Source organism: Micromonospora lupini str. Lupac 08 (assembly GCF_000297395.2).
Taxonomy (GTDB): domain Bacteria; phylum Actinomycetota; class Actinomycetes; order Mycobacteriales; family Micromonosporaceae; genus Micromonospora; species Micromonospora lupini.
Window position 1 is genome coordinate 3,345,766 of sequence record NZ_HF570108.1, and the last position, 55,659, is coordinate 3,401,424.

Genomic DNA, 55,659 nt, shown 5'->3' on the forward strand with positions numbered 1-55,659 from the left:
CCTGACCGGGCCGGGGCACCCCGGCCGGGCCGGGGCACCCCGGCCGGGCCGGAGCAGCCCGACCGGGCCGGAGCAGCCCGACCGGGTCGGAGCAGCCCGACCGTCAGCGCAGGCCGGCGGCGGCGAGCAGGTTGCCTTCGGGCAGCGCCGGGAGGGCGCGGCCCTGGGACATGCGCTGCTCGGTGCGCTCGGCGGTGAACGCGGCGTCGTTGGCGATGGCGGCGGCGTAGCTGGCGGCGGTGCGCTTGGCGATGGCCGTCCAGCCGTACTGGTCGTGGACCATCCGGCGGGCGCGGCGGGCCATGGCGCGGGCGCGCTCGCGGTCGGACAGCAGCGCGTCGACGGCGTCGGCGAGCCCGTCCGGGTCGTGCGGGCCGAACGTCATCCCGGTGGCTCCCGGCTCGACGATCTCGGCGAGGCCACCGGTGGCGGCGACGGCGAGGGGCGCTCCGGCGGCGGCGCCCTCCAGGGCGACCATGCCGAACGGCTCGTAGATGCTCGGCACCGCGAAGCAGTCGGACGCCGCCATCAGCGCCGGCAGGTCGTTGCCGCCCAGGAAGCCCGGCATGCTGACCATCCCGCCGAGGCCGCGACGGTGCACCTCGGCCTCCAGTTCGGCGCGGTACGGGCCGTCGCCGGCGATCACGGCGCGCAGCCCGGGGTGCCGCTCCCGCAGCCGGGGAAGGGCGGCGATGAGGTGCTGTACGCCCTTCTCGTAGACGAGCCGGCCGGCGAAGGTGACCAGGGGGCCGTCTCCGGCGAACCGGGCCCGCGCCGCGGCCACGTCCCGGGCCGGCACCTTCCAGCGGTGCGACTCGACGCCGTTGGCGACCACGTCGACGCGGCCGGCCGGTACGCCGAACAGCGCGCCCACCTCGTCGCGCATGTAGCCGGAGCAGACGATGACCCGTCCGGACTCGCTGCTGAGCCACTGCTCGACACCGTGGATGGTGCGGTTCATCTCCTCGGGCAGCCAGCCCTGGTGCCGCCCCGCCTCGGTCGCGTGGATGGTGCTGACGAGGGGGATGTCCAGGTGGTCGCGCAACGTCATCGCGGTGTGCGCGACGAGCCAGTCGTGGGCGTGGATGACGTCGTAGCTGCCGGCCTGGGTGGCGCGTAGGGCGGTGCGGGTGAGGGTGTGGTTGAAGGCCATCGTCCAGGCGAGCAGGGAGCCGGTGGCGAGGGGGAAGGCGACGGGGTCTTCGGGTGCGCGCAGGATGCGCACGCCGTCGGCGTACTCCTCCAGGGGTGCGCCCTCGGCGTGGCGGGTGACGACAGTGACGTCGTGGCCGGCGGCGGCGAGGGCGACCGACAGGGCGTGCACGTGGCGGCCGAGGCCGCCGACGAGCACCGGCGGGTACTCCCACGAGAGCATCAGGATGCGACGGGTCTGCGGCGGCACCCCCGGGCCGGGCTGCGCGGGCACGGTCGCGCCGGGCTGCGCGCCGAGGCCGGAATGCGCGGACGGGCCGGGCTGCGCCGGAAGCTGGGGCCGGGAGGTGAGGGTGGGCCGGTGGGCCCGATCCGTGGCGGTAGCGAGCTGCTCGCCGACCCGCAGCGTGGTCACATCAGTCTCCGTCCATACGTGGTGGCACGCGCCGGCAGCGGTGGCGGCGGAGTGAGGGTGGGGAGGGGTGGCCGAGGGCCGAGTGAGGCACGCGCGAACGCGTGTCCCCCGACAAGCAAAGGGCATCGAGCCCCGGAACGCATCTTGAAAACGCCCATGGTGACGGAGGACACCTGAGGGTGTAGCGCGCATCAGACAGGTGGTTTTCGGTCATCGCCTGAAAGGATGGATTGGCGCGCGGGGGCGCAGGGCAATACCGGCGTGCGCGCGGGCGGCCCGCCCTCCCGTGCGTTCACGACGCGGTTCGCTCGTGATCAAGTGCTGAAGGAGCGACATGCAGGTCTGGCCGGGCGAGCGGTATCCCCTGGGCGCCACCTACGACGGGATGGGCACCAACTTCGCCATCTTCTCCGAGGTGGCCGAGCGGATCGAGCTGTGCCTCTTCGACGAGTGGGACACCGGCGCCGAGCGCCGCGTCGAGCTGCGCGAGGTGGACGCCTACGTCTGGCACGCGTACCTGCCGGGCATCGAGCCGGGGCAGCGCTACGGCTACCGGGTGCACGGCCCGTACGACCCGGCGAACGGGCTGCGCTGCAACCCGCACAAGCTGCTGCTCGACCCGTACGCCAAGGCCGTCGACGGTGACGTGCAGTGGGACCCGGCGGTGTACGACTACGAGCTGGGCGACCCGGAGCGGATGAACGAGACCGACTCGGCGCCGTTCATGCCGAAGTCGGTGGTGGTCAACCCGTACTTCGACTGGGGCAACGACAAGCCACCACGCACCCCGTACCACCACTCGGTGATCTACGAGGCGCACGTGCGCGGGCTGACCATGCGGCACCCGGACATCCCGGAGGAGCTGCGCGGCACGTACGCGGGCATCGCCTCCCCGCCGATGATCGAGCACCTGACCCGGCTCGGGGTGACGGCTATCGAGCTGATGCCCGTGCACGAGTTCGTGCACGATCACCGCCTCGTCGACCTGGGGCTGCGCAACTACTGGGGTTACAACACGATCGGCTTCTTCGCCCCGCACCACGGCTACTCGGCGCTGGGCCACCTCGGGCAGCAGGTGCAGGAGTTCCGGGGCATGGTCAAGGCGCTGCACGCGGCGGGCATCGAGGTCATCCTCGACGTGGTCTACAACCACACCGCCGAGGGCAACCACCTCGGGCCGACGCTGAGCTTCAAGGGCGTGGACGCGCCGAGCTACTACCGGCTCAGCGAGGAGGACCGCCGCTACTTCGTCGACTACACGGGCACCGGTAACAGCCTCAACGTGCGCAGCCCGCACTCGCTGCAACTGATCATGGATTCGTTGCGGTACTGGGTGACCGAGATGCACGTCGACGGGTTCCGCTTCGACCTCGCGGCGACCCTGGCCCGCGAGTTCTACGAGGTGGACCGGCTCTCCACGTTCTTCGAGGTGGTCCAGCAGGACCCGGTGGTCAGCCAGGTCAAGCTGATCGCCGAGCCGTGGGACGTCGGCCCCGGCGGCTACCAGGTGGGCAACTTCCCGCCGCTGTGGACGGAGTGGAACGGCAAGTACCGCGACACCGTGCGGGACTTCTGGCGCGGCGAGCCGGCCACCCTTGCCGAGTTCGCGTCGCGGATCTCCGGCTCCGCCGACCTCTACCAGGACGACGGCCGCCGCCCCTTCCACAGCATCAACTTCGTCACCGTGCACGACGGGTTCACGCTGAACGACCTGGTGTCGTACAACGACAAGCACAACGAGGCCAACGGCGAGGAGAACCGGGACGGCGAGAGCCACAACCGGTCCTGGAACTGCGGCGTGGAGGGCGACACCGACGACGACGCGGTCCTCGCCCTGCGGGCCAAGCAGCGGCGCAACTTCCTGGCCACCCTGATGCTCTCGCAGGGCGTGCCGATGATCGGCCACGGCGACGAGTTGGGCCGCACCCAGCACGGCAACAACAACGCCTACTGCCAGGACAGCGAGCTGGCCTGGGTCGACTGGGACAACGTCGACGAGCACCTGCTGGACTTCGTCCGTACGCTCACCGAGTTCCGCAAACGGCACCAGGTGTTCCGCCGCCGCCGGTTCTTCACCGGCCTGCCGGTGGGTGGGCGCGGCATCGACGAGCCGCTGCCCGACCTGGCCTGGCATACCCCCGACGGGCGGGAGATGACGGGCGAGGACTGGGGCAACGACTTCGGCCGCTCGGTGGCGCTGTTCGTCAACGGCGAGGGCATCCGGGAGCGCGGCCAGTACGGCCAGAAGCACCACGACGCCTCGTTCCTGCTCTGCTTCAACGCCCACGACGCGCCGCTGGACTTCACGATGCCCGGCAGCGAATACGGCCAGAAGTGGGAACGGGTGATCAGCACCGCCGAACCCGAGCCCGGCGACGCCACGGTCATCAGCGCGGGCGGCACCATCCGGGTGCCGGACCGCTCCCTGGTGGTGCTGGAAAGGACGATCTGACATGGCCGCCACCCCTCCGCAGGCCACCTACCGCGTCCAGGTCCGCCCCGGCTTCGACCTGGACGCCACCGCCGGCATCGTCGACTACCTCACCGACCTGGGCGTCAGCCACCTTTACAGCGCCCCGCTGCTGACCGCCACCCCCGGTTCCGCGCACGGCTACGACGTGGTCGACCACCGGACCGTCAACCCGGAGCTGGGCGGCGAGGCCGCGCGGCAGCGGCTGCTGCGGGCGCTGCGCGAGAAGCAGCTCGGCCTGGTCGTCGACATCGTGCCCAACCACGCCGGGGTCGCCGTGCCGCCGGCCAACCCGGCCTGGTGGGACGTGCTGCGCCGGGGGCGCGACTCGTCGTACGCCGACTGGTTCGACATCGACTGGGACCGGGGCCGGCTGCTGCTGCCGGTCCTGGCCGACGACCCGGCGGCCCTCGACGACCTGAAGCTCGTCGACGGGGAGCTGCGATACCACGAGCACCGCTTCCCGATCGCCGACGGCACCGGCGACGGCACCGCCCGGGAGGTGCACGAGCGGCAGCACTACGAGCTGATCTCCTGGCGGCGCGGTGACGCGGAGCTGACGTACCGCCGGTTCTTCGCCATCGCGGGCCTGGCGGGTCTGCGCGTGGAGGACCCGGCGGTGTTCGCCGCCACCCACGAGCTGATCCTCCGGTGGGCCGCCGCCGGCGAGGTCGACGGCATCCGCGTCGACCACCCGGACGGCCTGCGCGACCCCGCCGGCTACCTGGCCCGGCTGCGCGAGGCCGCGCCGGACGCCTGGCTCGTGGTGGAGAAGATCCTGGAGTACGGCGAGGAGCTGCCGGACTGGCCGGTGGACGGCACGACCGGCTACGACGCCCTCGCGGCGGTCAACGGCCTGTTCGTCGACTCGGACACCGAGGGCGACTTCACGGCGCTGGACACCCGCCTCGCCGGGCACCACACGTCGTGGCAGGACCTGACCCACACCACGAAGCTGACCGCCGCCACCCAGCTCCTCGGCGCCGAGCTGACCCGGCTCGCCGCGCTCGCCCCCGAGGTGCCCACCGAGCGGGCCCGCGCCGCGCTCGCCGAACTGGCCGCCGCTTTCCCGGTCTACCGGGGCTACCCGCCGGAGGGCGCCCGGCACCTCGCCGCCGCCCGCTCCGAGGCGGGTCGCCGCCGCCCCGACCTGACCGGCGCCCTGGACGCGATCACCCGCCGGCTGCGCAGCCCGGACGACGAGCTGGCGATGCGTTTCCCGCAGCTCACCGGCGCGGTGATGGCCAAGGGCGTGGAGGACACCGCGTTCTACCGCTGGACCCGGTTCGTGGCGCTCAACGAGGTCGGCGGCAGCCCCGCCCACTTCGGGGTGCCGCCGGCGGAGTTCCACCGCTTCGCCAGCGCCCGCCAGGTCCGCTGGCCGGCCAGCATGACCACCCTCTCCACCCACGACACGAAGCGCGGCGAGGACGTGCGCGCCCGCCTCGCCGTGCTCAGCGAGCTGCCGGGCCGCTGGGCCGAGCAGGTCCAAAGATGGATGGAGTACGCCCGGCTGCCCGACCCGGCGTTCGCCCACCTGCTCTGGCAGACCGCCGTCGGCGCGTGGCCGATCGAGCGGGAGCGGCTGCACGCGTACGCCGAGAAGGCCGCCCGGGAGGCCGCGGCCTCGACCAGTTGGGCGGACCCGGACCCGGTCTTCGAGCAGGCCATGCACGCGCTCATCGACCGGATGTACGACGACGAGCAGCTGCACGCCGAGCTGACCGAACTCGCCGCCGCCATCACCCCGGCCGGCTGGTGCAACTCGCTCGGGCAGAAGCTGATCCAGCTCACGATGCCCGGCGTGCCGGACACCTACCAGGGCACCGAGCTGTGGGACAACTCCCTCGTCGACCCGGACAATCGGCGGCCCGTCGACTTCGACGTACGCCGGGAGATGCTGGCGCGGCTCGACGGCGGCTGGCGTCCCGCGCTCGACACCGACGGCGCGGCGAAGCTGCTCGTCGTGTCGCGGACGCTGCGGTTGCGGCGGGCGCACCCGGAGCTGTTCACGTCCTACCGGCCGGTGCCGGCGCACGGGCCGCAGGGCCGGCACGTGCTGGCCTTCGACCGGGGCGGCGCGATCACCGTGGCGACCCGCCTGCCGCTGGGCCTGGCACGCGCCGGCGGCTGGCACGACACAGTCCTGTCGCTTGGTGTTAACGAGGTGAAGGACCTGTTCACCGGGCGGGTCTACAGTGGCGGGGAGACCTCTGTGGCCGACCTGTTGGCCGACTATCCCGTCGCACTGCTGGCTCCTCCCACCGATGACGCGGAGGCTGCTTCATGACCGAATTCTCCGTGTGGGCGCCGGACGCCACCCGCGTGCGGCTGCACCTGCCCGGCGCCGACGACCACGAGATGCGCGCCGCCGCCGACGGCTGGTGGCGGGTCGAGGTGCCCGACGGCGGCCCCGACTACGCGTTCCTGCTCGACGACGACGACATCCCGCTGCCCGACCCGCGCTCCGCGTGGCAGCCCGACGGCGTCCACGGGCCGAGCCGCCTCTACGACCATTCGGCCTTCGACTGGTCCGACAGCTCGTGGACCGGGCGGCAACTGCCCGGCAGCATCCTCTACGAGCTGCACATCGGCACCTTCACCCCGGAGGGCACCTTCGACGCGGCCATCGACCGCCTCGACCACCTGGTGTCGTTGGGCGTCGACCTGATCGAACTGCTCCCGGTCAACGCCTTCAACGGCGAACACAACTGGGGGTACGACGGCGTCTGCTGGTATGCCCCGCACCAGCCCTACGGCGGCCCCGACGGCCTGAAACGGTTCGTCGACGCCGCCCATGCCAAGGGGTTGGGGGTGATCCTCGACGTCGTCTACAACCATTTCGGGCCCTCCGGGGCCTACGCGCCACGGTTTGGGCCCTACCTCGCCGAGCAGAGCAACAGTTGGGGCCGCTCGGTCAACCTGGACGGCCCGCACTCCGACGAGGTACGCCGCTACATCATCGACAGCGTCCTGATGTGGCTGCGCGACTACCACGTCGACGGGCTGCGTCTGGACGCCGTGCACGCGCTGCCGGACTCCCGGGCGGTGCCCATCCTGGAAGAGCTGGCCATCGCGGTCGAGTCGTTGTCGACGCACCTGGGGCGGCCGCTGTCGCTGATCGCCGAGTCCGACCTCAACGATCCACGGCTCATCACGCCTCGGGAGGCGGGTGGGTTCGGGCTGCACGCGCAGTGGAACGACGACGCCCACCACGCGCTGCACACGTTGCTGACGGGGGAGCGGCAGGGCTACTACGGCGACTTCGGGTCGCTGGAGACGCTGTCGGACGTGCTGACGGGTGGGTTCTTCCACGCGGGCACCTGGTCGAGCTTCCGTAACCGGCACCACGGGCGGCCTGTCGATCCGCGGATTCCGGGGCACCGGATGGTGGCCTACCTCCAGAACCACGACCAGATCGGCAACCGGGCTACCGGGGACCGGATCTCGGCTTCGCTGTCGCCTTCTCTTCTGCGCGTCGGGGCTACGTTGCTGTTGACCGCGCCGTTTACTCCGATGCTGTTCATGGGGGAGGAGTGGGCGGCATCCACGCCGTGGCAGTTCTTCACCTCGCACCCAGAGCCGGAGTTGGCGTCTGCGGTGCGGACCGGGCGGCGGCGGGAGTTCGCGGCGCACGGGTGGCCCGAGGGGGACGTGCCCGATCCGCAGGACCCGCAGACGTTCGTGCGGTCCCGGTTGGACTGGGCGGAGCTGGACAAGCCTGAGCATGCTTCGATGCTGGCTTTTTACCAGCGGTTGATCGCTCTGCGGCGGTCGGTGCCGGACCTGTCGGATCCTCGGTTGCACGCGGTTTCTGTGCAGCACGGGGACCAGTTTCTGCTGATGCGGCGGGGGGACACGCTTGTCGTGGCGAACCTGGCTGGGCGGGGGCAGGGGGTCAGCCTGCCTGGGGTGGCTCGGCGGGTGTTGCTGGCTACCGGGGAGGGTGTCACGGTGATGCGGGACCGGATCGAGCTGCCTGCGGAGACTGCGGCGATCGTGGCACTGTGAGGCCTACCGATCATGAACCGATGTTGTCCAAGGGGCTATGTGGCTCGGCGGGGTGTCCGCCCCTTCTTCGGCCTCCACGCCGTCATTGAGGTACCACCACCCAGCGCGGGATCTTGAGCGTTGACCAGCAAAGCTCACCCTCGCCCTCAGTCCGGTGCCATACGGCGAGTCTGCGGAAACGCGGCGGCGAACCGCTGCCACGGGACGTCCCAACTGTCCCCCATGTATCCACGCTTCACCTGGAGCTAGGTCGTCCAGAGTGGAACAAGGGGCCGCACGTACCTGTGCGCGCAGACGTACCGGTGATGGACACACAGTGCGACGAGGAATTAACGTCCTGTGTGTGCATGACGAGACCGCGAAGCTGCCGCTTGGCCCCGGTTTGTCTGAAAGGCCGGTGGAGGACCGAGGCCACGAGACGGCGAAGTGGTATGCGTACCAATACGCGTGCACGGCACGTGAATGTTTCGCGATGCTCACCAAGCCGCGGCCATGGGTGCTGTGCGAGTGGCACACAGACTACGTCTGTCCTGGACCAGATGGCGCGCAGCCGCACGTTCTCGTTTCGGTGAAGCATCGAAGTCAGGACCAAGGGGCTTGGGGACTAGCCGATCTGCCTTACAAAGGTGGGTTTAAGGTTCTCTTCGAACGCTGGATTGCAAGCGAGAAATCCAACACATGTCTCTGGGTGACTAACAACGGATTCAAGATCGGTGCGAATCAAGCACGGGAACTCGCTAAAAATCTTTCGGCCAAACCCGAACTTCGCGACACCGAAGCATTGAAGTGGTACGCAAAGAATCTGCAACCTGCCATCGGATCCAGCAGCTTGGACGAAACGGTCGATTTCCTATCCGCCTTGACGATGTATAGCACTGGTGGAGACGAGCACAGCATGAGAGCGCTCGTTATTGAAGATACAGTGCGGCCAGCATTAGCCAGGCTGGGAGTTCGGCCGGGTTTCGCCAGGGCGGCCTATGACGCTGCGTTCAACCTTGTGGACGAAGCCGTTCGGGGGCTCAACCCTCACGAGCCGGATGTTGATTGGATGGTGGGCGATGATCTGGCCGACCATTCAAAGGGCGTCAGAATGATAACCAGGGCTCGTTTCTTGCGTAGACTTCAGGATAGCGGGATCCCTATAACCAGCGACGCTATCGACGAGCAGAGCGCTAGCAGCACCGCGATGTCCCGTAAGCTTCGTGCCGGAATGCTTGGGCCAACTGTTGTGTCGGCTGCCCCTCGTCTACGCCAGCGCTGGTACGAAATTGAGGTCAGCTTCCGGCCCGACGTTCCGAGTCCGTTCGCCGACGAGGTCGGCAGAATTCGGGCAGAGATACTGCATCATGCATTAGTCGCGGAGACGCGCACCAGGAGGACGGAAGCGCCTTATGGCCCTCAGATGCATATGGAGCTGAGTCAGTTAATTTCTGCTGCCCACTCAAGCCCCAAGATTCCTGTCGGCATGCCCGAGCTCATGGGGTGCGTTTACCAGCTCACGGATGAATGCAAAATATGGTGGTCTGACGAGTTTGATCCGCAGCACGAGGCTCCCTGGATTGCAGGAAGTAGAAGCGGTAGCCAGCACATGCAACTAGAGTTCCCTGTGTTTCATGGTGGCGCTAATGCCTGATCTTGGAGCGGGCGAATATCTTAACGGTTCGCGCGATACTGGCCTGGATTACCATGCGGCCCGCATCTTGCTCTTAGTGGCGGCATTTAGTTATCAGAAACGCAAAGGCATTGACGGATTGACTAAGTTGGCAAAGTTGGATTTTCTCCTCAGGTATCCGGTCATGATGGAACGACTTGCGCTTGTTGAGTCGAACGAGACCCCTCCTGATCATTTGCGGGCGACCGATGAGGAGCGGCTGGCGGTGGAAAGCCGCATGATTCGATACAAGTTTGGACCATGGGATGACAGGTACTACCCCATTCTCGGAATGCTGATCGGTACTGATCTCGTAAGAAGCTCAGGAGGTAAGGGAAGGTTGCGGATGTCTGTTACCGGAGACGGCAAGCGGGCCGCATCGCAACTCGCCGCCTTGCCAACGTGGCGCTTGACCGCAGCTCGATGCGAATACATCGCGACGAATTTTAACACGACCGGAAACAGGCTGAAAGACTTAATCTACGAGAACCTGCCCGATGTAGTTGACCGTCCTCACCGCACCTACATTTGAGTCGGTAACCAGATTGAGGATCTCATAATGGCAGTCCACCTTCAATTTCATCGCCTAGACCTCAAGACCGCTCAAGCCACGAGCCGATACGAGTTCAAGCCTGGGTTGAATGTCGTTAACGGAAGCTACAAGACTGGCAAGAGCAGTATGTTAGAGCTTCTGAAATTTGCTCTGGGTGCCAAAGGCGCCAAGCTGATGACGGCGATCGAAGAGAACCTCCAGAATGTAACGTTGGAAGTGACTATAGGCGCAGATCGGCTGACTTTAAGTCGCGCGGTCGGAGAGAACCAGTTAACGGTTACTCGCGCTGACGGTTTCACTGATCGCTGGACTGCTACTTCCGGTAAAATGCCGCGGGCTGGTATAGAAATTCTCAAGCTGCTGCGATTCCCTATCGCGCGCTTAAGCAATAACAGCGAGACGGGTAGCGAGCCCCTGACATTCTTTGACCTTTTCCGATACGTTTACCTGCCGCAGGATGACGTAAACTCGTCGGTGGCGGGACACAATGATCCGTTCACGAACAGGAAACGGCGTGCCGTATTCGAGTTGGCTTACGGCCTTTCTGACGAACGTATCCGGGAATTGGAAGTTGATGCTGCCGCGTTAGAGCGGGCGCAAGGAGCAGCAAAGTTGGAAGCGGAGACTGTTCGCCGTTTCCTATTCAATGTTGGCGCGCCCAACGAAGCAGAGCTAGCGGTCGAAGAGGCAGAGGCCCAAGCTGACCTCGTCGAAGCGGAGAGACGGCTTGAAGAAGCGAGGCGGATGGCCGGCGCAGACATCGGCGGGGACCAAGAAGGTCTCCGAAAGCGGATCTCTACCCTTCGAACCGCAACGGCGGACGCTGAGGCAGAGCGCACGCTAGCGCAGGTGGCAGTTGACCGAGGACGCGCCTTGCTCGCGCAGCTCCAACTGGACGCGCAAAGAGCACAGCGAGAGGCGGATGCTCACAATTCGATCTCAGGCCTCGAATTTAGCGTCTGTCCACGGTGTCTACAATCTGTTTCGGACCGCGACCTTGATCCGGCGCAGTGTCTTCTTTGTGCCCAGCCGCAGCCATCGCGTTCTGGCTTGCGGATGCGGAGCGACCATGATGCAGCGGTAACCCGCATTCTTGCCCAAAAAGAAGAAGCTCTAATGCTCCAGAAAGAAGATGAGGACTATTTCACGGAGTGGACGAATCAGGTAAATAGGCTGCGTGAGCAGCTCACTGAAGCTGCGGGCGACCTAGAAAGGCAAGCCGATCCTCAGCAGATCTTTCCCAGTATAGATCAAGCCAGCGAGGCTGCTGCCGACCGTGAGCGCGCGCGTGCTCGCCTACGCGACATTGAGCGATTTCGAGATCAATGGGATCAATACGATGAACTCGAATCTAGGGTACGTCGCTTTGGCCAGCAGCTGGAATCTAACCGCGTGCAACAAACATCCGAACGGCAGCGACTTGAAGAGAATAGGTATAGGATTGCCGAGTTGGGCGAAATTTTTGATGAAGAGATTCGCGAGTTACGCTTTACCGGCTACCAGGAAGCGGGGCTCGACCCTCAGACCTATCTCCCCGTCATCAATGGAGACTCATTCGATCGCTTGAGCGTAAGCGGAGCCAGCAAAACGCTCGCCAATGATGCCTATTATCTTGCCAATCTCGCATACTCGCTCAGTAGCGGACAGTACCTTATGCCCGACGCGCTTCTGCTTGACAGCCCCCGCACTAGCCTCGGAAACACCCCGGAGGATGTCGCTGCTGGTCAGCGGCTATACGAAAGGATGTATCGCCTGTCGCTTTCTTATCCTGCGTGTCAGATCATCGTGGCTGATAATGGGCTTCCCCCACTGGAGCGTAGGCTATCGAAATCAATTAATCTTATAACCTTGACGTACCCTGAGCCGTTGCTGCGCGATGTCCCTCACCCGGGTAGGGAGGCGGTTATTGAGATGGAGCAACGTCAAGCGGGAAAGCGGCGGCGATAGTTGTTCTCCACTGCCCGCGTCTTCCGGTGCACACGACCGTGAACGATGAATGGCTCGGCCCTACGCCTGATATCTTTATGAGAGCTTTACCGACATTCAATGTGAACGGCATGAGGCTCTGCTGGTGTACCGTACAGCAGTGCAGGGATAGGGGTTCATGCTCGCCACTAGCCCAGTAACTTGTTCGGGAGTGGGTGAAGGCATGGTGAAGAGGCCGGACACCATCGGTGCCAGGATCCGATACTGGCGGATGCGCCGGGGCGGCATGACTCAAGCCGTCCTCGCCGGCCTCGCTGGGGTCACCCAGTCGTACGTGTCGCAGGTCGAGTCGGGTCGGAAGACCATCGACCGTCGCTCCACTCTGGTCGCTCTCGCCGCCGCGCTCCAGGTCACGGTGGCTGACCTGCTCGGCCAGGGCACCGAATCCGGCGACCCCGCCCGTGAGAGCGCCGCCGAGTGCGTGCCGGCGATCTGGTCGGCCCTGATTGAGATCGAGGACGGCGAGCGCCGCCCGTCCACCTACGCAGCGGAGCATCTGGCCGCCGAGATCGCCCGCGCCGAGCAACTCCGCAGCTCGTGCAACTACCCAGCCATGGCCCGCATGCTCCCGAGCTTGTTGCTCGAAGCCGCCGCCGTAGGCGGGACCGTGCTCGTCCAGGTTGCCTACCAAGCCGCCACCTGCTTGCGGAACCTCGGCTACCGCCACCTCGCCCTCAACGCCGCCCGGCTCGCTGGGGCGGTCGCCGAAGACGCCGAAGACCCGGCGTGGATCGCAGCCTCCCGTTTCGCCTACGCGCAGAGCCTGCCGATCGAGTCCGCATCGGTCGCGGCGCGCGCCGCCGACCGGTCACTGACCGAACTGCAAGCAGACGCCGCCGACAAACGAGTGCGACAGATGCTCGGCCAGCTTCATCTCTCGGCCGCGTTGACGTCGACGGTCAGCGGTCGGTTGGACGTAGCTCGCGACCACCTTGCCGAGGCAGCACGTGAGGCGGCGACGCTCGGAGATCCCGTCGACGGGGCTGGCTTCAACGGTTGTGGCTTCGGGCCGACCAACGTGGGGCTCTGGGAGATGTCCATCGCCGCCGAGCAGGGCGAGTCCGGCCGGGTCATTGAGCTGTCCCGAACGGTCCGGCCGCAGGTGCTCGCGGCGTCGATCCGCCAACAGTCCTACTGGCTTGACCTCGGTCGAGCGCTGGCAGACAGCGGTCGTCGGGATGCCGAAGCCCTCGCGGCATTCGTGCAGGCCGAGCGGGCCGCGCCGATCCCGTTCGCCATCAACCCTCTCGCCCGCGATGCCGTGGTGACTCTGGCGCAGCGTGCCCAGCGCCGGGCCATCCCCGACGACCTGCGCCTGCTCGCCGGCCGCATCGGCATCAACCTGGCCGCATAACTGCCAGTAATCACCGCATCACCAATCCGCCCTACTGTCCGGTTTAGGACGTGGACGCGTCCCGATGGCCTGGGGGCGGCGAGCCTCCCGGGCCTCTGACTGAGGAGGCGGGATGAGCGGTCAGGACGACGACGCTTCGGAGAACAAGGGTGAGGCGGCCGAGCGGGAGGCTGCCAAGCAGCGCCTCCTCGCCCAGGCCGAGGCGGACCGCGTACCCGTGGAGGACACGACCCGCGCGGTCCCGGACCGGCGGTGGCGGCGTGACCAGCGATGACCTCCCGATCGGCCGCCGGGTGGCGCGCTGGCGGGTGCGGCGGCAGATGACGCAGCAGATGTTGGCCGACCGGCTGCGCAGGTCGAAGAGCTGGGTCGACAAGATCGAGCGGGGCGTCCGCCCCCTGGACCGGTACTCGGTGATCCAGGAGCTGGCCCACGTCCTGCGCGTCGACCCGGAGGTGTTGCTCGGCCAGCCGCGCGGCATCCCTGCTGGCCCTCCGGATGGGGTGGACGACATCCGGGCCGCGCTCGCCCGCTACGACACCCCGCAAGCCCCACAGGAGACGGACGAGCTGAGGCGGCAGGTCGGCTACGCCTGGTTGACCTACCAGCACGCGCACTACGGGCAGTTGGTGCGGGTGTTGCCGGGTCTGCTCGACGCCGCCCAGGGCGCGCGGTCGGCGGAGCTGCTGGTGCAGGCGTACCGGATCACCTCGTCGCTGCTGGTCAAGCTCGGCGAGGCCGACCTCGGCTGGCTGGCCGCCGACCGGGCGATGGCCGCCGCCGGAGACGACCCGGCGCTGGCGGCGACGGCGGCCGTCTCGGTCAGCCAGGCGCTCCGCGCCGCCGGCCGCGACCGCCTGGCCCTGACCGCGTCCCTCGCCGCCGCGAACCGCGTCCGGCCGCAGCGGTCGCCGGGGGAGTGGGCCGTGGGTGGGACGCTGCTGGTCCAGGCCGCCCTTGCCGCCGCCGGCTGCGGCGAGCACCACCACGCCAACGAGCTGACCGACCGGGCCGCGGGCGTCGCCGCACACCTTCGGGGGTACGACGATCAGCACCGCACCAGCTTCGGCCCGGTCGCCGTGGAGCTGGCGCGGGTGCTGGTGGCGGCGTCGCGCGGTGACGCCGTCGAGGCGCTGCAACGGCACTCGACTGTGGTGCGGCGGGAGGGGTGGCGGCGGTTGCCGGCCGAGTATCGGGGCGCCTACCTGGTGGACGCCGCTCGGGCGTACCTCCAGGTGGGTGACCTGCGCGGGGCGGCGCGGGCGCTTGTCGACGCGGACAGTGTCGCGCCGGCTGAGGTTCGGTGCCGGCCGTTGGCGCGTACTCTCATCGCCGATGTCGCCCGGGCGCAGCCGGCGCCGGCCGGCGTGGCGCGACTGGCGACGTTGGTCGGCCTCACCCGGTGAGCGCCTGCGGCGACCCAAGCGCCGGGCGGCGGGACAGGACAAAGGCAGCCATCGGGGCTTCGACGGCGAAGAATGTCAAGCTGCCAGTGCTTTCAGTTCTTCCAGCACCTCACGCTCGACCTCGGCAAGTGACCTCTGTTCGTCCTCGGCGATCCACTGGGAGAAGGCCACGCTGAAAACCGTCACGCCGGTTTCCGCCGCGAGGACGGCCGCTCGCTCGGCGACGCCGCGCGCACGCAAGGCGCCGGCTACCACCGCCGCGAGCGATGCCCTCTTCAGCAGCTCGCGTTCCAGTAGGCCGGGGTTCGCCGTGATGACCGCGTGGCGCTGACGTGACCAGGGCCGTCGTTCGTCGGCGAAGGACTCCGCCGCGACCGCCAGGGCTGCGGTGACCATCTCCAGCGGCGACGCGGACGGCGGGGCCGCGCGAACGCCGTCCAGGAATGCCTGTTGCAGCATGTCCTGTCCGTCGAACAGCACCTCGCGCTTGTCGGCGAAGTGACGGAAGAACGTGCGCTCGGTCAGGCCGACGCTCTGGGCGATCTCTTCGACGGTCGTCTTCTCGAAGCCTTGTCGGACATAGAGCTCCAGTGCCGCCATCTGTAGGCGCTGCCTCGCACCTGGATCCCATCGCGCCATAGGGAGAGCATAGTGATGACAGTGGCTGACATCATGCGTTAGGGTGACGACAGCAACTGACATCACCAGGGTGTTGGTTGGCCGGCATCAAGGAGATCCATCCATGCGCGTTTTCGTCACCGGGGCATCCGGCTGGATCGGCTCCGCCACCGTCGGCGAGCTGCTCGCGGCCGGTCACGACGTCGTCGGCCTCGCCCGCTCCGACGCCTCCGCCGCCGCTCTGCAAGCCATGGGCGTCACGGTCCGGCGCGGCGACCTCGACGACCTCGACGGCATCCGCGCGGGCGCCGCGGACGCCGAGGCCGTGATTCATCTCGCCAACAAGCACGACTTCGACAACCCCGCCGTCTCGAACAAGGCCGAGCGAGCCGCGATCAAGGCAATCGGGGACACCCTCGAAGGTTCGGGTCGGCCCTTCCTGTTCGCCTCGGGCATCATCCCGGTCGACGGTGGTCGTCCCGCCACCGAAGACGATGCCTCCCCGTTCCACGGCCCCGACACCCCTCGCGGCGGCGGCGAGAACCTCGCACTGGACTACCTCGCCCGAGGCGTGCACGTGGTCGGGGTGCGGTTCGCCCCCACCACGCACGGCGCGGGCGACAACGGCCTCATGACCACTCTCGTCGGTATCGCGCGGGAGAAGGGCGTTGCCTGCTACATCGGCGACGGTATGAACCGGTGGCCCGCAGTGCATCGCTCCGATGCCGCCCGCCTCGTCCACCTCGGACTGGAGAAAGCACCCGCGGGCTCGCTCCTGCACGCGATCGCCGAGGAAGGAGTCCCGACACGCCAGATCGCCGAGGCGATCGGCCACGCGCTCGACCTGCCCGTCGCCTCCATCTCGGCCGAGAACGCACCAGCTCACTTCGGCTGGATCGGCGGATTCTTCGGCAGGGACATCCCCGCCTCCAGTACTCGCACCCAGGAAATCCTCGGCTGGACACCCACCGGCCCCACCCTCCTGGACGACCTCAACACAGGCGCCTACTCCCACGCCTGACAACCCGACGACGAGACGTAGGCCGTCGGGTCAACCGGGCTACGAAACGGGACCTAGGACCGCGGCTGTTCTCCGGCTTGAGCGCGTTCCACGATCATTCGTAGCGCCTCGACATGCCTCACGAAACGGGCTCGGGCCTCGTCGGTGGCTCGTACCGTGGTTTTGGGTACCCGGCCGTGATACGTGCGCCGTTGCTCGATCTGCCCGTCGTTCTTGAGTGTGGTGAGCTGTTTGGACAGTGCGGAGTCCGACAGTGACACCGCGTCCCGCAGGAAGGCGAAGTCGCACCAGTCCGCAGCTGTCAGCACCGACATGATCGCCAGCCGTGTCGGATCCGAGAGCAGCCGGTCCAGGCCCGGTGCCCGGCCCGCAGTTGGTGGTGAGTCGGTCATCGGCCGCTTCGGTGTTGGAAGGTCTCGCTCAGCAGCTGACTCAGGGCGAACAGCGCGGTGAACGCAGCGCCGAGGAGTATCCCGGCGACGGTGTTCGGGTAGTTGCTCAGGCCGATCGCGCCGGCCACGTTGTCAGCGATCGTGTTGCCGTAACGGGAGAGCAGCCAGCCGCCGAGACCGCCGACGACCGCCACCACACCGAAAGCCTGTGGCACGAACGTCTGCCTGCGCTGCACAGCGCGCAGCCTGCTCAGTGGCGCTGATCGGCCGGCAAAAGTGATCACGGCAACGATGACGAGCACGACCAGGACCACCGCGGCGAGCAGCTTGGTGCCATCGAGGTCGACGAAGTCGTTAACCGCACATGCCGCGGCACTCAGGAGGAACATCGTTGCGTAGACCCACCACGGCACGCGCGCCGCGCGCCGGGTCCGTTGCTGGTGCTCGTGGATCGTGGCCAGAGTTGCTGCCGCGCTCTGCTGATCGACTTGCCTGCTCATCGTGACCTCCTTGGCTAGTTGCCTCATTGGAAAGTACTAGCTTCTTTCCGATGAGGCAACTAGTCAGGTGGCCGGGGCGGCGACGGTGCGCGGATCTTCGCCGGACAGCGGCGGCGCACCCCCACCGTGCCCGACCCGGCAGCGGTCCTGCCGGCGGACCTGAGCCGCCGGGACTTCGCCATCGCCGCTTTGCCGGCCGAGTATCGGGGCGCCTACCTGGTCGACGCCGCTCGGGCGTACCTCCAGGTGGGTGACGTGCGCGGGGCGGCACGTGCCCTGGTCGACGCGGACAGTGTCGCGCCGGCTGAGGTTCGGTGCCGGCCGTTGGCGCGTACTCTCATCGCCGATGTCGCCCGGGCGCAGCCGGCGCCGGCCGGCGTGGCGCGACTGGCGACATTGGTCGGCCTCACCCGCTGATCGAGCAGCTTCGCCGCCCCGGCGATCCCACGACCTGCCACCGACGCCGCCACCGGCACCAGCCTCGGCGGGTCAGTCCCGCCGCGGACTCACAGAATCGTTGTCAGCACGCCTCCATCGACGCGAACCGCCGATCCGTTGATTGCGGACGCGGCGGGACTGGCGAGGAAGGTCACGGTGTTGGCGATCTCGCTCGGTTCGATGAAGCGCCCCAGTAGGGAGGTCTGGTTGGCGCCGATGATCGCCACTTTCAGGTCGTCCTCGAGGAGGGACTGGGCGTCGGCCAGCGACCTGACCGTTTCGGCGACGCCTGTCGAATAGGTGGGGCCGCCCAGCACCGAGTTGACGGTCACCGCAGTGCCCTTCGTGAGCTTCGCCAGGCCGTTGCCCACTGCGAGCATCGCCGTCTTGGACGTGCCGTAGTGGATCATGTCCGCGGGGATGTTGACGCCCGACTCGCTGCTCACGAACACGATCCGGCCCCACCCCCGATCGAGCATTGCCGGCATGAGGTGCCGCGCGAGCCGGACCCCGCTGAGCACGTTCACCTCGAAGTAGCGCCGCCACTCCTCGTCGGAGATGAGGTCGAAGGGCTTGAGCTCGAAGAGCCCGACGTTGTTGATGAGAATGTCAACGCTTGGCAGTTCGTCGCACAGCCTGTCGACGTCATCGGCAACCGAGAAGTCTGCCTGGATGCCAGTGACGGACACGGCGGGTGCCTCCCGACGCAACACGTCGACAGCCTCGGCCAGCTTTGCCGGGTCGCGGCCGTTGAGGACCACGTTGACACCTTCGCCGGCCAGGGCCTTCGCGGTTGCGTAACCGATGCCTTGACTGGATCCGCTGATGAATGCGGTCTTGCCGCTGAGCTGCAGGTCCACGTGCTGTTCTCCTGGTGAGTGGTCGCCGATTGGTGCCAGAACGGTGCGCCTGCCGGACGTCGGCAGGGCGTTGCTCTCGACCTTGCCGCGGACGGATGAGCATCTGATGAGCAACGAGTCAGTGGCTGACGCTGGTGTGGCCGGGACCGGGCGCGGGCGGCTCGTCGCTGAATCAGGCGGTGTGGTGCTGGCCGTTGACCGGAGGGCTGATGGTGCACTGGCTTGCCGCGTCCAGCCGGGTGGAGACGCTTTCCGGCAGCTCGAATGCGAGGCCGGCGAGGTTGGCGCTCAGTTGATCGGCGGAGCGCGGCCCGAGGACCACCGATGTGATCTCGGGCCGGCTGCGGAGCCAGGCGAGCGCCACGGTCGGCGTGGTCGTACCCAGTTCGGCGGCGACCGTGGTGACCTCATCGGCGATATCGAAATGCCGCTCGGCGAGGAGGCCGGTCACGAACGCGTGTGCCATCGGGCTGGGCATGGCCGCCCACTGGGCGAGTCGGGATCCGGCGGCCGGTGCGGCGCCGCGCTGGTATCGCCCGGCGAGCAGACCGCTGCCGAGCGGGCTGTAGGCGAGGATGCCGAGCCCGTTCTGCTGGCAGGTGGGGACGATCTCGGCCTCGATGGCGCGCGTGATCAGGGAATAGTTGGCTTGCAGGCTGATGAAGGGTGTTCCGCCGATGCGGTGCGCTGCCCATTGGGCGCTGACGATTCCGGCGGCGGTGAAGTTGGAGCAGCCGACGTAGCGGACCTTGCCGGAGCGCACGAAGCCATCGAACGCTGCCATGGTTTCGTCGATCGGAGTGTCTGGGTCCGGGACGTGACACTGGTACAGGTCGATGTAGTCGGTGCCCAGTCGGCGCAGGCTCGCCTCCAGGGCGCGCGTCAGGTGGGCGCGGGACAGGCCCCGGTTGTTGGGCCCGGCACCTTGCGGCGCCGCCCCCTTGGTGGCAAGGACGACCTCGGCGCGGCGGTGGGCGATGGCGTGACCGACGATCTCTTCGCTAGCGCCACCCCGGTAGGTGTCTGCGGTGTCGATGAAGTTGTGGCCGGCGTCGAGGAACTCGCCGATGATGCGGCGGGCCTCGGTGTCCGACGTCGGTGCCTGCGCGTCGGTGCCGAAGTTCATCGTGCCCAGGCATGCCCGGGAGACGTGGAGACCGGATCGGCCCAGTGTCGCGTACCGCATGCCATCCCCGTAGAATCGGAATCAATATTCCGTTTGAAGATACGGAACCTGGATTCCGCTCGTCAAGGGTGCTCGAATCGGAGGAGGCCGGAATGATCCGCTCGGATGCGGCGCGTAACCGCGCGAAGGTGCTCGCGGCGGCCGAGATCGTGCTCGGCGAGCAGGGACTGACCGCCCGCATGGACGAGATCGCACGTCGAGCCGGAGTCGGTGTCGGCACCGTGTACCGGCACTTCGCTACGAAGGAAGCCCTCTACGCGGCGATCGTTTCGGCGCGGGTGGACCTGCTGCTCGATGAGGCCGCCCGGTTGCGCGCCGCCGCAGAGCCACAGACCGGGTTCTTCAGATTCTTCGCGCAGGTCGTCGCGGACGCCGCGCGCAAGAAGACCCTGACGGACGCGTTGCGCAGCGCAGGGATCGACGTCAAAGCGGAGCAGGCAGGCCAGCGAACGCAGATGCGCGAAGCGTTGGCAGACCTTCTGCGCGACGCCCAACGCGTAGGCGCCGTACGCCCCGACGTCGACATGCCCGAGATACTCGCCCTGCTGCGGGGCGCCAGCATGGCGGCAGAAACCGGTGACTACTCCGGCCCCGTCATCGACCGGACCCTTGCCGTGCTGTTCGACGGCTTGCGCCCGCTCGCGGCCCATGAACCCCTGCCGTCGGCATAACGCGGCGAGCGCCGCCGCGCCGGGGATCTGGCCGACCGGGCCGCGGACGTCGCCTGCAAACCTTCGGGGGTACGACGATCAGCACCGCACCGGATGGGTGACCTGCCCGGTGCCGCTCGCGCCCTCGTCGACGCGGACAGTGGATCAGGTTGATCATGGTGTCGCCGTAGGAATCGATCCTCGACACCAGGTGGTGCCGCTCCCGGTCGCTCGCCGCCACCAGGCGTTCCAGCGAGGAGCTCGCTTCCGCGCCGACATAGCGTTGCTCGTGCACCTGGTTCTCGACATACACACCGAGCCCCACCGCCGCCCCTCCTTCACGAAATGGCCGGCCAGGGCATTGCACACCCTGGCCGGCCAACCGTACGGTCGTCGGTCCTTGCAGGGAACCGGGCACCGCGTACCGAAAACCGCTGTCCGGGATCCGACTCTCCATCAAGGAAATGCGTAAGTACGGTGCGAAAGGTGCATTGCGCGGCACGAACGTGAATGTGATGTGGCAGTCTGTCCTACCGAGAGCGACGCGGCCCAACCGGGTTTCCAGAACCGTCAGGATCGGTGCCGAGGAAGGGCGATCGCAGGATGGTCGACAACAGACCGCGCGCCTACCTATTGCAGCAGCAGGACGAGGTCGGCGCAGGGCGCAAAGGATTGCTCGCCGCCCTGATCCTGGCGCAGATCGCCGTCCTGGCTTTCCTCGTGAGCGCAATGCTCGGTCGGAATCCGCCCAGCATTCTGCAATTCCTGATTCTCCTGGTCCTCGCTCAACTCTTTCGGGCCCTGAACGACAAGATATATCTGCCCACTCTCGCGACACGGGGCGACGCCGCCGTCCTGCGGTTCTACGCGAGCACCTTCAGGCCGCTGCTCACCTGCACGATCTGGGTGGCACTGGCCGTGCTCACCTGGCTTCAGTTCGGCGCGCAGGTGGCCGTCGTCGGTGGTCTGGTGCTCGTCGGCATCGGTCTTCGAACACTGATCAACCTCCGGCGCGCCACCGGAGGGCTGCTTCGCTGGCGCGACATCCAGCTGATGAATTCGCTTCTGGCGTTCGTGGCGCAGGCAGACGTCGAGGCCCGACGCGGTGAGCTGGCGGCCGCGCGGGAGTTGCAGGACCGTGCCGCCAACCACCCGGCGGTCCGGAAGTATCCCAAGGTGCTCCACACCATCGCCATGCAGCGTGCCGCCTGGGCGCTCGTCCAGGGCGACCATGCGCTTGCCGAACGGCAGTTCAAGGATGCCGCCGAATATCTCCGGAAGCACACCGACCGGTCGGCTCTGGGGGAGGCTCTCACGGGGCTGGGCAACCTGTATCTGGCGCAGGAAAGATATGCGGAAGCCCGCGCGGTGATGACCGAGGCGTTACGTGTTGCCGGTGGGAAGATGTACCGCCTGAACCGGGTACGGATCGAATACAACCTCGCCGTCATCTGCGTCCAGACCGACGACACCGAGGCTGCGGTGTCGCACGCGCTCGAGGCGCGCACACTCAGCCGGCAGTGGGGAGCGTTCACCGTTCTCGGTAATGCGTGTGACGTGCTCGCCGGCGTGGCTGCCGAGGCGGGCCGGCCGGACGAGGCGGACACCTACCTCGCAGAAGCCGCCGAGGCGTATCGGCAGGACGACGCCGGGCCCAACTCATGGACCCGTCATCACCTCATGCGAGCGATCGTGTTCACCGTCAGGGGCGACGAGGTGCACGCGCTGGAGGCCTATCTGCTGATGATTCGGCTGCTCAGCGAGGTCAGGGCCGGTTGGGGGTGGCGGGACGCGCAGGCCCACCTCACGCGCGTCATGGGTGAGCAGGAGTTGACCGCGGTTCGGCTCGCCCACGCGCGCTACGACCGGGGCGACGACTCCGCAGTGGACTTCCTGACCGAGGTGCTGGACCTGAGCAGCCGGACCGCCCTGCGGCAGGTCCTCCGGGGCGGCATCGCCACGGACGACCGGGCCGACGACCTCCAACCGGACCTCGTCAGACTGCTGGGCGAGATCGCCAGCTACGAGGACGCGATAAGCGGTCAACAGTCCGCGCAGCCCGGGACGGACCAGCCCGACGACCTGGAGCGGAAGGGGCTCGTCAGCCTGGCCGCGTACGAGCGGTTGGAGAGCCTGGTGTCGATCCGTTTCCGGCGCATGTTCCAGGGAACCGCCCCGCCGGCGTCCGGCGCACCCGCGGGCCGGGTTCCCCCCGGATCCCACCTGCTCCAGGCCCGGCTCTTCGACGACGACGGTTCGGTGGTCATCACCGGCATGTGGACCTCCCCGGACGGCGTGCGCGTTCCCTATCTCCACACGGCGACGGACCGGCAGGCATCGATCATCCGAGACTTCATCGTGCCGGCGCCGCGCGGGCTGGCCGCCGACGGTGTCGAGGGCGGTGCGGGCGAGTCCGTCGACGGTGCCGCCGGCGCACTGCCGACCGCATTCCGCGCGCAGACAAGCGACTGGGAGGCCAGCCGGCATTTCCGTCGACTGGCGACAGCGAAGTGGGACCAGTGGTCAGAGCTCGCTGCCCTGCTCCTGCCGCCGGGCCTTCAGACCATCCTCGACCGCAGCGACCCGGACGGCGACGTGCCGCACCTGCTGATCGTGCCGGATCCGGTGCTGTGGCGGGTCCCGTGGGCCGTCCTGGCCGTGCGGAACGACGGCGCGGACCGGTTCCTCGCCGACCACGCCATCCTGAGTTACCTACCCAGTCTCGCCCTGCTGGACGACACCGCACCGGATGTGGAGCAACAGTCGCACGGACCGGCGGCGGCCTATCTCGCCGACGTCGATGCGGACGGGATCCGTATCGAGAAGGAGGCGCTGACAAGCGCCTACGGGGACACGGTCGAATTCCTGCCGACGCCCGAGGCGCTGCTGTCCGTGCTGCGCGACCGCGGCACACAATCACCGCTTCGACTGCTGGCGTTGACGGTGCACGGAAACGGAAGCCCGGGCCTGGCACACGCCCTCGCGCTGACCGACGGCACCGAGTTGTCTGCCGCACGCATGCTCGCGCTGCGGTTCCCCCCGCTGCTGCTGATCAACGCCTGTCTGTCGGCCGAGCTGGACCAACGTCAGGGCACCGACCCACTGGGCATCCCGACCGTGGCGCTGTGCCGGGGAGCCGAGACCGTGCTCGGCGGACTGTTCCCGCTGCCGGACGGGACGGCCGCGAATCCCGAGTACAGTCATGCGACGGCGACAATCGTCAGCCACCTCTACGGTCTGCTCAGCGCTGGCGTACCCCCGTCGATCGCCCTGCGCCGGGCCCAGCGTCGATGGCGGGAGAGCCGGCCGGAAGCGCCGCCGGTGCTCTGGGCGGGGCTCGTCGCCCTCGGTGTCGACAGTCGGGTTCCCGCTGGTACGAGTGGAGGTTCATGACATGACGACGCACCAACCGTCCCATCCCGATCCCGACGGGCTCGACGATCTCGACGACCTGGTCTTGACTTGGCGTTCCTTCGTCACCAAGGACGCCATCGAGGACGACGACGAGGCCGCACGGCTCGTACCCCCGCCACCGGTGGCCCCGCCGCCCCCTCCTCCCTCGTCGTAGGCGGCGCCGATGCCCGCCAACGTCGTCACGGTCGCCGTTCTGATCGCCGCCCTGGCACCTGGCTTCTGCTTCGTGCAGGCCTACCGGCGCCACGTCTTCTCTGACAGGCCCAGCCCGACGAGGGAGGTCATCGAGTTCTTCGGCGCGGGGGCGCTCGCCACAGTCGTCGCCAGCCTCCTGATCCTCGCGCTGGGAAACGTGGTGCCGTGGCTGGTCTCACTCCACGAACTGGTGGTGGACACTCGGACCCTGCGCGCCTCCGCATGGGAGGTCGTCGCTTCCGCCGGCCTCGTGCTGCTGCTGAGCGTGACGCTGTGCATCGTGGCCGGCGACGTGCTGGGCCGGCGGGCTCCCAGCCGGGTCGGGCCTGTCAACGCCGGAGTGATGTCGGTCCGTGCCCTCGCCACCCCGTCGCCCGGCGGCCGGGAGCCCTATCTTGCCGTGGAACTCGACGACGGGCGTCTGGTCGAAGGTTATCTGCGCCATGCGGCGATCGAGGACGACCCGGCCCGACGTGACCTTGTGCTGCAACGTCCCCTCTTCTTCAGCGGCACCGGCTACGCCGAGAGAACGCCGTCCCCGGCCGTCAAGCTCTACGTCCCCGGCTCCATGATCCGCGTCATCCACCTCAGTTACCCGCCCGTCATCACCGTGCCGGAGGAGGAGGAGTCGACAGCAGGGCCCGGAAGTGAGGTCGTCGACGCCGCAGGAGGTGCGCGCAGTGGGCAGATGGTTCAACCGCGGCCGTAAACGCGACGACGAGCCACCGCGCGAGCCGAAGCCGTCCGGCCCGGTCCTCGAGATCACCGTCACCGAGGGCGGTCGGTCGAGCACCACGACGATCGGTGGGCCGACCGCCTTCGGGTTGCAGTACCACGCCTTCCACGAGCAGTACGGCGTGAGCGACCCGCGGACGTTGGAGGCGGGGACCCGTTACGCGCGGGAGCTGATGCGCACCAACGACGTCGCCGAGGCCGTGACCGTCTATCAGGAGATCGTCGGGTTGCGCAGCTCGGCGCTCGGGCCGGAGCATCCGGACACCCTGCGCAGCAAGCACAGCCTGGCCTTCGCGCTCTGGCAGCGGGGCTCCCACGCCGAGGCGGAACGGGTGCAACGAGACGTCTACGAGGCGCGGCGTCGGGTGCTCGGCGACTCCGACGCCGAGACGTTGCGCAGCGGCAACAACCTGGGCTGGTTGCTGATCGAGCTGCGTCGGATGGACGAGGCCGAACCGCTGCTGCGCACGGTCGCCGACGGCTTGGCGCGCACGCTGGGCCGCGACGACGCGGAAACCCTTGCCTGCCAGATGAAGCTGGCCGGGCTTGAGCACCTGCAGGGCCACAGCCAGCAGGCCGAGCGGGGCCTGCGCGACGTGGTCAAGCGGCTGACCCGGACGGTGGGCGCCACCAACCCGGTGACGCTCCAGGCCCGCAGCAGCCTGCTTGTCGTCCTGCTCGACAACGGCCGGGCCGCCGAGGCGGTCGAGGCCGCCCGGGCGCTCGCCGACGACGCCGGGCACGCTCTGAGCAACACCGACGGTGTACGCCTGCACGCCCGGCACTCCCTGGCCCGAGCCCTCGCCGGGGTGGACCGGCGGGCCGAGGCGATCCGGGTGCTTGCCGACACGCTGCCGGACAGCGAACGCGGCCGGGGCGTCGACCATCCCGGGACCCTGGAGATGCGGACGTTCTTCGCCCAACTGCTCGTCGAGGCGGGTGACCTACGGGCCGGTCCGGCGGCGCGCGCCGCGCTGGCCGGCTGCGAACGCGTGCACGGCCCCGGCCATCCCGACACCGAGAGGGCACGGGAGCTGGTCCGGCTCGCCCGCTGACAGGTCAGCCGCCGGTGTGGATGTGCGCCGCCCACAGCGTCGGCGCAAGCGGGTAGCGGTCCCGCAGCCCTCGCACGGCCGAGTGCAGGGCGTACGCCGCCGACCCGGTCGGGTCGCCGTGCGCGTAGAAGGCGGTGGTCAGGGCGAGGGAGACCGCGTCGTCGACCTCCCACAGGGTGCCGATGACGTGCCGGAACCCGGCGAGCTGGAAGGCGCCGGTGATGTGCAGCGCCTCGTCGACAAGGGTCGGCGGGGCCTGGGAGGTCGCACAGGCCGACAGGAAGGCGAACTCCGCGTCCAGGTCGAGCCGGGACACGTCGGCCACGGTGAGCGGATCGTCCTGGTGGTCGTGTACGAGCAGCCGGCCCTGCGCCGGGTCATCCGGATCGGCCACCGCGTGGCACGCGAAGTGCGCGTACGCCGAGTCGGCCAACCGGTCCAGGACCTGCTCCCGGGTGGCTCCCGCGTCCAGCCCGACCCACGCATCGGGCAGCGCCCGCGCCGCCGACGCGGCCTCGCGTTCGGCGCTGGGCAGCGCCCCCGGGCCGCCAGGGGTGACGCGCATCGCCACGACACAGGACCGGGCGTCAGGCCGGGACTGGCGCGTTCCGGTGCGTTTGCGGGCCAGCGCGGTCACCGTCGGGGTGTAGGAGGAGACCACCCGGTCGAGGGCGGACCGGCCGGCGCCGGCCTGCGCGGCGTGCAGGGGGAAGAACGCCAGCGGACCGACCGGGCACCACCAGACGCGCGGCAGCTCGCCGCCCGCCTCGGGCGCGCCGATCTGGTCCAGCACCGGCCCGACCAGGGCAGACCACAACCAGTCGAGTACGCCGCCGAGCGCCGACTGGGCGCGCAGCCTGCTCCGCGCGTCCGCCGCCGGGTCGTACGCCGTGGTGGTGGCCTCCTGGAGCAGCCGCAGCTGCGTCATCGCGTCGGTGAGCGACAGACCAGGCAGGGGCAGCACCGTCACGCGGTGCCCTCGCAGGATGAGCGCGTCGCAGCGCAACTCGCTCGCGATCGGCACGACCACGGTCCCGTCGACCTGGTCGAGCAGTTGTCGGGCGCTGGGCGCGCGCAGGAAGTCGCCCAGGCCGGGCAGCTCCCGGATCGTCGCCAGCAGCACGTTCCACTCGGTCTCCCGGTCCCGGCCGAAGGTGGTGGGCCGCGACGTTTCGGGGGCGGGCGCTTCGAAGTCCCGACGCATCCGCTGGAAGTCGGCCGCCAGACGCCCGTCGGCGCGTTGCAGCGCCGCCCACTCGCCGTCGGCAGTCAACCGCTGGTGCAGCAGCAGGCCCCGGCCCCGCTCCAGCAGCTCCAGGGCCCGCTCCGGCTGTCCGGCGCCGATCGCGCAGGAGGCGGCGGTCGCCGCCAACCCGGCCGTCGAGCCGAGGTCCGCGTACTGGTCGTGTCGCGTACGCCCCCGCGACGCCAGCCGGGGCAGCAACGTGATGGCCTCGTCGAAGGCGTCCGTCGCCTCCTTCCACCGGCCCAGCGCGGTAAGCGTGTAGGCCGCCTTGTCGAACGCCTGGATCCGGACCGGCACGGCCGCGGACTCGACGCGGCCGGCGGTGCGCGCCCGCTCGGCGGCCTCGGTGAGCAGGGCCTTCTCACCGGTCCGCAGGTAGGTCGCCCGCAACGCCTGGGCGATGGACAGCCCCGTCTCGGCGCGGTGCGGATCACGCGCGGGCAGGGCGTCCAGCGCCTGCCGCAGCAGGACGAGCGCCTCCTGAAGGTAGGCGGGCTCCCCGGTGGCGTCGTAGAGCAACCGGAGGCTGTAGCCCAACTGGTCCGAGTACAACGCGTGGTTGGGCTCCCCGCGTACGGAGAGCGCGAGCGCCCGGCGCAGCAGACCGATCGCCGTCTCCAGGGCGGAGATGTCACCGGTCAACTGGTGCGTCTTCATGCCGACGGTGGAGAGGCTGGCGAGCGCCGTCCGGTGCTGCGGATGCCGCTCTCCGACTGTGGTCAGCGCGGCGGCGAACTCCTCCCACGCCTGGCCGAGCAGCTCGGCGCGGCCGGTGCGGTCGACAAGGGTGAGCAACGTCTGCCCGGTCAGGAAACGCGCGTCGACGCTCTGCCGGCTGTGCTCCCGCAGCACCGCGACGGCCCGTTCGACATCGGCCGTGTGGGTGGTCCCGGAAGCCCGGGCCAGCAGGCACCGGGCTCGCAGCATGACGATCTGGTCCTGGTTCGGGCCGGTGGCGTCCACCGAGGACACCAGCTCCAACGCCTCGTCGACGTAGTCCTCCACACCGGTGAGCTGGTAGGCGCGCAACAGCGCCTCCGCGTGAATGCCCCGCAACGCGGGCAGATGCTCCGGGCTGATCCACTGCTCGGCCATCTTGGCGATGGCCGTGAGCCGGTAGAGCGTGTCGACCGAGCCGTCGAAGTCGTGCCGGACCCGACAGACCTGGCACTTCTTGAGCATCAGCACCGCGCTGTTGCCGAGGTCGGCCGAGGCGTCCTCGGCGAACCGCAGATACTGCTCGGCGATGTCCAGGAGCTGCGGCTCACTCTCGATCCGGGCTCTGGCCAGCAGCACATCCGTGTACGTGGCAAGGGCGCGGACGCCGTGCGGCGTACCCAGATCATCGGCCAGGAAGGAGTCGGCCATCGTGCGGATCGCGGCCTCCAGCACGACGGTGGCCTCGATCAGGTCCTGCCGCGCCTGGCCCGCGTGGTAGCGGTCGAGCAGCGCGGCCCCCAGCTCCACCTGGGCCTCGGCCCACCGCCGGTCGCCGCGCGGCCGCCCGGCCGCGGCGCGACGCCAGTGGTCCACGGCGTCCCTTGCAGAGCGACCCACCGGCGCACCTCCCCGTCGCGGTTGCCCCCCAGCCTGCCAGCCGCGCGCCACATCGACAGGAGATAATCAGCCGATGAGTCAATCGGCGCCGGACAGGCAGCTCGACGACGACCGGGCCACCCGGCTGGCCCGGGTCTGCGCCGACATCGCGCAGGTGGGTGACCTGCTCGGCCCGGAACCGGCCCAGGCCCTGGCCCGGCTGCGGGACCGGTCGCTGTCCGATGAGGCCGTGGACGCGGTGCTCGCCGAGGTGACCGAGTTGATGCGCCTCGGCGGGCTGGTCGGCGGCGACACGATCGTCCGGGGCGACCGCTACCTGCCGCTGGCCGGCATCCACGGCCGCCGCCCAGAAGTCGTGCGGGTCTGCCCCGGTGACCTGTGCGACCGGGTGGAGATCCCCCGGCCGGACGCCGGCCCGCCGCCGCGCTGCGCCGTGTGGGACTGCCCGCTGCCGACCTTCCGGATGGACAGGTGAACGCGGTCATCGCCTCGCTCGGCGGCAAGCTGGCCGAGCGGTGGCTCGCCGGCCTGGCGCTGCCCGGTCTGGTGTTCGTGGCGATGGCTGCCGTGGCGGTGCGGCTCGGCCACGCCCACTGGTGGGACCTGCGGCTGCTGCGGCAGGAGGTGGACCGCCTCGCCCTCGGGTCACCGTCGCGGAGCACCGGGTCCGCGCTGTTGATTCTGCTCGGTGTCGTGCTGGGCAGCGTCGTCGCCGCGATGGCCGCCCAGAGCCTGGAACGCCTGGTCGTGGCCCTGTGGACGCAGGACTGGGGCCGGGCCGGCGAGGCCCTGACCCGCCGGCGGCGACGCCTGTGGAACGCCGCCATGGACCGGTACGAGACCGCCCTGCGGGCCAAGGCACGCCGCCTGCGGTCCGCCGACGACACCACCGGGCCGCTGCCGGACACCCAGGCGCTCGCCCGCGCCTGCGACCGGATCGCGCTGACCGAGCCCGACCGGCCGACGTGGATCGGCGACCGCATGCTCGCCACTGCGGTACGGGTGCGAGCCTGCTACGGCCTGGACCTGGCCGCCGCCTGGCCCCGACTGTGGCTGCTGCTGCCCGAGGAGACCCGAGGCCCGCTCGCCCTCGCGCAGGCCGACTTCGCCGCCGCCGCCCGACGGGTGGGCTGGGGGCTGCTGTATGTGGCGCTCGGCCTGCTGTGGTGGCCCGCGGCGGTCGTCGGCCTCGGGCTGGGCGTGGCGGGTTGGCGACGGGGCCGCGCGGCGGTGTCCGTGCTGGCGGACCTGGTGGAGGCGGTGGTCGACCTGCACGTGCGCGCCCTCGGCGCCGCGCTGGGACATCCCACCGACGGCGCCTTCGGCACCGCCGACGGCGAGGCCGTGACAGTCCTGCTGCGCAAGGACCGGTAATCCCCGGGGCCCCGGCGCCGGCCGGGCGGGTTTCCGGGAACGTGCGATTCGGGCATGTACCTCGGCACTGCTGGAGGGGAGAGACGGCAATGCTGGTAACCGGTTATCTCGGCGCGGTGCTCATCGGTGCCCTCGTCGGCCTGCTCGGCCGACTCATCCTGCCGGGGAGGCAGCGGATCGGTCTCTTCGCCACGTTCGTCATCGGCGTCGGCTCGGCGGTGCTGGGCACCGTGGTCGCCCGGGCGCTCAATGTCGACGACGGCGCCGGCGCGCGGGTGTGGGTGCTGCGCTGGGACTGGGTCGTGCTCGCGATCCAGGTCGGTCTCGCGATCATCGTCGTCGCGCTGGCGAACATGCTCACCTTCACCCGGCTCGCCGGCGGCGACGACACCCCCCGTCGGCGCCCCCGACGCAGCCAGGCCAAGGGCTGACGACCGGAGGGACCACCCGTGAGTGGTCCCTCCGCTGGTGCGTTGATGAGTGGCTAGACTTCAGGTTGGCAGTTCACCTGTGCTCTGCTGCGGCGAGCGCAGCCTCGGGAGGGTGTTCCCGCACCCTCTCGAGGGGCCGTCCCATCGGACGGGCGCCTACTCGCAGAAGACCCGCACGGTGGCATCGGGGGAGTCCACCTCCACTGTCACGTCGTCGAGGTGCTCCACGAGGGCTTCCAACTGCTCGGGCTTGAGCTGCGTCAGGTCGATCGGCACGCCCGAGTCGCTGAGTGAGGCGTTGGCCTTGACCAGGGCCTGCGGCGGGACCAGCGCCGCCAGCCGTACGCCGGCCCGCAGCAGTTGCAGTGGCACCCGCACGTTGACCCGCGACGGCTCGCCGTTGTCGGTGGCGTCCACCACCACCCGCAGGTACTTCACCTTGCCCTTCGGTCGGGCGTCGAGACCTGCCGCCGCCGGCGCCTGGTCCCGTTCGAGTGCGGCGATGAGCTGCTCGGCCTCCTCCGCGGTGATCTTGCCGGCGGCCAGCATGTCGAGGATGTCCTTGCGTTGTTCGGTCATTCGAACCTCTCCTATCGGATGGCCACGAGCACGGCCGTACGGCCCTGCTCGATGTCGAAACGGGCGCCGGGCAGCGCGGAGATGACGCGCCAACCGGCGCCGAGCGCCCGCACCGCACCGATGCGGAACACCAGGCAGGCCACGATCGCCGCGAGCACGACCAGGACCACGATCGGGAAGAGCAGGAGCGCCACCGGGAGCACCGGAACCCAGAAGCGGAGGGGCCGGCGGTCCGGGCGGTTGACCCGGACGGTCACCACCTGCGGCATCACGGCCGGCCTTCCAACTCCGCCAGCGCCTGCTGGGCGGTGATCTCACCGCGGCGCAACCGGTCGATGACGTCGGCCCGCGACGGCGCCGGGTCGGTCTCGACGAAGTCGAGCATCTGCGTGATCCGGTTGAGCCGTGACTTGATCGTCGGATAGCTCACCCCGAAGATGCGTTCCATCTCCTTGATCGAACCGTGGCAGCGCACGAACGCCGTGACGAAGACCTGGTCCTCGACGTTGAGCTGAGCCAGTTGCGGTAGCTCGAACTCGCCCTCGATCGCGACGCCGTTGCTCGCCAGGCGCACCCGCTCGACGACGAACGGCTGCCCCCGCGTCAGGCTGGTGAGTTCCTGCCACTCCATCGCCTGTTCTGTCATACCTAAAGTTGTAGCTTAAGAATCTTGAAGTTCCAAGAGCCGAACCTTGATTTTCTTAATATTGGTCTCCCGCTGGCGAACATGGGTGGCGGGGTGCGGCGGGCGGGAGGGGTGAGCTGGCGCCGTGATCCACTCGCTTTCATGGAAGTTGGGGTGTCCCGGCTCGTTGGACACCCCGACTTCAAAGAACCCGAGTTGATCTCTCGTCGCCGATCAGGAGCACGAAACCGCCGTGGCCACAGAGAGGTCCCGTCTCGTTCGATGCGAAAGATTTCTTGCGAAAACCCGCTCCCAAGACGTATAACCGAAAGGAGTCTTTCGCTAGGGGAGTGCTGATGGAGCGGAACGAGCCGGAACGTCGGGTGCGCGTCCAGGACGCGACAAAGCTGCGGGCGCTCGCGCACCCGTTGCGCCTGCGGCTGCTGCGCTACCTGCTGGCCGCCGGCCCGAGAACCGCCGCGCAGTGCGCCGAGGCCCTGGAGGACACCGGATCGAACTGCAGCTACCACCTGCGTCAACTGGCCCGCCACGGCCTCATTGAACCGGCCCTCGCCGAGGGCGCCAACCGGCGTGACCGACCGTGGCGCGCCGCCGCCACCGGGCTCGAACTCGCCCCGGATCCCGATGAGCCCGAGGGGCAGCAGATCATCGACGCGCTGACCGCCCTGGAACTCGACGAGGGGTTTCGATCGTTGCAGCGCTACCAAACTCAGCAGCACAAACTGGCCGACGAGTGGCGGGAGAGCGCCACGTTCCACAGCTACACGCTCTCGCTCACTCCGGAGGAGTTGCGACACCTCACGCTGACCCTGGACGCCGTCATCCGGCCGTACCTGCGCCCGTTGCGAAACGCGCCCCCGAGCGATGCCCGGCCGGTCAGCCTCAACCTTCAGGCGTACGCCACACCGGAGTTCATCTGATGGTGACGCTGCTGCGACACCGCGGATTCGCCCTGATCTGGGCTGCCGGGCTCTTCTCCAGCGTGGCGAGCTGGCTGCTGCTCACCGGGCTGCCGATCTACGTGTTCGGGGTGACCGGCTCGGCGCTCACCACCTCCGCCGTCTTCCTCGTCGAGCTGCTGTGCGGCATCACGCTGGGATCGTTCGCCGGTGCTCTCGCCGATCGTCACGACAGGTTCCGGCTCATGAGCGGCGTCGCCGTGCTCCAGGCCGCGGTGGTGGTCCCGCTGCTCGGCCAACCCGACCACCACCTGTGGGTCATCTCCCTTGTCGCCGGGGCGCAGGCGGTACTGACGCAGACGTTCGACTCCGCCCGCAACGCCGTGCTGCCACGGCTCGTCGAGCCCGCCCACCTGGTGCGCGCCAACAGCGTGATAGCACTCAACATGAGCGTGGGACGGCTCATCGGAGGCTCGCTGGGCGGGTTCGCGATCACCCGCGACGGCACCCGCTACCTGGCTGTCGGCGCCACCGTGGCCTTCGTGATCACGGCAGCCCTGATCGCCGCCGGCCGCCGCGCCGCCCACCACGCAGCCACGGAGTCGACGACCCCGGACCGTACGTCGTCGTTCCTCACCGCCTGGCGACACGGCCTCAGGGCGATGCTGCGCAACCGCTCGGTACGGATGACGATCGTGAGTGTGGCACTGGGCGGCATCGCACAGGGCCTGTTCGTAGTGCTCTTTGTGGTCTTCGTCAGCCGCGTGCTGCATGCCGACGGCACCCTCACCGGTGTTCTGCGGGGCGTCCAGGCGATCGGCGGGGTGGCGGGTGGGCTCATCATCGGCATGCTGGGCGCCCGGCTCAGCCCTCGACTGCTGATGAGCCTCGGGGCGACCACCTTCGCCCTGATCAGCCTGGTCATCTGGAACGGACCGGCGGTCACCCGCCGACCGGAGTGGTACATCGGGTTGTTCATCCTGGTCGGTGCGCCTGGCGTCGCGTACGCCAGCGGAGCTTTCGCGCAGATCCAACAGAGCGTGCCCGACACCGAGCTGGGCCGGGCGTTCGGCGTCTACTACGCGATCTTCAACGCGTCGCAGGGGCTGGGCATGGCGGCGGCCGGCCTGCTCGGCGACGTACTCAACGTCGTACTCGTGCTCAACGTGCAGGCCGCGCTCTACCTGGCCTCCGGTGCGGTTGCGTACCTGGGCCTGCGCTCCGTCCCGCAGCAGCGCGCCGCCGTACGGCAGCGCGCCACCGTCGACGTCGGGTAGACCACGGTCGCCGACTCGGCCGCGCCTATGCGCCCGAGATGGCCTTCAGTGCCGTGTCGAGTGCCTGGTCGGCCGGGACGGGTACGTCGGGGACCACTCCGACGCCCTCCCAGTTGGTGCCCGTGACGCTGTTGATGGTCCGGGCGGTCGGCACGGTCACGAGGATGTGTTCGGTGACCGGGTGGCGGGCTGTCGGATGCGCGCCACCACGGGTCGTCTCACCGACGACGACGGCCCGACCGTGCGCCTGGAGGGTGTACGCCACGTCCTCGCCCCCGGAGAACGTCGTCGCGCTGGTGAGCACGTGGACCGGGCGGTCCGCATAGCGCGGCGCGGGAAGGTACGCGGCCGTCCAGAACTGACGTGTCGCGCCGGTGGACCGCTCGTAGAAGTCGTTGAGGTGCACCTGGTCGTCACGGAAGAAGTAGCTGCACCACATCGCGGCGCCCTCCGGCGTTCCGCCGGTGCAGGCGCGCAGGTCGAGGATGAGCGCGGAGCTGAGGGCGACCAGTTGCATGGCCGCGCCGATCGCGCCGGCCCCTTCGTCGGCGTACGCGATGCGCCGCACGTCGATGAGCCCGACGTTCCCGTCCAGGTGCTCGACGCGGCGGATTCCCTGGTTCTCCGCGCGGAGCAGCGCGCGGAACGCGGCCCGCCCGCCGTCCTCGTCGGCGGGATCGAGCGACTGCGGCAGGTCCGTCCAGAGCAGCCGCAGATGCTTGTCCGGGCACACCTGCTGAAGGTGAGCGGTCACGGTCTCGCAGAGCGCCGGCCCGTCCAGGTTGTCGTAGTCGCCGGCCGTGAGGCGGCTCCGGATGGCGGCGTCGATGTCCGCGACCTTCTCAGGGAAGACGTACCCCGCCTCGATCCGGTCGAGTGCCTGTCCGATGATCTTTTCGTTGGAGAGCATGGCGCGCCACGTTAGACCGCTGACGAGCTCATGACCACCGACTTTCGTCCAGGTTCCACGACCCACTCGCCTTCCGGGAAGTCGGGGTGTTCGGGCTCCTGGGACACCCCGACCTCATGGAACCCGAGACGATCTAGCCCTCCACGGCGCGGCGTTCGATGCGCAGCCCTCGGCGGAGCTGCCACGAGGCGGCGGGCCACGCCGCGAGGTAGCCGGCGATCAGCCCCACCTGGCCGGCGAACCAGAAGACCGGGCTGTCGGGTCGCAGGGGTGGCTCGGAAAAAACCACGCGATGCGCGAGCGTCAGCCACCCGAACAGCGCCAGCTCGAACGCGGTGATGGTCAGCAGCTCGACCTTGACGACCGTGGACAGCGCGTGCCAGATCTTCGTGCCGCTGCCGCCGGGCGCGCCGACGTACCGGAAGAGAACCGCGATCGTCACCGCCGCGAGATAGTCCCCGGCGTAGTCGACCCACAGGCTCTCGTGGGCCGGGTCGGATCTCATCAGGTACAGGGCGACCTCGGCGACGATGAAACCGAGCGCGCAGTGGGCACCGCAGCGGGACACCTGGGTGACGAGGATGCCCCGGCGCGGCCTTCGGGGCTCGTCCTCCCGCCGGCCCTCCCGCCGGCGGCGGGAGAACGCCTCGGGCCTGCCCCAGTTCCAGTAGAGGCGCACGGCTGCCGGGCCGATGTAGAGAACGGTCACCAACCAGACGATCTCCATGATCCGGACCGGCTGACGGTGCCCGCGAAGGTAGGTGTCGATGACGATGATCGCGCAGCTGACGAACCCGACCGCGAGGGAGACCCAGGCCAGCGCCAGGAGCCAGGTCGGTTGCATCCTCGCCCCTCTCCGCGCGCCGGGCGTCGACACGTTCCGCAGCCGAGTGCCGAGGGGTCTTCGCAGTCTCCCAGCCCGCTCCGCGCGCGGGGCACTAACTGGCGAAGTCGACGCCGGTGAGGGAGACGGAGCGGTGGGCGGCGAGACGTTCGGCCTGTGCGGTGACCGTCGTGCGCGTGGCGGCCGACAGCCGCTGCCAGGGCTGGACCGCGACGGTGAACGTCCTGCCCGACTTGCGGGGACGCCACGTGCCGACGACGTCGCCGTCGACCAGGACGGCGCCGGGACGACCCAGCACCGGCCACAACTCCTTGGCGCGGGCGGTGTCCGGCACCAGCGTCATCCGGTCCTTGGCCTGGAGGAACAGGTCGAACGGGCCGAGGAGGCGGGTGCCCACGGCATCGGCCGACTCCAGCGCCTCCTCGTCGGCGGCCAGCAGCGAGCGCGCCTCCCCGTCGACCGCCACGTCGACCACGTCGTCGGGCCAGCGCGCCTTCACGTCCTTCACGGGGGCGTCGAGATAGTCGGCCACCTGTTTCGGCGTGGCCGGGCCGAGCAGGCGAAGATAGCTGCGGATCAGGTCGAACCGGTCACCCGGGGTGGCCGCCTTCCGGAACCCGGTGATACGCCGCAGGATCGGAGGTGAGGTGTCGAGCTCCAGTTCCAGGCCGGCCCGGGCGGCGGCGAGCCGGAACGGCATCTCGTAGAGGTGCGTGGCGTCGCACACCCGGCAGAACCGCAGGTACGGCTCGGGCAGCAGAGTGGCCAGGCGGCCGGAGACGTCGCCCTTGACCGTCGGCGTGGTGACGATGGCCCGCATGCGGACGGCCACCTCGTCGAGAGCGGCGAGGTTGGCGATGCCGGCAGCCTTCAACGGCTTGGCCGCGTCGTAGATGCGCTTGCCCGCGTCGGCTTCGGAGAAGGGTTCGACGGCCGCCACCACGTGCCCCACGTCGGCCCGGCGGTAGAGGTGCGGGGCCCCGCGCACCGTCCACAGCAGGACCACGTCCTCGTCACGCGTCGCGGTCACGTCGACCCCACGCGCGGCCAGCGCCCACCGGGCGCCGTCCGGACCGGTGTTCTGCACACCGATGTCCAGGACGGCGGTGTCGGCGAGCGTGCCCTGATCCCGGTCGAGCTGCTGGGCCCGGACGCGGAAGTTGCGCACCTGACGACGGTCAACCATGCCTGCACCCTAGGGCCTCCTGCGCCGGCTGTTCCGGTGTGTCCAGGCGCGTGGCGTCCGTTCGGCGACATCACCGGTCACCGCCTCGCGCCATCGCCGCGACGGTGATCTCACCGGCCTGTCGTCACCCGGACACCATTGGGCGCGCTCGCCCGCCACCTGCGTGGACGGTCACCGCCGAACCCAACATTCCGGCGTGGGGAGCCGGCGCGGGTACCCACGCGCGGTGCCCGGATGGTGCAATAGGGGCACTGTGCCGGTGTCGTTGACGGGAGGTCCCCGTGGATGGTGTGGAACTGCTCGTCGCCGCCCTGACGCTCGGCGTGTCGAACGGCGTCACCGACGCGACCAGCGCCGTGGTCCGCGATGCCGCCGACAGTTTCCGGGGCCTGGTGCGCCGCCGGCTGACCGGCACCGGCCAGGAGGCGCTGCGGACGTTGGAGACCGAGGGCACCGACTCGGGCATCTGGCAGGTACGCCTCACCGCCGATCTCATCCGCGCGGGCGTCGACCGGGACGAGCAGATCCTCAGCCTCGCGCGGGAGCTGCTGGCGCGGGCCGAGGCGGCCGGCCCCCGCACCGAGATCGGGCCGGTCGACGCGCGCGGGGCGAACGGCGTTCAGTTCGGCAGCGCCAACATCCAGCACAACACCTTCAACTGAGGCAGCCGGGCGGATGGGCGACAGCAGGCAGCCGGAGGACAACCGGTCGCGCGGCATCGACGCCCGTCAGGCCCAGGGCTTGCAGGTCGGCGACCACAACCGCCAATACAACATCTCCGGCCCGGTCGTACGCTCGGCGTACCTGGCCGAGGTGCACCGGATCGCCCCGGCCGAGCTGCTCGACCGGGATGCCGAGCTGGCGCGGCTCGCAGCCTTCTGCACCGGTGACGGGCCGGGCGCGTACCAGCGGTGGGAGGCCGCGCCGAGAGCCGGGATGACCGCGCTGCTGTCCTGGTTCGTGCTCCACCCGCCCCCGGGCGTACGGATCGTGTCGTACTTCGCCAACGCCGGCCGCAGCGAGCAGGACAGCCGCGACGCCTTCGTCGACGTGGTGCTGGAACAGTTGGTCGAGCTGACCGGCGGATCCATGCCGGGTCACCTCACCAGGGCCACCCAGGAGGCGCACCTGCTGGGCCGGTACATCGACGCGGCCCAGGCGTGCGAACGGCGGGACGAGCGGCTCGTGCTGGTCGTCGACGGCCTCGACGCCCGGCGCAACGCCTCGGGTGTCGCCACGCTCCTGCCCGACCGGTTGGTCGGTGGGACGCGCGTGGTGCTCGGCACCGACCTCGGGTGGCGGGCCCCCGCCGACCTGCCACCGCGGCACCCGTTGCGGGACCGGACCCGGCCCCACCTGCTACCGCCGTTCGTCGCCCCCGCCGAGCGGGCCCGGCGGAAGGCGGACGCCGCGCGCAGGGCCGCCGAGCGGGCCCAGAGGGAGGCGGAGGCCGCCCGGCGGGAGGCGGAGCGCGAGCAGGCCGCCGCCGAGGAACGCCGCAACGTGCAGCGGCGGATCGACGAGTGGCAGGCCGCCGAGGCGGAACGGCTGAGCCTGGCGGCTCGGGCGGCGGCCGTGCGGCGTGCGTTGACGTTCGTCGTCGGGTGGACGGGCCTCTTTGTGCTTCTCACCTGGCTGATCCTGGGCTGGACCCATCCGGGGGTCGCGGGCATCCTGAGCGCCCAGCTCGTGGCGGGCGGGCTCGCCGCCGCGATCGTGCTCGTACCGGCCGCGTTCCGGCTCGGTGCGGCGTACGCGCCGGTCCCGGCCTCGCCCGCCGCCTGGATCGACCGGTCCCGGTACGGCCTGCTGCTGCAGTTGATCGCCTTCCCGGTGCTCGTCGTCGTGGGCGGAGCTATGGCGAGTGACTACCTCCTCTTTCGCCACACCCGGCAACTGGAGCGTTCCCTCGGCATGGCCGGGGCCCTGCCCTCGTTCGACGAGGTGGTGGCCGTGTTCTTCCTGCTGCTCATCGCGGGCGGCTGCGCCTGGGCCGGCTGGTGCCTCGCCGCGAGGTCCGCCCGGCCCTGGGACGAACGGCAGCGGGAGCGGGAGCGCGCCTACCGGGCAGTCCTCCGCGCGACGTCCGCCGGGACCGAGCGGGGAGCGTACCCGGGAACGAGCGCCGACGTGCTGTCCCAGCGAGCGGCCGACCGGGCCAGGGCGTACCAGGACCTGCTGGCCCGGCTGGCGGGACACCACCGGCGTAACCCGCCCCGCTGATACGCACGTCCGGCCGCGCCCGCTGATTCGCCCAGGCGGCCCCGCGAGCGGCGATACACGGCGCAGCCACACCAGGGCCACCTGCGCCCGGGTGACCCCCAGCTCGGCGGCGACCGTGCCGACGGCGTCGATGATCGCGTGGTTGGAGGTCCCCTGCGTGGGCGCGTGGAGCAGGTCGGAGCCCGCATCCTGGCCGCCGCGCGGCAGGCCCTCGCGCGGGACGGTGACACGTCCATGAACCAGATCGCCCAGCTCGCCGGGTCGGCCCCGGCACCCTCTACCGCAACTACCCGTCCCGCGAGTCGCTGGTGCTCGCCGTCTACCTGGACGCCGTCACTGAGCTGGTCAACTCGGTCCCTGGCCACGCTGCCACCGGTGGAGGCGCTGCGCCGCTGGGCCACGGAGTTGGTAAACGCCGTGCGCAGGAAGCACGGGCTCGGCGCTGCCCTCAGCCCCGGCGCCCACCAGTCAATCACCGAGCAGAGCTACGGCCCGGTCGGCGCCGCCATCGCCCACCCCTTCGATGCCGGCAAACGGGACAGCACCACCCGCGCCGACGCAGAACCCGCCGACTTTCTCCACCTCGCCGGGGCGCTCTGGCGAGCCCTCGACGGGCGCGGAAGACCGCATGCTCGGGCTGACCCTCGACGGCCACAGCACCCGCCCGCGTCGCTGACCGCGACCCGGACCGTCCCTCAGGGAGCTGTCGTCCGCCCCCCGCGCCGGGCGAGCGCGTCGCGGACGGCGAGGACGACGAGCGCGAGCGGCACGAACACCCACAACTGAAGGACTGTGTAGCGGCGTAGCTCCCGGTCCGTGTCGACGCCGGCCAGCTCGGCGTCGAGGGCACCGGGCCGCGTCAGCATGATGGCGTACGCGGACAGCGGAGCGTAGTTGAGGCCCGCCCCGACGAGCCACAGGCCGAAAGCCCGGCCGCCGAGGTCGTTCGATGACGCCAACAGCCAGCTGCCCCACGCCACCATGGCGATCACGCCGACGAGGAACTCGGCCAGAATGATCCGCCGTCGACGGGTGGTGCCCCGACTGCCGTACATGTCGATGGCCGCCAGGCGACGAACGTCCATGGGGTGATGATGCCACCGGTCGGCAACCTTCGGAGTCGGCCACGTCCGCTGAGGGCGACCCGCTCCCCGGGTGCGGGGACGTGGGTCCCCCGGAGCGCGGATTCCCTCGTCGTGCCGGTCGGGCAGCGTCATGTCGGACGGAACCAACGCTCCCCACCGATACGGAGTACCGACCGTGATGCAGACCAGCGACGCCTCCGCGCCGTCTCGTACGCCACCGTCGCCACGGTGGGCCCGCCGCGCCGGTCACGTGGCGTGGATCGCGCCAGTCCTGGGGTTCATTCCGCTGCACGTGCCCTGGATCCTCGGTATCCCGCTGTTCGCCCATGCCGACCCGTTCGACGAGTGGTACCACGGTCGCGACCCCGGCGTCGGGGATCACCCGGTCGACGGTTTCCTGGGTCTGCCGGCCGGCGCGTTCTACCTGGGCCTGCTGTGCGTCCTCGCCGGGCTGGGCGGAGTCCTGGCGCTCGGCCTGATCAGCGACTGGGGACTGACCTTCCCCCGCTGGGTGCCGTTGCTGCGCGGACGCCGGGTGCCGCCGTGGGTGCCGCTGACGCCCACGGTGCTGGGATCGGCTCTGATGATCGGCTACTCGGTCACCCTGCCGTGGCAGTTCGCCACCGACCTGGCGCAGTCCAGCGCGGACGACATCTTCACTCCGACGGGCGTCCTGATCGGCCTGCCCCTCCTGCTGGCCTGGGCCGTCGCGTTGCCGCTGGCCGGCTGGTCCTACTACCGCCGCACCCGCGTGGCACGCTGATCGGGGCCGCTGACAGGGGCTCGGGTCGCGGTGGTGTCTAGAGTCGCAGTCGTGCGGATCCGGATCGAGGGCAGCGACCTGCCGGGGCGGCGCGGCGGCGCGGACGCCGACGCGCTGCGGCTCGGCAACGTGCACGTCGGGGTCCAGCGCAAGACCGAGGTGATCGACCGTGTACCGGCCGACGCGGTCATGGCGATCTGGACCGTCGAGGTGTCCAGCCGAGAGATCGACGGGGTGCTTGACGTCGGCGGTCCGTTCGTGCACGGCCGCCCCGGCGGACGGTTTCTCTATCTGAGCTGGGGCGCGGTGACCGAGGAGGGGTTCGCGATGTTCCGGCGGGCGAAGCTGATGTTCACCGACATCCCGACCGCGCTGCTGCGCGCCGCACACGACGGCGGCGGACTCCTGGTCGGCAGGCTGGGGCTGACGGACGCGACCGGCGAGCCGGTGTGCGCCCGGGTCCACCCTGCCGCCATCACCTGGACGGTGGAGTGACCGCCGGTGTCGACCCGGTGCCCCCGGCCGCCCGCAGCAGGCGACGGCCGGGGGAGGGGGACCCTGTCAGGCCACCAGCGAGACCCGCCCGTTGTCCAGGTCGTAGCGAGCGCCCACGACGCGCAGGGCGCCCTGGCGCACCTTCTCGGCGATGATCGGGCTGCGCGTCTGAAGCGCCCGCACCTGCGCCGCGATGTTGGCCCGGACCGCGTTCTCCACCGGGTCGCCGGGCTGGTTCAGCACCGGCTCGACGACCGGGCGCAGACTGTCGACGATGGCGCCGATGTGCCCGGGAGCCGTGCCCGCGGTACGGATGGCGTCGATGGTGGCGGTGATCGCGCCGCAACGTTCGTGCCCGAGGACGACGATCAGCAGGCTACCGAACTCCTCCACCGCGAACTCGGCGCTGCCCAGCAGCAGGTCGTCGACGATGTTGCCGGCCACCCGGTTGTCGAACAGGTCACCGAGCCCCTGGTCGAAGAGCACCTCCGGCGCCACCCGGGAATCCGCACAGCCCACCGTGACGGCGAACGGGTGCTGCCCGGCGGCGAGGCGGTGCAGGTCGTCCAGGGACTGGTGGGGGTGCCGGCCGTGGCCGGCGGTGAACCGGTGGTTGCCGGCGAGCAGCCGGCGCAGGGCCTCGGCCGGGGTGCCGACCGCATCGTCAGCCGGCTGCGCGGCGGCGGCGGACGGGTGCGCCGCCGCGCCGATCGCTACGGCGGTCGCGCCGCCGGCGGCCAGCAGGGAACGGCGGGACAGGTGGGGACGTGCCACGTTGATCTCCCGAAGGTGAGGCGGAAGCTTCCTTCGTACCAGCCCTCACTCCACAGTGGTTATACGCCGCGCCACAGTCGCCGCACGACGATTCACCGCACCGGCCGTGCGTCGCGCGACGTGGCGAGGTGGTGGTGCGAGGGCTGGTCCGGCAGCGGCTGAGGGGGTGCGTGGCTCCTATGGACCTGATGTCGTGAACGAATCAACGCGCTTGCGGGCCGTCGCCTGTGGTCGCGACCCGCGCCGCCCCTCGCGTGGCCGATGATGTCGCAAACGAATCAGCTCCAAAGGATGCGACCACCACCTGGCTCACCGGCTGTGGCCCAGCCCCGGCCACCTGGGTCGCACCCGGTCGCCCCGGATCGCCTGGACGCCCTGCAAGGGCCGCCAAGGCAGCCGGGACGGCAAGGGCCGCCGGGACGACCCGGACGACCCCGGGCGGTCAGAGCGGCTGGGTCGACCCGGGTGGCGCCGTCCCGGCTGCCCGGTCGCGCGGGGCGACTGGGGAGCCGGGACCGGGCGGGCGGCGGGCGGCGTGGTTGTCAGCGTTTCGTGGGGTCGAGGGCGGCGACCTCGCGTACGGCGGTGGCGACGGCCGCGAAGTCCTTCTTCAGGATGGCGCCGTGGTTGCTGGTGACCTTCGCACCGACCTGGATGTTCGGGTTGCGGGCGGTCACCGCGTCGAGGCTGGTCCGAATGCGTTCCTGCTCGTCGCCCTTGCTGCCGAGGGACGTCCCCGACGCGACCACGTACCGCACCGGGGCGGTGATGGCGTCCAGCACCGGGCCCAGTTCACGTTCGCGGGAGAGCCGTCCCAGCTCGATGTTGCTCTCCGCCATCTGTTCGGCGTTCATTCGTGGGGTCAGGCCCGTCGGGCGCAGCAGGGGCATGAACATGTTCATCCGTCGGAACATCTTCCGGATGCGCTGCTCCATGGCCTCGTCCAGCCAGTCGTACGGGAAGGCGCCGTCGACAAGCACCGCGCCGATGGTGCGGTGCGGGTTCCGGTGGGCCCAGTGCGCGCCGACGACCGCTCCGTAGGACCAGCCCACGAGCACCGCCCGGTCCACGCCCCGGGCGGCGAGGACGGCGTCGACGTCCCGGACGGCCGCCTCGAACGAATAGTCCGCCGAGCGCCCCGACTTTCTGCCCCGGGCTCGCTCGTCGTAGGTGATGTGCCGCCATCCGGTGCCCAGGTCGGCGATGACGTGCCGCCAGTACCCCTGGGTGGCGAACTGGCCGTTGAGGAAGACCACCGGGATGCCGGGACCGCCGGTGTCGGTGACGGCCAGGGCCGTGTCGTCGACCGGCACCATGCCGGTCCACGTCGAACTGGTGGAGGTGGGGTTGTTCGTCGTCATTGTCGTACTCCTGAGGGGTTGGGGTTCAGAGGCTGCGGGCGGTGATGTCGCCGCGCGCGGTGGTGGCGTGGATGTCGAGGTCGGCGCTGCCGGTGTTGGTGAGGGCGTTACGGACGCGGCCGTGGCCGGTGCCGGCGTCCAGCGCGGCCGAGACGCCGCCGGCGGCGGCGACCGAGATGTCGCCGGACTGGGTACGCAGCACGACCGTGCCGCGCCGTGCCTCGGCGATGTTGATGTCGCCCCGCGTCGTGCTGATCTCGGCCGGGCCGTTGAGTCGACCGACCTCGACGTCGCCGTCGATCGCGGTGAGACGCACGCTCGCGGCCTCGTCGATCTTGATGTGGCGGTACGCGCCGTCGACGGTGACGTCGCCGAGGCGCCCGACACCGCGCAGTTCGGCGCTGGCGGCCCGGACCTCGACGCGGGAGTCGGCGGGCAGTCGCACGGTGACCTCCACCGAGCCGGAGGGGCCCACGAGCTGGTTGGTGGGTGCCGCCGCCGTGACCCGCAGGACGCCGTCGGCGTACGCGATGGTGGTCTTCTCGGCGGCCCGGGTGTCGCGGCTGCGGCCGGGGTCGGTGGGCCGGACCTCGACTGTGGTGTCCGCGCGGTCGGCGGCGATGAACTGGACGCGCCCGGCGGGGATGTCCAGGACGGCGGAGATGGGGGGCGGGGGTGGGGAAGCTCGGCATGACGTTCTCCTGGTTGCTTGTCGCGGCGTTTCTGATATGAGAAACGCTACGTTGCTTTCCAGCCCTGGGCAACAACGATGTTGCGCTGAAGTAGCAAATAAGCAGCTCAGAGGCCTTTAAGTGTTGCACTGAGCCTGAATGTAACGCAACGCGGCGACTGTGGCTCATTGCAATCGGTTGAGGGTTAACGCTATGGTGGTGGGCGCGGGGCCGCTACGACAACCACCATCGGAGGAGATCGCGATGCCGGGAGGCAGACTCACCCAGCAGGAGCGACAGCAGATCGCGCTGGGGCTGACCGACAGCCTGCCGTACGCCGAGATCGCGCGGCGGCTCGACCGTCCGACCTCGACCGTCACCCGCGAGGTGCTGCGGAACGGCGGCCCGAACGCCTACCGCGCCGACCTGGCCCACCGCGCCACCGAACGCCGCGCCCGCCGACGCGCGCCTGCCACCGGGCGAGCGGCCGAGTCGGTCCCGCAGCCGCACGGCCGTGACGCCGAGGCCGTCGCCGAGTACGAGGAGACGTTCACGACCGTCCTCATGGCCTCGGGCCTGAACAAGATGTCGGCCCGGGTGCTGACCTGCCTGTTCACCACCGACGCGGGCAGCCTCACCGCGGCGGAGCTCGCCCGGCGCCTCCAGGTCAGCCCGGCGTCCATCTCCAAGGCGATCGCCTTCCTGGAGAGTCAGAGCCTCGTGCGCCGCGAGCGCGACGAGCGCCGTCGCGACCGCTACGTCGTCGACAACGAACTCTTCTACCAGGCCACGATCGCCAGCGCCCGCGCCAACGACGCGCTCGTCGCGACGGCCCGCCAGGGCGTCGCGGTCCTCGGTTCGCACACCCCCGCCGCCGCCCGCCTGGAGAACATTGCCCGCTTCATGGACTTCATCAGCGAGAGCATCACCCGCGCCGCCGAACAGGCCCGCGACGTCCTGCACAGCCGACCCGAGGGAGCGTCAGGCGATTCCGCCCGTTGACGCGGGCCGGTCGGGCCGCTGGCGGGCGAACGCGTCGACCCGGCCCCAACGGCCGGGAATGTCCAGCAGCGCGACCCGGGCGAAGGCGGACGGCAACGCGGGATTCACGGCGAGATGGTCCTCGTGCGGGTCGATCCCGAGCATCGTGCGCAGCAGCAGCATCGGTGCCCCGCTGGACCACGCCTGCGGGCTGCCGGCGGTCGGGTACCGCACCGGGTACCGGGTGGTGCTGCGGTCGAACCCGCCGAACGCCTCGGGCAGCCGACCTTGGAAGTAGGTCGCGGCGGAGAGGATCCCCTCGGCGATGCGACCCGCCTCGGTGGCGAACCCGTACCGGCGCAGACCCCAGGCGATGAACGAGTTGTCGAACGGCCAGACGGTGCCGTTGTGGTATCCGAGCGGGTTGTAGCGGCCCTGCCCCTCGGCGAAGGTCCGCACCCCCCAACCCGAGAAGAGCGCCGGACCCATCAGGTGCTCGACGACCCGCGCGGCCCGCTCGGGTGGCACGATGCCGCTCCACAGCAGGTGCCCGATGTTGGAGGAGAGGCTGTCGACCGGGGTCCCGTCGTGGTCGAGCGCGAGGGCGTAGTAGCCGCGGTCGTCGAGCCAGAAATCGCGGTTGAAGCGCTCGTACAGCGCCGCCGCCTCCCGTTCCAGCCGGTCGGCGTAGTCGGGGTCGCCCCAGAAGGTACGCGCCAGCCGCGCCCCGCGGATCTTCGCGTCGTAGGCGTACCCCTGGGTCTCGCACGTGGCCCTGGGGAACCCGGGCAGCCGGCCGTCGGCGTAGGAGATGCTGTCCCAGGAGTCCTTCCAGCACTGGTTGTCCAGGCCGGTGGCGCCGTTGCGTTTCTGGTACCAGACGTAGCCGGTCGACGTCAGGTCGGCGTACGAGTCGATCCAGGTCAGGGCCGAGCGAGCCTCCTGCTCCAACTCCATCACCAGCGCGGTGTCGCCGCTCCACCGCTCGTACTCGTCGAGCAACACCACGAACAGCGGTGACGCGTCGACCGTGCCGTAGTAGGGGGAGTGGGGCTGCTCCTCGAACGCGGCCGACTCCCCGTAGCGCAGCTCGTGCAGGATCCGGCCGGGGTCCTCTTCCAGGACGTCGTCGGTCCGGGCGCCCTGCAACGACGCGAGGATCCGCAGGGTCGGCGGGGCCAACGACGGTGTGACGGGCAGCGTCTGCAGGCAGGTCAGCAGGCTGTCGCGGCCGAACAGGGTCATGAACCAGGGCAACCCGGCCGCGGGTACGGTCGCGCCGCCGAGCGAGAGCGGCGCGAAGCGCAGCGCCGCCAGGTCCACCAGGCTGCGGTGGTACACCTGCTGGAGCGCCGCGCTCTCGGTGTCCAGTGTCGGGGCCTGCGCGACCCACTCCCGCACGCTGTCCGGCAGGGTGGAGTCCTCCGGCCGCTGCGCCCGCAGGGCGTCACGCAGGTCCACGCCGTCCGGGCGCAGTGCCCGCATGGCGGCCTGCAACTGGGTGGTCCACTGCTGCCCGGGTGGCAGGCGCACCGCGAACCGCAGGCCGCCCGGGTCGATGGTCGCCCGCTCGCTCGCCGACACGACGACCTCCCGCCGGTACGTGCCGCGCCGATAGCCCAACCGCAACTCGTTCCCGTCGATCTGGGTGTAGCTGGTGCCAACCTTGTCGTGGATGTCGAACTTGATCTCGAAGATGTCGGCGAAGTCTGCTGCCACCTCCAGGCGTACGTCCAGGTCGACAACCCCCTGGCCGTAGTTGAAGATCGTCAGCGACTCGGTCAGGTCCGGACCGATGCGCCGCCGCCGGATGCCGGACACGTCCGCCTCGACGTAGTCGACCGCCCCGCCCGGCGCCACGAAGAACGTGACCTCGTAGTACTGGCTGTCGTCCACCGACAGGGCGGCCATGCGTTCACCGTTGACGGTGAGCACCCAACGGGACAGGAAGCGGGTGTCGGCGGCGAACAGCCCGACCGGAGTGGCCGGGGAGGACTCCACGTCACCACTGGCGTCCGACACGATGAACGTGTTCCCGTCGATACACGACACGGTGCCCGGGATGTCCCTCACGGCGTGCTGCTCGACGTCGGCTGTTCGGTCTGATCCCCGCTGCCGCTCGCGCGGGGAAACAGCCGCCCGAGCCGCAACGCCAGGCCGAGGTCACCGTCGACCAGGATCTCGCCGCGGGTGATCGCCGCCAGCCCGTTGACCTCACCGCGCGCCATCGCGTCCGCGACCGGCACGGACACCCGGATGACCGTGTCCGCGGGCGCGGCGCTTCTCGTCACCTTCATGTGGCCGTGGTCGATGACCAGGAGCCACTGCTCCAGGTCGTCCCCGTCCCCGATGTCGAAGCGCACACTTCCACACACCTTGCTGAAACGCGGATCCTGGCAGGCAGCGGCCAGCCGATCGAAGAAGGCGCTGGTCGCCGTCATCCCACCCTCCCGGGCGCGCGCTGGTAGAAGCGGATGCCGCCTACCCGGTACGCGCCCCTGTTAACGCCCCGGGCGGGTCTCGTTCTGTCCCGAATCGGTCTCGTGGGGTGGGCGTACCGCATAGCGTCACGGAGGCGGACCCACCGCCGACGCGCCGCGCGTCGGCGGCCACGGCCCCGCGGAAGGGACCGGACATGGATCGAGTCGACACGGTGCTCCTGCCGGAGCTGGACGGGCCGGTGCCGGCGACCCTGCCGAGGGCGTTGGGCCTGTTGAGCCTGGCCCTGGGCGTGGGCGCCCTCGCCGCGCCCCGATCCCTCGCGCGACTGACCGGGGTGGACGACTCCCCGGCGGCGCAGGCGGTCATCCCGGCCGTCGGCGCACGCGAGCTGGTGCACGCCGTCGGCCTGCTCGCCGGCCGCCGCCCCGCCGGCTGGGCGTGGACGCGGGTGGCCGGAGACGCGCTCGACCTCACCCTGCTGGGCCGGGCGATGGCCGACCGTCGGGGTGAACGCCGACGGCGCCTGGCGCTGACGACCGCCGCGATCGCCGGCATCGCCGCCCTGGACACGGCAGTCGCCGCCACCGCCGGCCGCGCCCGACGGGCCCGCGCCCGGGTGATCCGGATGGAGATCGCGGTGACCGTGAACCGGTCGCCCGCGGAGGCGTACCGGTTCTGGCGTGACATGGAGAACCTGCCGAAGTTCATGGCGCACCTGGAGTCGGTACGCGCCGACGACCTGCGTCGCTCCCACTGGGTCGCGCGCGGTCCGGCCGGACGCCACGTCGAGTGGGACGCCGAGATCATCGACGATCAGCCGAACAGGTCGATCACCTGGCGCTCGCTTCCCGGCACGAGGGTGGCCAACGCCGGGCGGGTCCGGTTCGTGCCCGCCCCCGGTGACCGGGGCACCGAGGTGCGGGTGCGCTTGCGCTACGCGCCCCCGGCGGGCGCGCTGGGCCGAGCGGTGGCCAAGCTCTTCGGTGAGGAGCCCGAGCAGCAGGTCCGCGACGACCTGCGCCGGTTCAAGCAGGTGCTGGAGGCCGGCGAGGTGGTCCGCTCCGAGGGCAGCCCGAACGGCATCTCCGTACGCCAGCAGGCCATGCAGCGGCCCGCCCAGCCGCTGCCGGCGTCCCGTCGCTGACCACCCACGCCGTCGAGAGGGATCCCGCAGATGAAGGCCACCGCCTGGATGGGCACCGACAGCGTCAAGGTGATCGACGTGCCCGATCCGACGATCATGAACGCCCGCGACGCGATCGTGAAGATCAGCACCACCGCGATCTGCGGCTCCGACCTGCACCTCTACCACGGCTACATCCCCGCGATGCGCAAGGGAGACATCCTCGGCCACGAGTTCATGGGCGAGGTGGTGGAGGTGGGCCCGCAGGTGCGCAACCTCAAACCCGGCGACCGGGTGGTGGTGCCGTTCCCGATCGCCTGCGGGCACTGCTCCTCCTGCCAGCGCGGCCTGTACTCGGTGTGCGAGAACTCCAACCCCAACGCCGGGATCGCCGAGAAGGTGATGGGCCACTCGCCGGCCGGCATCTTCGGCTACTCCCACCTCCTCGGCGGGTACGCGGGCGGCCAGGCCGAGTACGCCCGTGTGCCGTTCGCCGACGTCGGCCCGCTCAAGGTGCCCGACGACATCCCCGACGACCAGGCGGTCCTGCTCGCCGACGTCTTCCCGACCGGCTACATGGGCGCCGAGATGTGCGACATCAGACCGGGGCAGGTCATCGCCGTCTGGGGCGCCGGACCGGTCGGGCTGCTCGCCGCCGCCAGCGCCCGACTGCTCGGCGCGGAGCGGGTGATCGTCATCGACCGTTTCCCGTACCGGCTGCGGCTCGCCGAGGAGCACGCCGGCGCCGAGACGATCAACTACGACGAGGCCGACGTGCTGGACACCCTCAACGAGATGACCGCAGGCCGGGGACCCGACGCGTGCATCGACGCGGTCGGCCTGGAGGGCCACCACGGCAACGCGGCCCTGTACGCGTACGACCGGGCCAAACAGGCCACGCGGACCGAGACGGAACGGCCGTTTGCGCTGCGCGAGGCGATCCTTGCCTGCCGCTCCGGCGGGGTGGTGTCGGTCATCGGCGCGTACGGGGGCGTCGTCGACAAGTTCCCGATGGGCGCGTTCATGAACCGGTCGCTGGTCATGCGGACCGGCCAGTGTCACGTGCAGCGCTACACCCGGCCACTGCTGGAGCGCATCCAACGCGGCGAGATCGACCCGAGCTTCATCGTCAGCCACCGCCTGCCGCTGCGGGACGCCCCGAAGGGCTACAAGATCTTCCAGAAGAAGCAGGACGACTGCACGAAGGTGCTGCTCACGGTCTGACCGGCCGCGCTCGGAGGCGCTGTGGGGCCGCCGCTATCTCGTGGCCATGAGAGTGGATGCGGCTGCGCCGTACGAGGTCCGGCAGAGGCGCGTGGCGCGACGGCTATCTCTACAGCCGGCTGCGCGACGATCCGCCGCCCGCGACGCCCGCCCGAGGGTGAGTCCGTGCCGGTCTGCCGCCACTGCGGCACGTTCGGCACCGGTCACCGCCTCCCGGCGACCCCGTTTGTGCCCGGCGACCCGGGGAAACCGCCCCGTTCGCCCGGCGGGCCACGGCCGGTCGGGGAGACGAAGGGAGCGGTTCATGGAGTACGAGCAGATGATCGCCACGGTCCGGCAGCGCGCCGACCTCGGGGAGAACGAGGCCGTACGGTCCGTGCAGGCCGTCCTGTCGGTGCTCGGCGAACGGCTCGCCGGACAGGAGGCCGACAACCTCGCGGCCCAACTGCCGGAGCGACTGAACACGTCGGTGACCCGCAATCCGCAGGGCCGCCGGTGGGACATCGGCGACTTCCTGAAGCACGTCGGCGACCGGGAGCAGGTCGCCAACGCGGACCAGGTGCGTCTCCACGCTCAGGCGGTGCTGCGTACCGTCGCTGAGGCCCTCAACGACGACGAGCGGCACGACCTGCTCGCCCAGCTTCCCGGCGGCATCATCGACCTGTTCGGCGTGCCCACACCGCGCGGCTGACCGCAGCCTCGCGTCAGGGGATCGGCCACTCGTGCACCGGGCGGTTGCTGTGCATGAGCGTCACGTAGTGCCGGACCACCTCGCGCAGCGCCTCCGGCCGGTCCAGGTGGTCGGCGGACTCCAACCGGTGCAGCGTCTCCACCTGCCACGTCGCGCCGTTGCGGCTGGTCAGGCAGCGCTGCTCGATGACGCCGAGCAGTCGGTCACGCTCAACCGGGTCGAGGCCCCACCGGTCCAGGCCGTGGTGCGCCATCGGCAGCAGCCGGCGCAGCACCAGTTCGGTGACCGGCAGGTAACCGAGGCCGGGCCAGAAGACCTGCGCGTCGATGCCGTGCCGGGCGCAACTGGTGAAGTTCTCCTCGGCGGCGCTGAACGACATCTGTGACCACAGTGGCCGGTCCGACTCGGCCAGGGCGCGGACCAGTCCGAAGTAGAAGGCGCCGTTGGCGATGGTGTCCAGCACGGTCGGCCCGGCCGGCAGCACCCGGTTCTCCACGCGCAGGTGCGGCCGGCCACGGGACACGTCGTACACCGGGCGGTTCCAGCGGTAGATCGTGCCGTTGTGCAGCCGCAGCTCGGCGAGGTTGGGCACCTCGCCGGCCGCCAGGGTCTGCGCCGGGTCCTGCGGGTCGCACACCGGCAGCAGCGCCGGGAAGTAGCGGACGTTCTCCTCGAACAGGTCGAACACGCTGGTGATCCACCGTTCGCCGAACCAGACTCTGGGGCGTACACCCTGGGCTTTGATCTCTTCCGAACGGGTGTCGGTGGCCTGCTGGAACAGCGGGATGCGCGTCTCGCGCCACAGCTCCCGGCCGAAGAACAGCGGCGCGTTCGCGCCCAACGCCACCTGGATGCCGGCGACCGCCTGGGCCGCGTTCCAGTAGTCGGCGAACTGCGCCGGGCTGACCTGCAGATGGAACTGGGTGCTCGTGCAGGCCGCCTCCGGCGTGATCGTGTCGGCGGTGACCGCCAGACGCTCCACGCCGCTGATGGCGATCGGCAGGTCCTCGCCCCGCGCGGCGAAGATCTGCTCGTTGAGCAGCTTGTAGCGCGGGTTCGCCGAGAGCGTCTCGGCGGTCAGGTGTTCGGGGCGCAGCGTCGGCAGGATGCCGATCATGACCATGTGCGCGCCGATCGTCCGCGCCTTCTCCTCGGCGGCGTTGAGACTGGCCCGCACGTACTCCTCGAAGTCGGCGGTGCCCGTGCCCGTCAACCGGCGCGGCGGCACGTTGATCTCGACGTTGAACTGGCCCAGCTCGGTCTGGAAGCTCGGGTCCTCGATGGCCGCCAGCACATCGGAGTTGCGCATCGCCGGGTTCGACGCCTCGTCGACGAGGTTCAGCTCGATCTCCAGACCGGTCATCGGCCGGTCGATGTCGAACCGCGACTCGCGCAACATCTCGGCGAAGACGTCCAGGCAGCTGCGCACCTTCTCGCGGTAACGGGCCCGGTCCTCCCGACTGAACGTCCGTACGCCGACATCTTCGCCCATGGTCACCACCCTGTCACCGCTGGTATCCCCCCAAACCTCGCACGTGGCCGGCGGGAGGGGGAAGACCCGAGGGTCCTTTCCTACCCAGTCGCGAGCCTCGTGACCCCTGTCGCACGCTGCGTGGTCGACGAGGGCGCGAAAGGCCGGCACCGTTAGCATTGCCGCCCGAGAGGTGGTGGCGTCCGGATGCGCGAGAACGTGACCCGGCTGTTCGTCGCGGCGGCGATCGCCGAGGCGTGCTCCTGGCTGGCCCTGCTGGTCGGGATGGCGGTCAAGTACGGCCCGCCCGGCAACGAGCTGGGCGTGCAGGTCTTCGGCCCGATCCACGGCGGCCTGTTCATCGCGTACGGGCTGCTGGTGCTCGCGGTGGCACGGCTGCGCCGGTGGAGCCTGCCGGTGACCCTGGTGGCGCTGGCCTGCGCCGTGCCGCCGTTCGCCACCCTGATCTTCGAGCGCTGGGCCCGCCGCCGGGGGATCCTCGGCGTCGCCAGCCAACCCACCGCCGAGCCCGCGCCCGTCGGCTGAGCGCTCAGTCGGTCAGAAAATCGTTCAGTACGGTCGCCAGGGCCTCCGGCGCCTCCTCGGCCATGTGGTGACCCGAGTCGACCGACGTCGCCCGCACGTCGTCGGCCCACTCCCGCCAGATCGCCGCCGGGTCGCCGTGCAGCTCCACCATGTCGTCGCGCTCGGCCCAGACGAACAGCACCGGGCAGGAGATCTTCCGCCCGGCCGCCCGGTCGGCGTCGTCGGCGGCGCGGTCCGGCCCCAGGCCCGCCCGGTAGTCCTCACACATGGCGTGCACCGTCGCCGGGTCGTGGATGGCCCGGTGGTAGTCCGCGTACGCCTCCTCGCCCATCTCGGCGGGGGAGCCGCCGTACCAGGCGTCCGGGTCGGCGTTGATCAGCCGTTCCGCCGGCTTGTCGGTCTGGCCCAGGAAGAACCAGTGCCACCAGCGGGTGGCGAACCGGGCGTCACAGGTGGCCAGCGCCGCGCCGATCGGCACCCCGTCGAGCACACCGAGTCGACTGACCCGCTCCGGGTGGTCCAGGGCGGTGCGCATCGCCGCGTACGACCCGCGGTCGTGGCCGACCACGGCGGCGCGCTCGTGGCCCAGCGCGTCGAGCAGCGCGACCACGTCGCGGGCCATCGCCCGCTTGGCGTACGCCGAGTGGTCGGGCGTCTCCGCCGGCTTCGTCGAACCGCCGTACCCCCGCAGGTCCGGGCAGATCACCGTGTGCCGCTCGGCGAGCAGCGGCGCCACCCGGTGCCAGGTCGCATGGGTACGGGGATGACCGTGCAGCAGCACCACGGGCGAGCCCGAACCGCCGTGGCGCACCCGCAGGCGTACCGGGCCGACATCGATCTCGTCGAGGGTGAATCCGGGAAACATGGGCGTGCCGGTGCCCCACCGGAGCGGGCCCGAAACGCCTGGCGGCCGCTCAGGTCAGCGCGGAGCAGGCCACCACGCCGGCGAGCAGCAGCGCGCCCAGCACCGCCTGCAACAGCAGCGGCGGGCCGAGGTGCGACCAGAGCGTCGCGGTACGCGGGGTGAGCAACTGCCCGGTCGTGAGGTTGACGATCTTCTCGATACGGGGTGGCAACTCCGGGTCGCCCTGGGGGCGCAGGGTGAGCTGCACCTGATCGGCCGGGTGCAGGGCGCTCTGCGGCAGGTGCCCGTGCATCTCCACCTCGCAGAGCTGACCGGCGGTGTTGCGCAGCCGGACCGGGGTCACCAGGTACTCCGGGCCCTGCTTCAGCTCCTTCCAGCGCCGCCGCGTGCCACCGGCGCCGAACGAGAAGAGCGCGCGCAGCAGCAGGGCCGGCAGCCGGGCGAACGCCGCCGCGGCGAGCACCGCGACCAGCACCGGTTGGCCCACGCGTATCTCCCGGGTGTAGCCGTCGAGCAGGCGGACCAGCCGCCCGGTGACGATCCGCTCCGTCGGGTGCACGATCCGTCGGGTTTCGAGTCCGCTGTCCATCCCCACCACCGAGAGTCCGCTTGTGTTCACTGATCGTATCGATGTCCCCGGTTGAACGACGTGAATGAAACCTGGTCACGGGCTCACGGCCACGAGGTGACATCCCGGGCGAGCAGGGTAAGCGGGGGGCCGAGCTGGAAAGGGGTCGAGCATGCAGCTGTCCTTCCTGCGCCCGCTCTACGACCGACCCGGGCCGTGGTGCTCGGTGTACCTGGACGCCTCCGCGGACACGGAGGACGCCCACCCGGCGCTGGACCTGCGCTGGCGTGCCCTGGAACGTCGCCTGGCCGACCAGGGGGCGGACGAGGCGAGCATCGCCGCGCTGGACCGGGTGATCCGGGGTCACGACCCGATGGTCGGGGACTACGGCCTGGCCGTCTTCGCCAGCCACGGGCGGGTGGTGCTCTCCGAGTACCTGTCCGCCCCGCCGGTGCGCGACCTGGCCAGTTTCGACCCGTTGCCGCACGTGATGCCACTGCTCGCCCAGCGCGGCGAGCAGGTGGCCTGGGTCCGGGTGGTGGCCGACCGGACCGGCGGCGACGCGATGGCGGTCAGCGCGGGCGGGGTGCCCCGGCGTGCGCACGTCGCCGGCCGGGAGAGCTTCCCGCTGCGCCGCGTGCAGCCCGGCGGCTGGTCCCAGTCCCGCTACCAGCGGGCGGCCATGGAGGCGTGGCACCAGAACGCCGGCGACGTGACCGCCGCGACCGTCCAGCTGGCCGACCGGGTCGGTGCCGACGTGGTGGTGGTGGCCGGTGACGTCCGCGCCACCGGGATGATCGCCGCCCAGATGCCGGAGCGCTGGCAGGACCTGGTGGTGCGGACCGACGCCGGGTCCCGGGCCGGCGGTGCCGACCAGACCATGCTGGACGACCTCACCGTACAGACCATCGCGGAGGTCGCCGACCAGCGGATCACCGCCGCGCTGGACCGGTTCGGCGTGCAGGAGGACGTCGGCGCCGGCCTCGACGCGGTCGTCTCGGCCCTGCAACGCAACCAGGTCGACACCATGCTCATCGTCGACGACCCGTCGGCCAACGGGGAGCTGTGGATCGGCCCGGAGCCGACCGAGATCGCCGTCGACCCCGCCCAGTTGAGCGCGATGTCGGTGGACGACCCGCTCCGGGTACGCGCCGACGCGGCGCTGGTCCGGGCGCTGGTCGGCACCGACGCGGCGTTGACAGTGCTCGGCGCGGACGAGGCGCCCGAACTCACCGACGGTGTCGGCGCGGTGCTGCGCTACGTCGACGAGGGCACCCCGGGGCGCGGCAATGGCTGAGCGCCGTGTCGCGGACCTGGTGGTGGAGCGGCTGCGGGCGTGGCGGGTGCCGCGCGCCTTCGGCTACC

54 protein-coding genes (1 of these 54 only partly in view) are annotated in these 55,659 nt (G+C 70.1%); 32 read left to right on the forward strand and 22 right to left on the reverse strand.

Annotated elements, in window-relative coordinates:
- Positions 1-103: 103 nt before the first annotated feature.
- Positions 104-1,567, reverse strand: a complete 1,464-nt coding sequence (locus MILUP08_RS16425) for a glycosyltransferase family 4 protein (protein ID WP_007459593.1) — start codon at positions 1,565-1,567, stop codon at positions 104-106.
- Between the two features lie 334 nt (positions 1,568-1,901).
- On the opposite strand from MILUP08_RS16425, the gene glgX reads away from it, so the two are divergent.
- The 9 genes from glgX (at position 1,902) to MILUP08_RS16450 (ending at position 14,998) form a co-directional block, all read left to right on the forward strand.
- Complete coding sequence (glgX, locus tag MILUP08_RS16430) at positions 1,902-4,019, forward strand: glycogen debranching protein GlgX (protein WP_007459595.1); 2,118 nt, start codon at positions 1,902-1,904, stop codon at positions 4,017-4,019.
- 1 nt (position 4,020) lies between these two features.
- Positions 4,021-6,327: a malto-oligosyltrehalose synthase gene (treY, locus tag MILUP08_RS16435; RefSeq protein ID WP_007459596.1), complete on the forward strand. Its 2,307-nt coding sequence runs from the start codon at positions 4,021-4,023 to the stop codon at positions 6,325-6,327.
- Positions 6,324-8,048, forward strand: a complete 1,725-nt coding sequence (gene treZ / locus MILUP08_RS16440; RefSeq protein ID WP_007459597.1) for a malto-oligosyltrehalose trehalohydrolase — start codon at positions 6,324-6,326, stop codon at positions 8,046-8,048. The genes treY and treZ overlap by 4 nt, the downstream gene beginning before the upstream one ends.
- Before the next feature lie 343 nt (positions 8,049-8,391).
- Entirely contained in the window at positions 8,392-9,681 is a 1,290-nt protein-coding gene (locus MILUP08_RS35360; RefSeq protein WP_144056942.1) for a hypothetical protein, read from the forward strand.
- On the forward strand, positions 9,674-10,231 hold the full coding sequence (locus tag MILUP08_RS36730; RefSeq protein ID WP_237747089.1) for a hypothetical protein: 558 nt from the start codon (positions 9,674-9,676) through the stop codon (positions 10,229-10,231). The genes MILUP08_RS35360 and MILUP08_RS36730 overlap by 8 nt, the downstream gene beginning before the upstream one ends.
- A 27-nt stretch (positions 10,232-10,258) precedes the next feature.
- A complete protein-coding gene (locus MILUP08_RS35365; RefSeq protein WP_007459601.1) occupies positions 10,259-12,199 on the forward strand; it encodes an AAA family ATPase in 1,941 nt (646 codons plus the stop codon).
- A 202-nt stretch (positions 12,200-12,401) separates the two neighbouring features.
- Positions 12,402-13,592 carry a helix-turn-helix domain-containing protein gene (locus MILUP08_RS16445; RefSeq protein WP_007459602.1) on the forward strand — a complete coding sequence of 397 codons (1,191 nt, stop codon included), beginning with the start codon at positions 12,402-12,404 and terminating at the stop codon, positions 13,590-13,592.
- A gap of 112 nt (positions 13,593-13,704) precedes the next feature.
- Positions 13,705-13,866: a hypothetical protein gene (locus MILUP08_RS36735; RefSeq protein ID WP_007459604.1), complete on the forward strand. Its 162-nt coding sequence runs from the start codon at positions 13,705-13,707 to the stop codon at positions 13,864-13,866.
- Positions 13,853-14,998: a helix-turn-helix domain-containing protein gene (locus MILUP08_RS16450; protein WP_007459606.1), complete on the forward strand. Its 1,146-nt coding sequence runs from the start codon at positions 13,853-13,855 to the stop codon at positions 14,996-14,998. Before MILUP08_RS36735 ends, MILUP08_RS16450 begins: the two co-directional genes overlap by 14 nt.
- Positions 14,999-15,073: 75 nt before the next feature.
- On the opposite strand, the gene MILUP08_RS16455 is transcribed toward MILUP08_RS16450, so the two are convergent.
- Positions 15,074-15,598: a TetR/AcrR family transcriptional regulator gene (locus MILUP08_RS16455; protein WP_007459608.1), complete on the reverse strand. Its 525-nt coding sequence runs from the start codon at positions 15,596-15,598 to the stop codon at positions 15,074-15,076.
- Between the two features lie 142 nt (positions 15,599-15,740).
- Here MILUP08_RS16455 and MILUP08_RS16460 point away from each other — a divergent pair, with 142 nt between their 5' ends.
- Positions 15,741-16,637, forward strand: coding sequence for an SDR family oxidoreductase (locus MILUP08_RS16460; protein ID WP_007459610.1), 897 nt, complete (start codon positions 15,741-15,743; stop codon positions 16,635-16,637).
- A gap of 53 nt (positions 16,638-16,690) precedes the next feature.
- Here the strand turns inward: MILUP08_RS16460 and MILUP08_RS16465 are convergent, their stop codons facing one another.
- Both MILUP08_RS16465 and MILUP08_RS16470 read right to left on the reverse strand, forming a co-directional pair.
- Positions 16,691-17,029 carry a winged helix-turn-helix domain-containing protein gene (locus tag MILUP08_RS16465; protein WP_007459611.1) on the reverse strand — a complete coding sequence of 113 codons (339 nt, stop codon included), beginning with the start codon at positions 17,027-17,029 and terminating at the stop codon, positions 16,691-16,693.
- Complete coding sequence (locus MILUP08_RS16470) at positions 17,026-17,529, reverse strand: hypothetical protein (protein ID WP_007459613.1); 504 nt, start codon at positions 17,527-17,529, stop codon at positions 17,026-17,028. Before MILUP08_RS16470 ends, MILUP08_RS16465 begins: the two co-directional genes overlap by 4 nt.
- A gap of 126 nt (positions 17,530-17,655) precedes the next feature.
- On the opposite strand from MILUP08_RS16470, the gene MILUP08_RS16475 reads away from it, so the two are divergent.
- Entirely contained in the window at positions 17,656-17,946 is a 291-nt protein-coding gene (locus MILUP08_RS16475) for a hypothetical protein (protein ID WP_007459615.1), read from the forward strand.
- An 89-nt stretch (positions 17,947-18,035) separates the two neighbouring features.
- Here MILUP08_RS16475 and MILUP08_RS16480 read toward each other — a convergent pair whose 3' ends face one another.
- Positions 18,036-18,827 (reverse strand): SDR family NAD(P)-dependent oxidoreductase, encoded by a 792-nt coding sequence (locus tag MILUP08_RS16480; protein WP_007459617.1) that lies wholly within the window; start codon positions 18,825-18,827, stop codon positions 18,036-18,038.
- Positions 18,828-18,999: 172 nt separating this feature from the next.
- The gene (locus MILUP08_RS16485) at positions 19,000-19,953 is read right to left on the reverse strand and encodes an aldo/keto reductase (protein WP_237747091.1); all 954 of its coding nucleotides are present in this window, start codon (positions 19,951-19,953) and stop codon (positions 19,000-19,002) included.
- Positions 19,954-20,105: 152 nt separating this feature from the next.
- Here MILUP08_RS16485 and MILUP08_RS16490 point away from each other — a divergent pair, with 152 nt between their 5' ends.
- From MILUP08_RS16490 to MILUP08_RS16505, 5 genes are all read left to right on the forward strand, one after another.
- Positions 20,106-20,684, forward strand: coding sequence for a TetR/AcrR family transcriptional regulator (locus MILUP08_RS16490; protein WP_007459621.1), 579 nt, complete (start codon positions 20,106-20,108; stop codon positions 20,682-20,684).
- Between the two features lie 582 nt (positions 20,685-21,266).
- The gene (locus tag MILUP08_RS16495) at positions 21,267-24,056 is read left to right on the forward strand and encodes a CHAT domain-containing protein (RefSeq protein ID WP_007459623.1); all 2,790 of its coding nucleotides are present in this window, start codon (positions 21,267-21,269) and stop codon (positions 24,054-24,056) included.
- A 1-nt stretch (position 24,057) separates the two neighbouring features.
- Entirely contained in the window at positions 24,058-24,231 is a 174-nt protein-coding gene (locus tag MILUP08_RS35950) for a hypothetical protein (protein WP_167626054.1), read from the forward strand.
- Between the two features lie 9 nt (positions 24,232-24,240).
- Entirely contained in the window at positions 24,241-24,981 is a 741-nt protein-coding gene (locus tag MILUP08_RS16500) for a DUF6338 family protein (RefSeq protein ID WP_007459625.1), read from the forward strand.
- Positions 24,953-26,062: a tetratricopeptide repeat protein gene (locus MILUP08_RS16505; RefSeq protein WP_039906127.1), complete on the forward strand. Its 1,110-nt coding sequence runs from the start codon at positions 24,953-24,955 to the stop codon at positions 26,060-26,062. The genes MILUP08_RS16500 and MILUP08_RS16505 overlap by 29 nt, the downstream gene beginning before the upstream one ends.
- 4 nt (positions 26,063-26,066) lie before the next feature.
- Here MILUP08_RS16505 and MILUP08_RS33840 read toward each other — a convergent pair whose 3' ends face one another.
- Positions 26,067-28,865 (reverse strand): CHAT domain-containing protein, encoded by a 2,799-nt coding sequence (locus tag MILUP08_RS33840; protein WP_007459629.1) that lies wholly within the window; start codon positions 28,863-28,865, stop codon positions 26,067-26,069.
- Between the two features lie 73 nt (positions 28,866-28,938).
- Here MILUP08_RS33840 and MILUP08_RS16515 point away from each other — a divergent pair, with 73 nt between their 5' ends.
- The 3 genes from MILUP08_RS16515 to MILUP08_RS16525 all read left to right on the forward strand — a co-directional run bounded on the left by MILUP08_RS16515 (position 28,939) and on the right by MILUP08_RS16525 (position 30,670).
- Positions 28,939-29,340 (forward strand): hypothetical protein, encoded by a 402-nt coding sequence (locus MILUP08_RS16515; RefSeq protein ID WP_007459631.1) that lies wholly within the window; start codon positions 28,939-28,941, stop codon positions 29,338-29,340.
- Positions 29,337-30,239 (forward strand): hypothetical protein, encoded by a 903-nt coding sequence (locus MILUP08_RS16520; RefSeq protein ID WP_007459632.1) that lies wholly within the window; start codon positions 29,337-29,339, stop codon positions 30,237-30,239. The genes MILUP08_RS16515 and MILUP08_RS16520 overlap by 4 nt, the downstream gene beginning before the upstream one ends.
- Positions 30,240-30,328: 89 nt before the next feature.
- Positions 30,329-30,670, forward strand: coding sequence for a GlsB/YeaQ/YmgE family stress response membrane protein (locus MILUP08_RS16525; RefSeq protein WP_007459634.1), 342 nt, complete (start codon positions 30,329-30,331; stop codon positions 30,668-30,670).
- 156 nt (positions 30,671-30,826) lie between these two features.
- On the opposite strand, the gene MILUP08_RS16530 is transcribed toward MILUP08_RS16525, so the two are convergent.
- Genes MILUP08_RS16530 through MILUP08_RS16540 form a run of 3 tightly spaced genes read right to left on the reverse strand, consistent with a single transcriptional unit; the run spans position 30,827 to position 31,895 of the window.
- Positions 30,827-31,249: an SHOCT-like domain-containing protein gene (locus MILUP08_RS16530; protein WP_007459636.1), complete on the reverse strand. Its 423-nt coding sequence runs from the start codon at positions 31,247-31,249 to the stop codon at positions 30,827-30,829.
- 11 nt (positions 31,250-31,260) lie between these two features.
- Positions 31,261-31,518 carry a hypothetical protein gene (locus MILUP08_RS16535; RefSeq protein WP_007459637.1) on the reverse strand — a complete coding sequence of 86 codons (258 nt, stop codon included), beginning with the start codon at positions 31,516-31,518 and terminating at the stop codon, positions 31,261-31,263.
- Entirely contained in the window at positions 31,518-31,895 is a 378-nt protein-coding gene (locus MILUP08_RS16540) for a DUF2089 domain-containing protein (RefSeq protein ID WP_007459640.1), read from the reverse strand. The genes MILUP08_RS16535 and MILUP08_RS16540 overlap by 1 nt, the downstream gene beginning before the upstream one ends.
- Positions 31,896-32,230: 335 nt before the next feature.
- Between MILUP08_RS16540 and MILUP08_RS16545 the strand changes: the two genes are divergently transcribed.
- Both MILUP08_RS16545 and MILUP08_RS16550 read left to right on the forward strand, forming a co-directional pair.
- Complete coding sequence (locus MILUP08_RS16545) at positions 32,231-32,815, forward strand: winged helix-turn-helix domain-containing protein (RefSeq protein ID WP_007459642.1); 585 nt, start codon at positions 32,231-32,233, stop codon at positions 32,813-32,815.
- The gene (locus MILUP08_RS16550; RefSeq protein ID WP_007459645.1) at positions 32,815-34,071 is read left to right on the forward strand and encodes an MFS transporter; all 1,257 of its coding nucleotides are present in this window, start codon (positions 32,815-32,817) and stop codon (positions 34,069-34,071) included. Before MILUP08_RS16545 ends, MILUP08_RS16550 begins: the two co-directional genes overlap by 1 nt.
- Before the next feature lie 25 nt (positions 34,072-34,096).
- On the opposite strand, the gene MILUP08_RS16555 is transcribed toward MILUP08_RS16550, so the two are convergent.
- From MILUP08_RS16555 to MILUP08_RS16565, 3 genes are all read right to left on the reverse strand, one after another.
- Positions 34,097-34,981 (reverse strand): S41 family peptidase, encoded by an 885-nt coding sequence (locus tag MILUP08_RS16555; protein ID WP_007459647.1) that lies wholly within the window; start codon positions 34,979-34,981, stop codon positions 34,097-34,099.
- A gap of 133 nt (positions 34,982-35,114) precedes the next feature.
- Positions 35,115-35,825, reverse strand: coding sequence for a DUF4396 domain-containing protein (locus MILUP08_RS16560; protein WP_007459649.1), 711 nt, complete (start codon positions 35,823-35,825; stop codon positions 35,115-35,117).
- Between the two features lie 94 nt (positions 35,826-35,919).
- Positions 35,920-37,011: a winged helix DNA-binding domain-containing protein gene (locus MILUP08_RS16565; protein ID WP_007459651.1), complete on the reverse strand. Its 1,092-nt coding sequence runs from the start codon at positions 37,009-37,011 to the stop codon at positions 35,920-35,922.
- A gap of 281 nt (positions 37,012-37,292) precedes the next feature.
- Between MILUP08_RS16565 and MILUP08_RS16570 the strand changes: the two genes are divergently transcribed.
- Both MILUP08_RS16570 and MILUP08_RS16575 read left to right on the forward strand, forming a co-directional pair.
- Positions 37,293-37,673 (forward strand): hypothetical protein, encoded by a 381-nt coding sequence (locus MILUP08_RS16570; RefSeq protein WP_007459653.1) that lies wholly within the window; start codon positions 37,293-37,295, stop codon positions 37,671-37,673.
- Between the two features lie 13 nt (positions 37,674-37,686).
- Complete coding sequence (locus MILUP08_RS16575) at positions 37,687-39,234, forward strand: hypothetical protein (protein WP_007459655.1); 1,548 nt, start codon at positions 37,687-37,689, stop codon at positions 39,232-39,234.
- Positions 39,235-39,929: 695 nt separating this feature from the next.
- Here the strand turns inward: MILUP08_RS16575 and MILUP08_RS16580 are convergent.
- On the reverse strand, positions 39,930-40,319 hold the full coding sequence (locus MILUP08_RS16580) for a hypothetical protein (RefSeq protein ID WP_007459658.1): 390 nt from the start codon (positions 40,317-40,319) through the stop codon (positions 39,930-39,932).
- 175 nt (positions 40,320-40,494) lie between these two features.
- On the opposite strand from MILUP08_RS16580, the gene MILUP08_RS33845 reads away from it, so the two are divergent.
- Together MILUP08_RS33845 and MILUP08_RS16590 are read left to right on the forward strand one after the other, a co-directional pair.
- Positions 40,495-41,082 (forward strand): hypothetical protein, encoded by a 588-nt coding sequence (locus MILUP08_RS33845; protein ID WP_007459660.1) that lies wholly within the window; start codon positions 40,495-40,497, stop codon positions 41,080-41,082.
- A 51-nt stretch (positions 41,083-41,133) separates the two neighbouring features.
- Entirely contained in the window at positions 41,134-41,577 is a 444-nt protein-coding gene (locus MILUP08_RS16590; protein WP_007459662.1) for a DUF5990 family protein, read from the forward strand.
- A gap of 66 nt (positions 41,578-41,643) precedes the next feature.
- Here the strand turns inward: MILUP08_RS16590 and MILUP08_RS16595 are convergent, their stop codons facing one another.
- From MILUP08_RS16595 to MILUP08_RS16605, 3 genes are all read right to left on the reverse strand, one after another.
- Complete coding sequence (locus tag MILUP08_RS16595; RefSeq protein WP_007459664.1) at positions 41,644-42,351, reverse strand: carbonic anhydrase; 708 nt, start codon at positions 42,349-42,351, stop codon at positions 41,644-41,646.
- 542 nt (positions 42,352-42,893) lie between these two features.
- Complete coding sequence (locus tag MILUP08_RS16600) at positions 42,894-43,712, reverse strand: alpha/beta fold hydrolase (RefSeq protein WP_007459665.1); 819 nt, start codon at positions 43,710-43,712, stop codon at positions 42,894-42,896.
- A gap of 25 nt (positions 43,713-43,737) precedes the next feature.
- On the reverse strand, positions 43,738-44,514 hold the full coding sequence (locus MILUP08_RS16605; RefSeq protein ID WP_337588142.1) for a DUF4097 family beta strand repeat-containing protein: 777 nt from the start codon (positions 44,512-44,514) through the stop codon (positions 43,738-43,740).
- 133 nt (positions 44,515-44,647) lie between these two features.
- Here MILUP08_RS16605 and MILUP08_RS16610 point away from each other — a divergent pair, with 133 nt between their 5' ends.
- A complete protein-coding gene (locus MILUP08_RS16610) occupies positions 44,648-45,385 on the forward strand; it encodes a helix-turn-helix domain-containing protein (protein ID WP_039906136.1) in 738 nt (245 codons plus the stop codon).
- Here the strand turns inward: MILUP08_RS16610 and MILUP08_RS16615 are convergent.
- Complete coding sequence (locus tag MILUP08_RS16615; protein WP_039908183.1) at positions 45,365-47,428, reverse strand: amylo-alpha-1,6-glucosidase; 2,064 nt, start codon at positions 47,426-47,428, stop codon at positions 45,365-45,367. The two genes, MILUP08_RS16610 and MILUP08_RS16615, sit on opposite strands and share 21 nt — an antisense overlap.
- A 5-nt stretch (positions 47,429-47,433) precedes the next feature.
- Positions 47,434-47,805: an SCP2 sterol-binding domain-containing protein gene (locus tag MILUP08_RS16620; RefSeq protein WP_007459673.1), complete on the reverse strand. Its 372-nt coding sequence runs from the start codon at positions 47,803-47,805 to the stop codon at positions 47,434-47,436.
- Between the two features lie 194 nt (positions 47,806-47,999).
- On the opposite strand from MILUP08_RS16620, the gene MILUP08_RS16625 reads away from it, so the two are divergent.
- The 3 genes from MILUP08_RS16625 to MILUP08_RS35955 all read left to right on the forward strand — a co-directional run bounded on the left by MILUP08_RS16625 (position 48,000) and on the right by MILUP08_RS35955 (position 50,844).
- Positions 48,000-48,950: an SRPBCC family protein gene (locus MILUP08_RS16625; protein ID WP_007459675.1), complete on the forward strand. Its 951-nt coding sequence runs from the start codon at positions 48,000-48,002 to the stop codon at positions 48,948-48,950.
- 30 nt (positions 48,951-48,980) lie between these two features.
- Positions 48,981-50,153: a zinc-dependent alcohol dehydrogenase gene (locus MILUP08_RS16630; RefSeq protein WP_007459677.1), complete on the forward strand. Its 1,173-nt coding sequence runs from the start codon at positions 48,981-48,983 to the stop codon at positions 50,151-50,153.
- A gap of 304 nt (positions 50,154-50,457) precedes the next feature.
- Positions 50,458-50,844 (forward strand): DUF2267 domain-containing protein, encoded by a 387-nt coding sequence (locus tag MILUP08_RS35955; protein ID WP_007459679.1) that lies wholly within the window; start codon positions 50,458-50,460, stop codon positions 50,842-50,844.
- Positions 50,845-50,857: 13 nt separating this feature from the next.
- Here MILUP08_RS35955 and MILUP08_RS16640 read toward each other — a convergent pair whose 3' ends face one another.
- Positions 50,858-52,336 (reverse strand): glutamate-cysteine ligase family protein, encoded by a 1,479-nt coding sequence (locus MILUP08_RS16640; protein WP_007459681.1) that lies wholly within the window; start codon positions 52,334-52,336, stop codon positions 50,858-50,860.
- Positions 52,337-52,522: 186 nt separating this feature from the next.
- Between MILUP08_RS16640 and MILUP08_RS16645 the strand changes: the two genes are divergently transcribed.
- On the forward strand, positions 52,523-52,861 hold the full coding sequence (locus MILUP08_RS16645; protein ID WP_007459683.1) for a DUF3817 domain-containing protein: 339 nt from the start codon (positions 52,523-52,525) through the stop codon (positions 52,859-52,861).
- A 4-nt stretch (positions 52,862-52,865) separates the two neighbouring features.
- Here MILUP08_RS16645 and MILUP08_RS16650 read toward each other — a convergent pair whose 3' ends face one another.
- Both MILUP08_RS16650 and MILUP08_RS16655 read right to left on the reverse strand, forming a co-directional pair.
- Positions 52,866-53,726, reverse strand: coding sequence for an alpha/beta fold hydrolase (locus MILUP08_RS16650; RefSeq protein ID WP_007459684.1), 861 nt, complete (start codon positions 53,724-53,726; stop codon positions 52,866-52,868).
- A gap of 49 nt (positions 53,727-53,775) precedes the next feature.
- The gene (locus tag MILUP08_RS16655; protein WP_193376628.1) at positions 53,776-54,324 is read right to left on the reverse strand and encodes a hypothetical protein; all 549 of its coding nucleotides are present in this window, start codon (positions 54,322-54,324) and stop codon (positions 53,776-53,778) included.
- 142 nt (positions 54,325-54,466) lie between these two features.
- Between MILUP08_RS16655 and MILUP08_RS16660 the strand changes: the two genes are divergently transcribed.
- Positions 54,467-55,591 carry a baeRF2 domain-containing protein gene (locus MILUP08_RS16660; protein ID WP_007459689.1) on the forward strand — a complete coding sequence of 375 codons (1,125 nt, stop codon included), beginning with the start codon at positions 54,467-54,469 and terminating at the stop codon, positions 55,589-55,591.
- On the forward strand, positions 55,584-55,659 hold the 5' end (the start) of the coding sequence (locus MILUP08_RS16665) for a thiamine pyrophosphate-requiring protein (RefSeq protein WP_007459691.1). It continues 1,679 nt past the right edge of the window; 76 of the gene's 1,755 nt are visible here — the first part of the coding sequence; its start codon is at positions 55,584-55,586; its stop codon lies off the right edge, out of view. The genes MILUP08_RS16660 and MILUP08_RS16665 overlap by 8 nt, the downstream gene beginning before the upstream one ends.

Excerpts from the sequence above, each read along its gene's own strand:
- MILUP08_RS16545 (WP_007459642.1), top strand. The coding sequence starts at position 32,231 with ATGGAGCGGAACGAGCCGGAACGTCGGGTGCGCGTCCAGGACGCGACA.
- MILUP08_RS16650 (WP_007459684.1), bottom strand. The coding sequence starts at position 53,726 with ATGTTTCCCGGATTCACCCTCGACGAGATCGATGTCGGCCCGGTACGC.
- MILUP08_RS36735 (WP_007459604.1), top strand. The coding sequence starts at position 13,705 with ATGAGCGGTCAGGACGACGACGCTTCGGAGAACAAGGGTGAGGCGGCC.
- MILUP08_RS16555 (WP_007459647.1), bottom strand. The coding sequence starts at position 34,981 with ATGCTCTCCAACGAAAAGATCATCGGACAGGCACTCGACCGGATCGAG.
- MILUP08_RS16525 (WP_007459634.1), top strand. The coding sequence starts at position 30,329 with ATGCTGGTAACCGGTTATCTCGGCGCGGTGCTCATCGGTGCCCTCGTC.
- MILUP08_RS16620 (WP_007459673.1), bottom strand. The coding sequence starts at position 47,805 with ATGACGGCGACCAGCGCCTTCTTCGATCGGCTGGCCGCTGCCTGCCAG.
- treZ (WP_007459597.1), top strand. The coding sequence starts at position 6,324 with ATGACCGAATTCTCCGTGTGGGCGCCGGACGCCACCCGCGTGCGGCTG.
- MILUP08_RS35365 (WP_007459601.1), top strand. The coding sequence starts at position 10,259 with ATGGCAGTCCACCTTCAATTTCATCGCCTAGACCTCAAGACCGCTCAA.
- MILUP08_RS16455 (WP_007459608.1), bottom strand. The coding sequence starts at position 15,598 with ATGGCGGCACTGGAGCTCTATGTCCGACAAGGCTTCGAGAAGACGACC.
- MILUP08_RS16580 (WP_007459658.1), bottom strand. The coding sequence starts at position 40,319 with ATGGACGTTCGTCGCCTGGCGGCCATCGACATGTACGGCAGTCGGGGC.
- MILUP08_RS16560 (WP_007459649.1), bottom strand. The coding sequence starts at position 35,825 with ATGCAACCGACCTGGCTCCTGGCGCTGGCCTGGGTCTCCCTCGCGGTC.
- MILUP08_RS16575 (WP_007459655.1), top strand. The coding sequence starts at position 37,687 with ATGGGCGACAGCAGGCAGCCGGAGGACAACCGGTCGCGCGGCATCGAC.
- treY (WP_007459596.1), top strand. The coding sequence starts at position 4,021 with ATGGCCGCCACCCCTCCGCAGGCCACCTACCGCGTCCAGGTCCGCCCC.
- MILUP08_RS16645 (WP_007459683.1), top strand. The coding sequence starts at position 52,523 with ATGCGCGAGAACGTGACCCGGCTGTTCGTCGCGGCGGCGATCGCCGAG.
- MILUP08_RS16470 (WP_007459613.1), bottom strand. The coding sequence starts at position 17,529 with ATGAGCAGGCAAGTCGATCAGCAGAGCGCGGCAGCAACTCTGGCCACG.
- MILUP08_RS35955 (WP_007459679.1), top strand. The coding sequence starts at position 50,458 with ATGGAGTACGAGCAGATGATCGCCACGGTCCGGCAGCGCGCCGACCTC.
- MILUP08_RS16630 (WP_007459677.1), top strand. The coding sequence starts at position 48,981 with ATGAAGGCCACCGCCTGGATGGGCACCGACAGCGTCAAGGTGATCGAC.
- glgX (WP_007459595.1), top strand. The coding sequence starts at position 1,902 with ATGCAGGTCTGGCCGGGCGAGCGGTATCCCCTGGGCGCCACCTACGAC.
- MILUP08_RS16565 (WP_007459651.1), bottom strand. The coding sequence starts at position 37,011 with ATGGTTGACCGTCGTCAGGTGCGCAACTTCCGCGTCCGGGCCCAGCAG.
- MILUP08_RS16535 (WP_007459637.1), bottom strand. The coding sequence starts at position 31,518 with ATGCCGCAGGTGGTGACCGTCCGGGTCAACCGCCCGGACCGCCGGCCC.
- MILUP08_RS36730 (WP_237747089.1), top strand. The coding sequence starts at position 9,674 with ATGCCTGATCTTGGAGCGGGCGAATATCTTAACGGTTCGCGCGATACT.
- MILUP08_RS16660 (WP_007459689.1), top strand. The coding sequence starts at position 54,467 with ATGCAGCTGTCCTTCCTGCGCCCGCTCTACGACCGACCCGGGCCGTGG.
- MILUP08_RS16490 (WP_007459621.1), top strand. The coding sequence starts at position 20,106 with ATGATCCGCTCGGATGCGGCGCGTAACCGCGCGAAGGTGCTCGCGGCG.
- MILUP08_RS16640 (WP_007459681.1), bottom strand. The coding sequence starts at position 52,336 with ATGGGCGAAGATGTCGGCGTACGGACGTTCAGTCGGGAGGACCGGGCC.
- MILUP08_RS35950 (WP_167626054.1), top strand. The coding sequence starts at position 24,058 with ATGACGACGCACCAACCGTCCCATCCCGATCCCGACGGGCTCGACGAT.
- MILUP08_RS16500 (WP_007459625.1), top strand. The coding sequence starts at position 24,241 with ATGCCCGCCAACGTCGTCACGGTCGCCGTTCTGATCGCCGCCCTGGCA.
- MILUP08_RS16460 (WP_007459610.1), top strand. The coding sequence starts at position 15,741 with ATGCGCGTTTTCGTCACCGGGGCATCCGGCTGGATCGGCTCCGCCACC.
- MILUP08_RS16445 (WP_007459602.1), top strand. The coding sequence starts at position 12,402 with ATGGTGAAGAGGCCGGACACCATCGGTGCCAGGATCCGATACTGGCGG.
- MILUP08_RS16485 (WP_237747091.1), bottom strand. The coding sequence starts at position 19,953 with ATGAACTTCGGCACCGACGCGCAGGCACCGACGTCGGACACCGAGGCC.
- MILUP08_RS16625 (WP_007459675.1), top strand. The coding sequence starts at position 48,000 with ATGGATCGAGTCGACACGGTGCTCCTGCCGGAGCTGGACGGGCCGGTG.
- MILUP08_RS16530 (WP_007459636.1), bottom strand. The coding sequence starts at position 31,249 with ATGACCGAACAACGCAAGGACATCCTCGACATGCTGGCCGCCGGCAAG.
- MILUP08_RS16550 (WP_007459645.1), top strand. The coding sequence starts at position 32,815 with ATGGTGACGCTGCTGCGACACCGCGGATTCGCCCTGATCTGGGCTGCC.
- MILUP08_RS16495 (WP_007459623.1), top strand. The coding sequence starts at position 21,267 with ATGGTCGACAACAGACCGCGCGCCTACCTATTGCAGCAGCAGGACGAG.
- MILUP08_RS16610 (WP_039906136.1), top strand. The coding sequence starts at position 44,648 with ATGCCGGGAGGCAGACTCACCCAGCAGGAGCGACAGCAGATCGCGCTG.
- MILUP08_RS16540 (WP_007459640.1), bottom strand. The coding sequence starts at position 31,895 with ATGACAGAACAGGCGATGGAGTGGCAGGAACTCACCAGCCTGACGCGG.
- MILUP08_RS16600 (WP_007459665.1), bottom strand. The coding sequence starts at position 43,712 with ATGACGACGAACAACCCCACCTCCACCAGTTCGACGTGGACCGGCATG.
- MILUP08_RS16515 (WP_007459631.1), top strand. The coding sequence starts at position 28,939 with ATGAGTCAATCGGCGCCGGACAGGCAGCTCGACGACGACCGGGCCACC.
- MILUP08_RS16465 (WP_007459611.1), bottom strand. The coding sequence starts at position 17,029 with ATGACCGACTCACCACCAACTGCGGGCCGGGCACCGGGCCTGGACCGG.